The following is a 47,729-nucleotide window of genomic DNA, read 5'->3' as shown; positions in this document are numbered from 1 at the left end:
CAAGGAACGGACGCTTCCTTCGGACCGCCTTCCAGCGGGCCCTCCGGGCGCTTCGTTCTTTCGTGTTTCCAGCTTACCAGATGTTTTCCGCTCCGCTTTCCGGAGTTTCATTCATCCGATTCCCGCTGGCGGGATTTCCTGCGAACTTCGTTCCGAAGCTTATCAAAGCTTTCGGAGTGTTCCGTCCGTGGGATTTGCTTCATCGGAGGGCGCGCATTTCGTGAAACGCGCTCGCCTCGATTTCGGCGGTGTCGTAGACACTAACGCCCGGGCCCGACCGTTGTCCAGTCGCTCCCAACCGTTCAAACCTACTAGCCCACCCACACCACGTCAATGGTTTGGTCGGGATGCGAGAAGACTAGCAGGTCAACGGCCTGTTGATCACCACGGCTCAGGCCGCGACGGGCTGCAGGTCCGCCCGGTCGGCCGCGTCCACGTCGCCGAACTCCCCGCTCGCCGCGGCCTTCCGGCCCAGGACCAGCGCATAGGTGAGGAACGCCGCCTCCGCCACGACTCCGATGGAAATGCGGGCCCAGGTCGGCAGGCCGGACGGCGTCACGAAGGCTTCGAGCACGCCGGCCACGGCCAGCACCGTCGCCAGCCCGATTCCCATGCCGATGATCGAGCGGCCCTGTTCCGCCAGTGCCACCGCGCGGGTGCGCGGGCCGGGGTCGATGAGGGTCCAGCCGAGGCGCAGGCCGAGGCCGCCGGACACGAAGACCGTGGTCAGCTCCAGCAGGCCGTGCGGGATGAGCAGGCCGAGGAAGACGTCCAGCCGCCCGGCCGAGGCCATCAGCCCGACGCCGACGCCGAGGTTGACCACGTTGACCCACATCACGACGAGCACCGGGATGCCCAGTGCGATACCGAAGAGCAGGCACTGCACGGCGATCCAGGCGTTGTTCGTCCAGACCTGGGCCGCAAAGGAGCTGGCCGGCCGGTCCGAGTAGTACGCCTCGTACTGTCCGCCGGGGCGGGTCAGCTCGCGCAGGTCGTCCGGCGCGATCAGGCTGTTCCGGACCTCGGGGTGGGTGGCCATCCACCAGGCGATCAGCACGGTGACGACCATCGAGACCGCCGCGACCGGCATCCACCAGCGGCGCGCGCGGTACAGCGCGGCCGGGAAGCTCACCGTGTAGTAGCGGGCGACGTCCTGCCAGCCGTTGGTGCGGGCGCCGGTCACCGCGCTGCGGCCCCGCGAGACCAGGCCGGTCAGCCGGCCGACCAGGGCCGGGTCCGGCGCGGCGGCCTGCACCTTGGCCAGGTGGCCGGTGGCGCGCTGGTAGAGGGTGACCAGCTCGTCGGCCTCGTCCCCGTTGAGCCGGCGCCTACGGGCAAGGGCGTCCAGCCGGGCCCACTCCCCCTGGTGGGTGGCGACGAAGACGTCCAGGTCCATTCGGCGGCTCCATGGTCGGCGATGGCGCGAGGCGCGCGTGCGCGGGTCGGGCAGGTACGTACGGACACGTGCGGGCCCAGCATGCCAGGAACCGCCGCCGCCCCGGCCGCCGGGATCTCACTTCCCGTGCGACCACCGGGCGCCGTATGTTTGCGGCTGCGGATCAGACTGCGGAGAGCGGGCAGTGGGGGCCGATCCACGTGCGCTCCCACCTGCTCGCATGAGCGTGAACGGACAGGTGTCTTGAGCGACCTGGTGACGGGTGAGGCGGTCGTCCTCGACCTGCAGACGGCGAAGCTTCCGAGCAGGGCGTTGGCGATCGTGCTCGACCTCCTCATCGAGTTCGCCGCCCTGTTCGTGTCGACGCTGGTGCTGAGCATCGCCCTGTCCGGCCTGGACAGCGCGGCGCTGGCCGCGACGATGCTCGGGATGACGGTCTTCTTCCTGGTGGCCCTGCCGGTGATGATCGAGACCCTCAGCCGCGGGCGCTCGGTCGGCAAGGCGGCGCTCGGACTGCGGGTGGTTCGCACCGACGGCGGCCCGGTCCGGTTCCGGCACTCGCTGGTGCGCGGGCTGGTGGGCTTCTTCGAGCTGATCGCGATAACCGGCGCCCCGGCCGTGATCACCTCCACGCTGAACGCGGACGGCAAGCGGCTCGGCGACATCTTCGCCGGGACGGTCGTGGTCCGGGAGCGCACTCCGGCCGGAGCCGGTGCGGCCGGCCCGCTGCCCCCGGTGCACCCGCAGCTGCTGCACGACATGGGCCGTGAGCTGGTCGCGATGGACCTGTCCGCGGTGCCCGAGCCGCTCTGGCTGGCGATCCGTCAACTGCTCGTCCGGGTGGGCCAGTTGGAGCCCGGCGTGTCCTTCCGGATGGCCGCCGGGCTGGCCGAGGACCTGGCCGGCCGGATCGGGAACCCGATTCCGCCGGGACTGCACCCGGCGGCCTACCTGGGCGCGGTGCTCACCGAGCGCCAGCGCCGGGAGTGGATGCGCGCCCAGCAGCGGTTCATGGCCGCGGCCCCCGTCCAGACCCCCGCCCCGCACCCGGCCGTCGCCCAGGCCCCCACGGCCGACGGCCGCCCCCACCGCGTCCTCGGCGTGCCCGCGGCGCACGCGCACGCGCCCGTAGCGACGCCCCCGGTAGCAGCCCCGGCACCGGTCCCGACGCCGGCCGCCCCCGCGGCCCCGTCCTTCGTCAAGCCCTCGCAGCCGACCCCGCCCGCTCCCGACGCAGGCTTCGCCCCACCCGCCTGAACCTCACCCGCCTGAACCCCGCCCCTGCCTGGGCGCCCCGCCCCTACTCCCCCACCGGCCAGGCGTTCGGCGGCGACTGGAGCTCCTCCAGCTCGATCCCCGCCGCCGCCAGCACCACGTCCCCGGCCAGGTGCACCACCTGCTGCTCCCCCGTCTCCAGGTCCGCCACCTGGTAGCGCTCGACCAGCAGCGGCCCCGAGTCCGTCGCGTGGGTGTCCACGCCCTCCAGCAGCCACCCCTGGTCGAAGGTGCGCGGCGCCAGCACCGGCTCGGTGAACGCCACCAGCCGCACCCGGGCGCTCGCCCCCTCCCGCAGCCGCAGCATCCGGGCGGTGGCGACCAGGAAGCCCGGCGAGCGTCCGGCGAAGCCGTGCGCCCGGTCGTGCCCCTCCGCCGCGTGCTCGCCGCCCGGGTCGGCCGCGTCGGTGCGGACCCACGCCACCCCGTCCACCGCGCCGCCGCGCACCTGCCAGCCGCCGGCCCGCAGTTCCATCCGCAACGGCCGGGCCCGCGAGTCCAGCGTCAGGTCGACGCTGCCGATCACCTGCCCGTCCGGCGCGTAGGTCTTGGAGACGTACCGCCAGCCGGCCGCCCCGGGCGCGCAGCTGAACCGCTCCTCGCCGAGCAGCACGTGGTCATGGGTGTCATGGAGCGAGTACCGACCGTTGGGCATGCCCGAAAGCCTACGCACCGGCGTCCGGTGCAACATTCCGGGCCGGTGCCCGCATCAGAGGGTCGGACGGCGCGGGAGACGCGCCGCCGCCACGACGAGAGGGGGTGCAGATGGCGAAGCAGACACGCGACGCGGAGTTCACGGAGTTCGTGGCTTCACGGAGTGGCTGGCTGCGGAAGGTCGCCTATCTGCTGTGCGGGGACTGGCACCGGGCCGACGACCTGGTGCAGGAGACCATCACCAAGCTGTACGTGCACTGGGCGAAGGCGAGCCGCGCGACGAACGTGGACGGCTACGCCCGCCGGACGCTGGTGAACACGTTCCTCGCCGAGCAGCGCACCTCCTGGTGGCGCCGGACGGTACGGACCGGCACCGATCCGGACATCGCGGCCACGAGCATCGACCTGGACGTCTCGCTCGACCTGCGCAAGGCCCTGGCGGCGCTCCCGCCGCGCCAGCGCGCGGCCGTCGTGCTCCGGTACTACTGCGACCTGTCGATCGACCAGGCAGCCGAGGCGCTGAACTGCTCCTCCGGCAACGTGAAGAGCCAGAGCGCGCGCGCCCTGGAGACCCTCCGCCGCAGTCTCGTTCTCGTCCCGGCCCTTGCAGAGAGGACGTCATGACCGCCACCGATCACCGTGAGCTGAGCATCGCCCTGTCGGCTCTGGCCGACGAGCCGGCCCCGCCCGCGGCCTTCGACATCACCACGTCCATCACCCGTGGACGGGCCCGCCTGCAGCGCCGGTACCGGGCCACGGCCGGCGCGGTGGCCGTCGTGGCGGCCGTCGCACTCACGGCCACGATGCTGATGAGGCCCGGCACCACGGCACCGGCGGTGCAGACCCTCCCGGCGGTCACCGCGACGCCGGCCCCGACCCCGACCCCGACGTCGACCACCGCCCCGGCCGCCGCCTCGGACCCGCTCAGCACCGAGGTCTCGTACGGCTGGCTGCCCGACTGGGTGGACCAACCGGGCCGGATCGACCGCGAGATCCAGGCCAAGGGCCTCTACTCCGCGAACAAGGACACCGGCCGGAGCATCCCGCGCCTGAACCTCCAGCTCTACCCGGCCGGGGTCGAGCCGCCGTTGAACCCCCAGTCGCCCCCGTACGACATCCACCTGGTGCGCGAGGACGCCCCCCCGATCAACGGGCGGACGGCCTACTGGGCGAACCTGCCGAGCGGGACGCAGACGTGGTCACTGCGCTGGCTGACCCCCTCGGGCCGCTGGGCGGAGCTCGCCGCGAGCAACGGCACCCCGGAGCAGACCGGTCGCGACGTGCTGCTCAGGGTGGCCAACGGCGTCCGGTACGGACACCGGGACGTCCCGCTGCCGGTCCAGTTCACCAACCTGCCCGAGGAGTTCGGAACACCCGACATGGTGCAGCTCTCCCGCCCGGACCCGGAAGGCCGGGGAGCCTGGAACCTCTACCTGAACTTCAAGGTCCAGGGAAGGACCGTCACCCTCGAACTGCGACCGGACACGGACGAGCCCGGCACGATGCCGACCGGGCACCCCAGCCCCGCCCCGACCTGCCAGTCCCGGAACGGGGTGTGGATCTGCGCCGCCGTGTACGGGGGCGGCACGCCGCCGGCCCTGGACGAGATCGGCGGACTGTCCGGGCTGCTCTCGCGCACCGAGCCGATCGGTGTGAACGAACGCGACTGGACCACCGACGTGTTCGTCCGCTGAGAACGTCCGGACGGCCGTTCTCGGCGGACGACCGGACGACCGACCACGCGCCGAACGCGCCGGTCACCGCGTCAGCGGCGACTCACCGCATCAGTAGCGGTACTGCTCCGCCTTGTACGGGCCCTCGACCGGGACGCCGATGTAGTCGGCCTGCTCCTGGGACAGGGTGGTCAGCTTCACGCCCAGCGCGTCGAGGTGCAGGCGCGCCACCTTCTCGTCCAGGTGCTTCGGCAGCACGTAGACGCCGATCGGGTACTCCTCGGTCTTCGTGAACAGCTCGATCTGGGCGATCGTCTGGTTCGCGAAGGAGTTGGACATCACGAAGGACGGGTGGCCGGTCGCGTTGCCCAGGTTCAGCAGGCGGCCCTCGGAGAGGACGATGATGGTGCGGCCGTCGGCCTTGCGCCACTCGTGGACCTGCGGCTTGACCTCGGTCTTCACGACGCCGTCGAGCTTGGCCAGGCCGGCCATGTCGATCTCGTTGTCGAAGTGGCCGATGTTGCCCACGATGGCCTGGTGCTTCATCCGGGCCATGTGCGAGGCCATGATGATGTCCTTGTTGCCCGTGGTGGTGATGAAGATGTCGGCGGTCTCGACCACGTCCTCCAGGGTGGCGACCTGGTAGCCGTCCATCGCCGCCTGGAGCGCGCAGATCGGGTCGATCTCGGTGACGATGACGCGGGCGCCCTGGCCGCGCAGCGACTCGGCGCAGCCCTTGCCGACGTCGCCGTAACCGCAGACGACGGCGACCTTGCCGCCGATCAGGACGTCGGTGGCGCGGTTGATGCCGTCGATGAGCGAGTGGCGGCAGCCGTACTTGTTGTCGAACTTCGACTTGGTGACCGAGTCGTTGACGTTGATCGCCGGGAACAGCAGCTGGCCGTCACGGTGCATCTCGTACAGGCGGTGGACACCGGTGGTGGTCTCCTCGGTCACGCCCTTGATGGTGGCGGCGACCTCGGTCCACTTGTTCGGGGTCTCCACGAGCGTGCGGTTGAGCAGCTCCAGGATGATCCGGAACTCGTCGTTGTCCGCGGTGGACGGGTCCGGAGCGGCACCGGCCTTCTCGAACTCGACGCCCTTGTGGATCAGCAGGGTGGCGTCACCGCCGTCGTCCAGGATCATGTTCGGGGTCTTGCCGTCGGGCCAGGTCAGCGCCTGCTCGGTGCACCACCAGTACTCCTCCAGGGTCTCGCCCTTCCAGGCGAAGACCGGCACGCCCTGCGGGTTCTCCGGGGTGCCCTCCGGGCCGACCGCGATGGCGGCGGCGGCGTGGTCCTGGGTGGAGAAGATGTTGCAGGAGCACCAGCGGACCTCGGCACCGAGCGCCGTCAGGGTCTCGATCAGCACCGCGGTCTGGACGGTCATGTGCAGCGAGCCGGTGATCCGGGCGCCGGCCAGCGGCTGCGCGGCGGCGTACTCGGCGCGGATGGACATGAGGCCGGGCATCTCGTGCTCGGCCAGCTGGATCTCCTTGCGGCCGAACGGCGCCAGGGAAAGGTCGGCGACCTTGAAGTCACCGGTGATGTCGGTCGACATGCGTCTGCTCCTCGCTGATGGGGTGGGGCACGGGCCGAGGTCCGGATGTGCGGTGCGCATGGCGGGCCGTACGGGTGCACGGCTACGCCGGGGCCGCCGGATCCCGTGGTGGCGGACCGGCTCCCTGCTGCGCAGCACAAACCGTCGGAGGACCTCTCTCCCTCGACCGGCGCACACCCTACGGGTGCGGACCGCCGATCGACCGCCATCAGCAGCGACGTTCTGGCTCTGGTGACGAATCTACACCGATGGCCCCACCGGGCGTCCGCGGATGACTGATTTGGGCGGCCGGATCCGGCCGCCGCCCAGCCGCCGCAGGACCCCTGCCCGTCCCGTGCCCGGCCCCTGCCCGACCGCCGCCGGCCCCCGCCGGACCGGCCCGCCGGACGGTCCGTCAGTGCGCGGCGCCCGGCCCGGGGCCGCCCGGGGTGGCCGCCGGGTCCTCGCCCGCGGCGGCCTTCTCGGCGCTGTAGACGTCCGGCTCCAGGTAGATCGCCCGGGCGATCGGGACGGCGGCGCGGACCCGCTCCTCGGCCGCGTCGATGGCCCGCGCCACCCGGGCGGCGCTGTCCTCCGCGTTGACGGCGATCTTGGCGGCGACCAGCAGTTCCTCCGGGCCGAGGTGCAGGGTGCGCATGTGGATCACCCCGGTGACCGCCTCGCCGTCCACCAGCGCGGCGCGGATCCGCCGCACCGAGTCCTTGTCGGCGGACTCGCCGAGCAGCAGCGACTTGGTCTCCAGCGCGAGCACCACCGCGATCACCACCAGCAGCACGCCGATGCACAGGGTGCCGACGCCGTCCCAGACGCCGTCGCCGGTGATCACGGTGAGCGAGACGCCGAGCAGCGCGAGCACCAGGCCGATCAGCGCGCCGGTGTCCTCCAGCAGCACCACCGGCAGCTCGGGCGCCTTGGCGGTGCGGATGTACTGCACCCAGCCCTGGCCGCCCTTGGCCTTGGCGGACTCGCGCACCGCGGTCAGGAAGGACCAGCCCTCCATCGCGACGGCGAAGACCAGCACGCCCACCGCCCAGCCCCAGGAGTCCAGCGCCTCGGGGTGGTTGACCTTGTGCCAGCCCTCGTAGACCGCGAACAGGCCGCCGACGCTGAACAGCACGATCGCCACCAGGAAGCCGTACACGTAGCGCTCGCGCCCGTACCCGAACGGGTGCTCCTCGTCCGCCGCGCGGCGCGCCCGCTTGCCGCCGATCAGCAGCAGCACCTGGTTGCCGGAGTCGGCCACCGAGTGGACGCCCTCGGCCAGCATCGAGGAGGAGCCGGTGAAGCCGAAGGCGGTGAACTTGGCCACCGCGATCGCCAGGTTGGCGGACAACGCCGCGACCAGTGCCTTCGTCCCGCCCTCTGTGCTCATGGGCAGAGAGTAGCGGCCTCAGGACTGCGCGGCGGCCAGCCCCAGGTAGACGGCGGCGAAGTCGGTCAGCGCGATCAGGTCGGCCAGCGCGTGCAGCGGGTCCGCGAGGGTGCTCGCGTACTCGGTGAGCCGTACGTCGTGGGCGGCGGCCAGCCGGTGGGCGCGGCGCACGCCGAAGCTGCGCGGCCGTTCGTCGTCCTCGGGCACCTCGGCGGGGCCGTCCTGCTCCTGCCCGGGGTCCGGCGTGCCCGCCTCGGGGACGTGCCGCAGCAGCAGCACCTGGAGGTGCAGCGGGTCGGGCTCCTCGACCCGGTCGCGGAAGAAGTCGTCCGGGTCGGCGCCCGCGCCCAACTGGCCGGTGAACATGCCGCGGTGGGCGGTGAGCACCTGCGGCAGCGCGCCGGTCAGCGCCGGGCGGCCCGCCCGCTCGGCGAGCTGGGCGGCGAACCGGGAGGCGGCGGCGCCGGCGACCGGGCCCTCGGCCCACAGCAGCGGGACCGTCCCGGCCAGCCGGGCGGCCAGGCCCTTGGCCGGGTTGGTGTACGCGGCGGCGTCCGGGCGGCAGCGCACGGCGGCGGTGTCCAGCAGGTCGGCGACGGCCGGCAGCGCGTCGTAGGGCAGCTGGGTGAGGCCGAGCTTCTGGGCCAGCGCCAGCAGCGGGGTCAGGTGGGACCACAGCGCGGCCGGGTCCTCGGCCGGCAGGTCCGGCTCGGCGGCCGGTGCGGCGGGCGGGCCCTCGTCGGGCAGCACCGTGCCGACGTACGGCAGCGGCAGCGCGCGCACCTGCAGCGCGGCCTCGGCCAGCGGACTGCCGGGCGGGGCGGTGACGACGACGGAGCAGCCGCGGGCGTAGGCCTGCTCGGCGAGGCCGATCAGGCCCTGCTCGCCGCCGTCGGCGGAGCTGACCACCAGCAGGTCGAGCGGTCCGGCCCAGCCGGGCAGCTGCCAGCCGAGCCCGGCGGTGAAGGCGGGCGGGGCGCCGGCCGCCCGGTCGACGCGCGGGGCGACGGCCTCGGTCGGCGGCAGCGGGACGACCAGGACGGCGGTCCCGGCCAGCGCGGCGAGGATCTCGGCGGCGGTCAGGGCGCTGCCGTGCCCGGCGACCAGGACGGCCCGCGGGCGGCCGTCGGGGCGCAGCCGGTCGAGGCCGGCCGCGTCGGCCTGCCGCAGCGCGGTGCGGACCCGGGCGCCGGCGCCGGCCAGGGCCAGCAGGGCGCGGTCGTGGTCGGCGCGCTGGAGGGCGGCCGGATCGTCGAGCAGGGTGTCGTCGAGCATGCGGCGGGCCTCCGGCTGTCCTGTGTGGGCGGCGGGCGCGGGTCGGGCCGGTCGGCCCCGGGGCTGGTCGGCCCCAACAGGATCAGGCCGGGCGGCGGGCCTCGTCCACCAGGAGGACCGGAATGCCCTCGCGGACCGGGTACGCGAGGCCGCAGTCCGCGCCGGTGCAGAGCAGCTCGGGCTGCTCCTCGGTGCCGCCCTCGGCGAGCGCGGCCCGGCACTGCGGGCAGACCAGGATCTCCAGCAGGAAGGATTCGAGCTTCATGGGGGCTCTCCAAAGTTCGGTGGTGGCACGGAGGTGCCCCGGCCGATAGGCAACCCTACCGGCCGGGGCACGGTGCGCTCCGGTCAGGCGCGGTCCGGTCAGGCGCGCACGACGGCGAGCACGCCGTCGCGCAGTTCGGCCATCCGCGCCGGGTCCTTGGCCTCGACGTTCAGGCGCAGCAGCGGCTCGGTGTTGGAGGCGCGCAGGTTGAACCACCAGTCCGGGCCGGCCACGGTGAGGCCGTCCAGCTCGTCCACCGTGGTGCCCTCCAGGCCGGCGTAGGCGGCGCGGACGGCGGCGGTGCTGGCGGCCTGGTCGGCGACGGTGCTGTTGATCTCGCCGGAGGCGGCGTAGCGGTCGTACTCGGCGGTCAGCTCGGACAGGGTGCCCTGCTGCCCGCCGAGCGCGGCCAGCACGTGCAGCGCGGCCAGCATGCCGGTGTCGGCGCGCCAGAAGTCGCGGAAGTAGTAGTGGGCGGAGTGCTCGCCGCCGAAGACGGCGTCGGTGGCGGCCATCTCCTGCTTGATGAAGGAGTGGCCGACCCGGGTGCGCACCGGGGCGGCGCCGAGCTCGCGGACCACCTCGGGGACGGTCCAGGAGGTGATCAGGTTGTGGATGATCGTCGGCTCGGCCTCGCCGGCGGCCTGGGCGCGGGCGATCTCGCGGGCGGCGACCAGGGCGGTGATCGCGGACGGGGAGACCGGCTCGCCGCGCTCGTCGACCACGAAGCAGCGGTCGGCGTCGCCGTCGAAGGCCAGGCCGATGTCGGCGCCGACCTTGCGGACCTCGGCCTGGAGGTCGACCAGGTTCTTCGGGTCGAGCGGGTTGGCCTCGTGGTTGGGGAAGGTGCCGTCCAGCTCGAAGTACATCGGGACGAGCTCGATCGGCAGGCCGTCGAAGACGGTCGGCACGGTGTGGCCGCCCATGCCGTTGCCGGCGTCCACGGCGACCTTCAGCGGGCGGATCGCGCTGAGATCGACCAGGCCCAGCAGGTGGTCGGCGTAGCCGCGCAGGGTGTCCTGGGCGGAGAGCCCGCCGGGCTTCACGTCCTTGGCCGGGACGGTGACGGTGTCGTCCTCGGCGGTCCAGGACTCGACCAGCTCGCGGATCTCGGACAGGCCGGTGTCCTGGCCGACCGGGGCGGCGCCGGCCCGGCACAGCTTGATGCCGTTGTACTGGGCCGGGTTGTGGCTGGCGGTGAACATCGCGCCGGGCAGGTCGAGCTTGCCGCTGGCGTAGTAGAGCTGGTCGGTCGAGCAGAGGCCGATCTCGACCACGTCGGCGCCGTAGGCCGCGGCGCCCTCGGCGAAGGCCCGGCTCAGCGACGGCGAGGAGGGGCGCATGTCGTGCCCGACCACGATCGCGGTCGCGCCGGTGACCTGCACGAACGCGGCGCCGAAGGCCCGGGACAGGCTCTCGTCCCACTGGTCCGGGACGACACCTCGGACGTCGTACGCCTTCACGAGCTGCTTGAGGTCGCGCACTGCGGCTCCACCCTGGTTCTGTGCTGATCGATACGTCGGGCCACCGACGCGTCCGGTCGACGGATCGCGGTGGTGTCAGACGGGCAGCGTACCCGGGCCGGGTGAACGCACCGTGCGGGGCGAGGCCCAGGAGAGGCCCTAGTTGTCGGGCGAGCGCAGGACCCGGAGGTGGCCGCGGCGGCCGCCCTCGGTGGACTCGCCCTCGGGGACGCGGCCCTGACGGGGGGTCTGCGGGCGGGCGGCCTCGCGGACGGCGTTGGCGAGGGCCTCCAGGTCGTCGCTGCTGCGGCGCAGCGGCCCGGTCTCGAGGGCGAGCCGGACGACCTCCCAGCCGCGCGGGGCGGTGAGCCGCTCGGCGTGCTCGGCGCACAGGTCGTAGCAGTGCGGCTCGGCGTAGGTGGCGAGCGGGCCCAGTACGGCGGTGGAGTCCGCGTAGACGTACGTCAGCGTCGCGACGGCCGGTCGGCCGCACGCGGTCCGCGAACAACGACGTACAGAGCTCACGAGGGTGGACGGTACCGCACTCCCCGCCGGGGAGCGAAGACCGCCTGTCCGGCGGGGGTGCCGTGTCGCGCCCCGGGTGCTCACCGGCGTCCCCCCGCCTGGGCCCCGCCGGGCCGTGGGGGCGCCCCGGGCGCGCCCGCCCGGCTCCTGCCGACCGGCTCGCTCCGGCCGCTCGGACACGCGCCGTCGCACCGGCGATTCCCCCGTCGGAGTGGTCCACTTCCGACCCGCCAAGGACTACTCTCGGCAGTGATATGGACAGCTCCGCACCGCAGTCATCGACAGGCCCTTCGCGCCGCCCCCGGCACCGCGACCGGCACGGCAGGGGGCTGCGCGGCCCGCTGGCCCCGCCCCAGGTGCCGATCTCGCTCACCCGCTCCGAACTGTTCGACGACTACGTGCGCGAGTCGGTGGAGCGGTTGGAGCGGCGGTGGCCGCAGCTGATCGAGGTGGAGTTCGCCGTGCAGGAGGTGCCGCTGCACGAGCCGGACGGCGCCGACACCGAGGACGGCGTGCCGCTGGGCCGGGTGTCGCCCGGTCAGAAGGGCCACAAGAGCCAGATCGTGGTGTACCGGCGGCCGGTGGAGATCCGGGCGAAGACCCGGGAGGACCGGGCGGCGCTGGTGCACGAGATCCTGATCGAGCAGGTGGCCGAGCTGCTGGGGCTGTCGCCGGACGCGATCGACCCGCGCTACGACGAGGAGTGACCTTCCGGGGCCCCGCGGGGCCCCGGAAGGGCCGGTCAGCGCAGCACCACTCCCGGGTCCTGGGTGGCCTGCGGGACCTGCACGGTGCTGTGGTCGTCGCGCAGTGCCTGGACGGTGAACATCGGCACGTCCTTGGCGGGCAGGGCGAGCATCCGGGCGGCGACCACCGGGCCGCCGGACTCGGTCTCCACGGTGACCGCGAAGACGCCGTTCAGCCCGGCGGGCTCGGGCGCCGGGATGGCGACCGTGCCGCCGGCCGGGAGCTGGACCTCCTTGGTCGCCGGGGTGCCGCCGCCGCTGCCGGCCGAGCCGGTGACCTTGACGGTGGCGGCGTCGCCGGTGGAGGTCAGGAAGATCGTGGAGGCCCCGGCCCGGTTGTCGGCGACGGTGGCGCGGGCGCCGACCGGGCCGCTGCCGGTGAGCCAGGCCGCCTCGCTCTTGCCGTTGCCGCCCGTGCGGTCGACCCGCAACCCGGCCACGATCTTGGTGGGGTGCCGGTCGTCGCTGGGCGACAGCCGCAGCCCGGCGACCTCGTCCCGGGTGACCTTGCCCAGGTCGACGGCGGCCACCATGCCCGCCTTGACGTGGATCGACTCGTTGCCGGCCGGGGTGAACCAGCCGTTCTTGCCGGAGAGCTGGATCTTGAGGTCGGCGTCGTCCTCCGGCGGGGCCCAGACCACCAGCCGGGCCGCGGTGGCATCGGCGGGCAGGCCGGGCATCACCTGGGTGGCGGCCGGCTCGGCCGAGGCGGGGACCCTGTCGGCGCCCTTGGCGCCGTCGGCCGCGTGCAGCGCGGCGCCGATCCGCCCGGAGCGCACCACCACGTGCACGGCGAGGTCGGTGACGGCGCCCTTGCTGATCGTCGACAGCAGGACGGACTGCGAGCTGCCGGGGGCGACGGCGATGCCGTTGGCGGCGTCGTTGTCGATCAGGCCCTTGTCGCCGTACAGCTTGATGTCGACCACGGCGGCGGAGGACTCGGGGTTGACCAGGCTGACGTAGTCGACCCGGTCGCCGGCCGTGCTGGCCCCGGCGAACCAGAAGCTGGTGCTCTCCGGGGTGCAGGTCAGGCCGGACAGGCCGGTGCCGCGCTGCTCGGTGACCACGGTGGTCTGGCTGACGGTGAAGCCGGGGGCGAGCGCGCCGGTGGCGACGGCCCCGGTGCCGGGCGCGGCGTCGCCGTTGCTGGCCGGGCCGGTGGCCGGGGTGCCGGGCTTGCCGAGGGTCAGCTTGGCGTCGGCGGGCGCGGCGTTCTTGTCCGGGGCCGGGGTGGCCGGGGCGCCGGAGCCGCTCGCGGCCGCACTCGGCGCGCCGGCCGGCGATCCGCTCGGCGCCGGGGCGGACGGGGCCGCGCTCGGCGGGGTGGCCGGGGCGGCCTGCTCGGAGAGCCAGCCGGCGCCGCCGGTGGCCGAGCCGGTGCCGGGCGGGGTGTAGGCGGTCAGCGTGGTCGAGCCGGTCAGGCCCTGGAAGGGCTGCGGGCAGACCGCCGCCGTCCGCTCGACCTGCGCGGTGCTCGGGGCGGCCCCGCCGTCCGCCTTGGCCGGGCCGGCCGGCGGGCGCAGCTCGGCGATCCCGAACACGGCCGCCAGCACCACGGCCGCGGCCAGCAGGGACTGGGTGGTCTTCCCCGCGGACCGGCCGGGGGCCGTCCCCGGCGCGCCGGCGGGCTCCGCGGCCCCGGCCGCAGCGGCGGAGGGCTCTGCGGGCTGCTCGGCCCGGGCGGCGGACTTCTTCCCGAATGCGGGCTTCTTCATGGCGGGTCAGCTCCCCGATCCGTGCTGGTGGGGGCCGTAGTTCCCGGAAGGGTGCCCGGTGCCGCCCGGTTCGTTGGGGTCGTAGTACGGCTCGCCCTGCTGCTGGCCCGGCAGCCAGGTCTGCTGGGGCTGCCCGGGCTGCTGCTGGTAGGCGTCGTAGCCGTACTGCTCCTGCGGGTACTGCTCGTACCCCTGCTGCTCGTAGCCCTGCTGGTCGTACCCCTGCTGCGGGTAGCCCTGCTGGTGGCCGTCGTACCCGTAGCCCTGGCCCGCGTACGGCGCGGCGACCGGCTGCTGGGTCGCGTACTGGTCGTAGCTGTACGGGTCGGCCTGCTGGTACGTCTGGTACGGGTCGGTGTACGGCTCGGCCTCCTGGACGGCGGCGGCCGCCTGGACCGCCCCGGCCACCGGCTCGCCGGCGGGCTGCGCCGGGATCGCGCCCGGCAGGCCGTCGTACACCCCGGGCTCCTCGGCGCCGGGCTCGCCGCCCTCGCCGCGCTCGGCCATCCGGCGGGCCCGGCGGCTGCCGGGGGCGGGGGCCTGCGCCTGGGCGGCGGCGGCCAGCGCGGCGGCGGCGACCACCTCCTCGGGCAGGTCGTCGTCCTTGTGGCTGCGGCGGCCGGGCAGGGCCAGCACCAGGATGGTGAGGCCGACCAGGACCTGCGCCCAGATCCAGCCGGTGTGGACGAGGCTGCCCTCGCGGGTGACGCTCAGCTTGCCGCCGGCGGCCGGGAGCTTGAAGCCCTGCGCCCAGCCGTCGACCGTGGTGGGCTCCAGCGCGGTGCCGTCCATGGTGGCCTTCCACTCGGGGGCGGCGGCCTCGGCCAGCCGCAGCACCCGGCCGTCCGGACCGGCCGGGACGGTGGCGGTGAGGTCGCGCTCGCCGGACGGGACGACCACCGGGGTGGCGCCCGGAGCGGTGATCACCGCGCGCACCGCGGGCGCGCCGTTGACCTGCCAGAGCGCGGCGTCGCCGTCCTGGTTGGCCTTCACCAGGCCGGGGGTGGTGTCCAGGACGTCCTTGAAGGCGTCCACGGCCTGCCGCTCGACCAGCACGTAGGCGATGCCGTAACCGGCCAGGGCGTTCGCCTGGTCGGCGCCGGAGCCGGCCAGCAGGCTGCCGACCATCCGGTCCAGACCGCCCTGGGTACCGGTGGCCGGGTCGACGGTGGACTCCGCCTGGCCGAGGGTCAGGCCGGCGCCGCGCACCACGGTGTAGCGGACGGCGCCCTTCTGGCCGGTGACCACGAGGGTGCGGGACCGGTCACTGGTACCGGCCTCCTCGGCGATGAAGGCCGGCACCTGGCCGGACGCGGCGCGGTGCAGCGGGCCCCCGGCGCCGGTCAGCGCCCACCACAGGCCGGTGCCCAGCGGGGCCAGCACGGCGGCGGCCACCACCAGGGCGGCCACCGGCTGGCGCCAGCCGAAGGCGATCCCGGCGACCCGGGCGTTGGCGCCGTCGGCGCCGATCGCGGCAGCGGCGAGCAGGGCGATCCCGGCGATCAGGGTGGCCGGGCCGGCCCAGGCGGGCACCGGCTGGCCGCCGGAGGCCGGGGTGACGGAGGTGCCCGCCACCGCGACGGCGAAGACCAGCCCGGCACCGGCCGCGCCCCAGGCGGCGAGCACCGCGCGGCGGCGGTCGGCGCGCAGCAGCGCGGCCAGTGCGGCCAGGACGACACCGGTGGAGAGCCAGACCGGCGGCACCCCGGCGCCGCCGGGGTTGACCAGCAGCAGGCCGGCCGCGCTCGCCCCGGCGCCGTGCAGTCCGGGCAGCCCGGCCTCCAGCAGCAGCCACTGCGGGTGCGAGAGCACTTTGAGCGACCAGGGGGCGAGCACCGCGACCGGCACCGCGAGGATCACCAGGACGCGCAGGCCGAGCAGGCGCAGCGCCGTGCCGCCGGAGCCGAAGGCGCCGCCGCGCAGCACCGCGAGGACCAGCACGGCCAGGCAGAGCGGTACCGCGAGGGCCCAGGTCAGCGGGACGAAGGCGGTGGCCAGGGTGAGCAGCAGGACGGTCATCCAGACCGGCCGCCAGCCGGGGCGGGCGCCCTTGGCAGCGCTCTCCTGGCGGATGCCGAGGCCGGCCGCGATCGCGGCGGCGCGGGCCAGCGGCGGCAGCAGCACGGCGAGGACGGCGGTGCCGATCCGGCCCTGGGCGAGCGCGCCGGTGGCGGCGGGCAGCAGCGCGTAGGTGGCGCTGGCCCAGGCGCGGACCAGCTTGGAGTCCAGCAGCGGCCGGGAGACCAGGTAGGCGCTGACCGCGGCGAGCGGGACGGTGAGCACGACCAGCAGGGTGAGCGCGAGGTCGGCGTGGCCGAACAGCAGCCAGGAGAGCACCGAGAGCACGCCGAGGTACGGCGGTGCGGCGGCGGTGGAGCCGGTGCCGACCGGGTGCCAGGCGTCCGCGTACATCGCCCACAGGCCGCCCGCGCCGTCGGAGGCGGGCAGCAGGGCGCCGCCGAACAGCTCGCCGCTGCCGAACAGGCCGCGGCAGGCGACCAGGGCGAACACCAGCAGGCCGGCGAACAGCACCGGCGCGGGGCGCCGGGCCAGCTTCTTGATCAGCGCGAACTGCTCGACGACGAGGTCCTCGCCGTCCTCGTCGCCACCGGCCTCGACCGAGCCGTGCCGGCTGCCGGTGTCGTCGGCGCCCCCTATCCCGAGCGAGCCGATGACGCCCTCGACGGCCAGCCGGGTGGTGGCACCGGGCGCCGGGAAGAGCGTGCGGTCGTCCAGGGCGTCCGCGGCGCGGGTCCGGGCACGGTGTTTGCGCGCGGCCAACAGCCGTGGGAAGCGGACGAGTTCGTGGCCGAGGCCGGCCAGTTCGTCGACCGCCTGGCGCGGGTCCTTGCCGAGCAGGTTGGTGACGGCCCGCACCAGGGTGCCGAGCACCAGGCGCAGCAGCACGTACGGGAAGAGCGCGCCCCTGCAGTTGGCGAGCAGGGTGTAGACGGCGCCGGACTTGTCCACCCGGTGCGGGTGGGCGGGGCCGCAGTCGATCGCGCGGCGCTCGCGGCTGGCCGCCTCGGCGTGCCGCAGCACGGCGTCGGGGGCGACCACCACGCGGTGGCCGGCGGCGTTGACCCGCCAGCAGAAGTCGGTGTCGTCCCGCATCAGCGGGAGGGCCCGGTCGAAGCCGCCGAGCTCCTCGAAGACGTCCCGGCGCACCAGCATGCCGGCGCTGGAGACGGCCAGCACCGGGCGGACCTGGTCGTGCTGGCCCTGGTCCTGCTCGCGGCGGTCGAGGCCGGTCCAGCGGCGGCCGGAGCGGGCGATGGTGACGCCGATCTCCAGCAGCTGGCGGCGGTCGTACCAGCTGCGCAGCTTGGGGCCGACCACGCCGGCGCTGGGGGTGGAGTCGGCGACCTGGAGGAGCCGGCGCAGCGCGTCGGTCTGCGGCTCGCAGTCGTCGTGCAGCAGCCAGAGCCACTCGACCGGCTGGGTCTCGCGCGGGCCGCCGCGGCCGAGGTCGTCCTCCTGGGCGAGCGGGTCGCCGTAGTCGTCCCAGCCGCCGGTGACCGGGTCGTAGCCGGAGGGGTCGAGCCGGTACGGGAGGTCCTCCGGGCGCAGGGGCGCGCTGCTCGCGACGGCCTCGGCGACGGCGGCGCCGAAGCCGGCCCGGCGGCCGAGCACCAGCGGGCCGCTCTCGGGCAGCCAGTCGGCCAGGGTGTCGGCGAGCAGCTGCGGGGAGTTGTCGGTGGATCCGGTGTCGACCGCGAGGATCCGCTGGACCTGGCGGTCCTGGCCGAGCAGTCCGGCCAGGGCCTGCGGCAGCCAGCGGGCGCCGTCGTGCGAGACGATCACCGCGGTCACCAGGTGGCGCGGGTAGGCGGGCGGCCTGGAAGCGGTGAAGCCGCTCTGGTGGCTGTAGACGGTCATCGAGTGCGCGGGCCCCAGTTCTCGGTGGACACAGCCGGTGAACGGCAACCGGATGGCGCACCACACTAACGGCTCCGGATGGCCGCTTCGTGCCCGGTGCCGGTGCGGAGGCGGTGAAGAAGGGGACCCGGGATCGGCATGAACCGGTCCGGGAACACGAAAGCGCCCCACCGTCGCGGTGAGGCGCTCGTACAGCTGTGCGGCCGTCCACCGGTGGCGGAGGGTCAGCGAGATCGGTCGGGGCCGCCCCGGTCAGACGGCGCTCTTCTTGAGCCGGCGGCGCTCGCGCTCGGAGAGGCCTCCCCAGATGCCGAAGCGCTCGTCATTGGCGAGGGCGTACTCCAGGCACTCCGAACGGACCTCGCAGGCGAGGCAGACCTTCTTGGCCTCGCGGGTCGAGCCACCCTTCTCGGGGAAGAAGGACTCCGGGTCGGTCTGGGCGCACAACGCGCGCTCCTGCCAACCGAATTCCTCCTCTTCCTCCGCGATGCCGTCCCCGATCAACAGCTCAAAGAGCTCGCTCATGTGGCGCGCCTCCTCTGCCCCTACTTGGCGTCCCCGTGGTTGCCGTTGCCTCGTGCGGCTGACGACACGAGTGAAATTACAGTTGCGTCACTCTGGCCCAGTCAAGCCGAGCTCTGGTATTGAGGCCGGGATTCACTCCCTGGCACCAAGCCGTTACGAATAGTGTACATATCCGGACACATCGGACCTTGGGTCCGAAAGCCCCGGCGACACCGAAACGCCCGCAATCACTCGCGGAATGACGCTCGGTCATCGTGACAGGCCGGTCATCGGCCTCCCTTCCCGGCGATCTTCCCATCGAAACATAGAGAGTGATGAATCACCCCATCCAGGAAAGATCCGGACCTAACCCACTCGAATGCCGCATCCTTCGGTTTGACACCGCCCCTGCGGATGCGGTCTCCTTTCCTCCATGTCAGAGTTCGCCAGCCCCCGGAGCGGTTCCACGCTCCGCCGTGCCGTGAACTCCTGTTGTCGCCTCTGTTCCTGCTGTATCTAGGCGCCCGCGTCCCACCGCGCGCCGCCCAGGAAGCACAGAGGCCGCCCGCGACTCCCGCCCCAGGACATCCCGGATCCGGCTGCTCCCCGAACCAGCCGAGCCATCCGAGGACGACTCCCGTGCGCATGATCCGCATCCGCAAGCGGAACCGCGACCGCAACAAGCACGCCCGCCGCGGCCTCGCCGCCGCCCACGCACCCCGCCACGGCGACCGGCACCGCTGGGCCGACGGCCTCAGCGACGTCTCCATCGCCGGCGACCCGCTCGCCTTCCCGCACCTCGCCCGCACCGACCTGCCCGGCCACCCCACCACCGTCGCCGGGTACGCCCGGCTGGTCCGCGAGATCGCCGCCGACCGCACCCGCTGGGAACCGCTGGTCCGCTACGACGCGCTCACCCGCTGGTACGCCCGCCTGGAGACCGGCCCCGGCTACGAGGTCTGGCTGCTCAGCTGGCTGCCCGGCCAGAGCAGCGGCTTCCACGACCACGGCGAGTCCTCCGGCGTGATGACCGTCGTCCAGGGCGAGCTGACCGAACGCTCGCTCACCCACGCCGGCGAAGGGGCCCGCACCCTGCGCCCCGGCGGGCAGCGGGTGTTCTCCTCCGGCTACCTGCACGAGGTGGTCAACGGCGCGCTCGAACCCGCCGTCTCCATCCACCTCTACACCCCGGGCCTGACCGCGATGAACCAGTACGGCACCGCCACCGCCGTCCCCGAGCAGCACGCGCACGCGGCGGAGTCCGAGCGGCGTTGACCGAGGCCTGACGAAGAGTCCGACCGTGGCAGGATGACCCCATGCGCATCGTGGCACTGGCAGGCGGGATCGGCGGGGCGCGCTTCCTGCGCGGACTCCTCGCGGCGGTCGGACCGCAGGACGAGATCACCGTCATCGGCAACACCGGCGACGACATCCACCTCTACGGGCTCAAGGTCTGCCCCGACCTCGACACCGTGATGTACACCCTCGGCGGCGGCATCCACGAGGAACAGGGCTGGGGCCGGACCGACGAGACCTGGTCGATCAAGGCCGAGATGAAGGAGTACGGCGTCGGCCCCGAGTGGTTCGGGCTCGGCGACCGCGACTTCGCCACCCACCTCGTGCGCAGCCAGATGCTCACCGCCGGGTACAGCCTCAGCCAGGTCACCGAGGCGCTGTGCGTGCGCTGGAAGCCCGGCGTGCGGCTCCTGCCGATGAGCGACGACCGGGTCGAGACCCACGTGCGGATCACCGACGAACAGGGCACCCGGGCCGTCCACTTCCAGGAGTACTGGGTCCGGCTGCACGCCGCCGTCGACGCCGAGGCGATCATCCCGGTCGGCGCGGACACCGCCAAGCCCGCGCCCGGCGTGCTGGAGGCCCTCGCCGAGGCCGACGTCATCCTCTTCCCGCCGTCCAACCCGGTCGTCTCGATCGGCACCATCCTCGCCGTCCCCGGCATCCGGGACGCCGTCGCCGCCGCCCCGGCGCCGGTGGTCGGGCTCTCCCCGATCATCGGCGGGGCGCCGGTGCGGGGCATGGCCGACAAGGTGCTCGCCGCCGTCGGCGTCGAGGCCACCGCCGAGGCGGTCGCGCTGAACTACGGCGCCGGCCTCATCGACGGCTGGCTGGTGGACACCGCGGACGAGCAGGCCGTCCCGGCCGTCGAAGCCGCCGGGATCGCCTGCCGGGCCGTCCCGCTGCTGATGACCGACGTCGAGGCCACCGCCGAGATGGCCCGCGCGGCGCTGGCGCTGGCCGAGCAGGTCCGCGCGTGACCATCGAGATCCTTCCGGTCCAGGGCATCCCCGAGGTCGAGGCCGGGGCCGACCTCGCCGGGCTGATCGCCAAGGCCGGGACGTACCGCGACGGCGACATCCTGCTGGTCACCTCGAAGATCGTCAGCAAGGCCGAGGGCCGACTGCTGCACGCCACCGACCGGGACGCCGCGGTCGACGCCGAGACCGTCCGGGTCGTCGCCCGGCGCGGACCGGCCCGGATCGTCGAGAACCGCAACGGCTTCGTCATGGCCGCCGCCGGGGTCGACGCCTCCAACACCGCCCCCGGCACCGTGCTGCTGCTGCCCGAGGACCCGGACGCCTCGGCCCGCGCGCTGCGCGCCCGGCTCCAGCAGCTCACCGGCCACCGGATCGCCGTCGTCGTCACCGACACCTTCGGCCGGCCCTGGCGCAACGGGCTCACCGACGTCGCGATCGGCGCCGCCGGACTGTCCGTCCTGGAGGACCACCGGGGGCGCACCGACAGCCACGGCAACGAACTGGTGCTCACCGTCACCGCGACCGCCGACGAACTCGCGGCCGCCGGCGACCTCGTCAAGGGCAAGGCCACCGGCGTCCCGGTCGCCGTCGTGCGCGGGCTCGGCCACCTAGTCACCGCCGAGGACGGCGCCGGCACCCGGCCGCTGGTGCGACCCGCCGCGGACGACATGTTCCGGCTCGGCACCTCCGAGGCGCTGCGCCAGGCCGTCACCCTGCGGCGCACCGTCCGCTCCTTCACCGCCGACCCGGTCGACCCGGCCGCCGTCCGGCGCGCGGTGGCCGCCGCCGTCACCGCGCCCGCCCCGCACCACACCACGCCCTGGCGGTTCGTCCTGCTGGAGTCCGCCGAGACCCGGGTCCGGCTGCTGGACGCGATGCTCGGCGCCTGGCAGCGCGACCTCCGTGAACTCGACGGCTGGGACGAGGCCCGGATCGCCCGCCGCACCGCCCGCGGGAACGTGCTGCGCGACGCGCCGTACCTGGTGGTGCCGTGCCTGGTGATGGACGGGTCGCACGACTACCCGGACCCGCGGCGGGCCGCGGCCGAACGGGAGATGTTCACGGTGGCCCTGGGGGCCGCCGTGCAGAACCTGCTGGTCGCGCTCACCGGCGAGGGGTACGGCACCGCCTGGGTCTCCTCCACGATGTTCTGCCGTGACACCGTCCGGGGTGCGTTGGACCTGCCGGAGGGATGGGACCCGATGGGGGCCGTCGCCGTGGGACGCCCGGCGGAGGCGCCGCGGGTCCGCCCGGAGCGCAGCGCCGACGCCTTCGTCGCGGTGCGGTAGGGATCCCTCAGAGGCCCCGGTAGATCTCGCGGCGGTCGCCCACCTTCACGACGACGATCACCAGCACGTCGTCGTGGATCTCGTACGCCACCCGGTACATGCCGACCCGGAGCCGGTAGAGACCCGTGTGTCCGGTCAGCTTCTTCACGTCCGGGCCGTCGGCGTACGGGTCGTCCCCGAGTCTGGTGAGCGCGGCGAGGATCTGCATGGCATCGACCTGGCTGATGTCGCGCAGTTGCCGCCGAGCGCTCGCGGTGAAGCGGAACGCGTACTTCACGCGGCGCTCCCGGCACTGCTCGGCGGCTCTCCGAAAAGGTCTGCCAGAAGTTCGGCCATGCTCACCGTGGGTTCGTTCCGGTGTTTCTCCGCCTCACGGGCGAGGAGCTCGTCCTCCGCGTCCTCTATGGCATCGAGGATCTCGATCGGCACGACCGCGCCGACACGCTCGCCCTTGCGGGTGATGACGGTGATCTCACCGGCCTCGGCCCGGCTCAGCACCTCGGCGAGGTGGGCCCGGGCCTCACGGATGTTCAGTTCATCAGCCATGCTTCCAGCGTACACACGGCGTGTACGCAGGGCGGCGTTCTCCGGTCAGCGGTTGCGGTGGTCGTTGGGGGTGAGTCTGGGGCCGTAGCGGGGGGCGTGGGGGGTGGTGGCGGTGAGGAGGCGGCAGAGGCGGTGGCGGTGGGGGCGGTAGGGCTCCAGTAGGGCGAGCATCTGGGTGTCGTCGCTGCGGGGGCGGCCGGCCAGGGCCCAGCCGACCAGGTTGGGGAGGTGGAAGTCGCCGACCGAGACCGCGTCCGGGTCGCCGTTGCTGCGCTGGAGGGTTTCGGCGGCGGTCCAGGTGCCGATGCCCGGGACGGCCGTCAGGCGGGCGAAGGACTCCTCGTGGGCCATCGCGGAGGCCTCTTCCAGGCGGGGTGCCAGCCGGACCGCGCGCTGGATCGTGGCCGAGCGTCCGGGGTCGACGCCGGCCCGGTGCCACTCCCAGCTCGGGACCATCGCCCAATCGCGGGCCGACGGGGCCACCCGCATGCCCTCGGCCGGGCCCGGGGCCGGGGTGCCGAAGTCGCGGAGCAGGGTGCGCCAGGCGCGGTAGGCCTCGTCGGTGGTGACCTTCTGTTCCAGGATCGCGGGGACGAGGGACTCCAGGACCAGGCCGGTCCGGGTGAGCCGCACCCCGAGGGTGCGGCGCTGGGCGTCCCGGAGCGGGCCGGGGGGCAGCACCAGCGCCTCCGGGTGGTCCTCGGCGCCGAGCAGGGTGGGCAGCCGGTCGAGCAGCCACTGGGCGCCCGGCCCCCAGGCGGTCGCCTCCACCTCGCCCGCACCGGGGCGCGGCAGCACCCGCAGGGTGCCGACGCCGGCCGGGGTGCGGGAGGCGCGCCAGACGGCACCGTCGCCGGTGGTGCGGTACGAGGGGTCGGCGGGGCCCCGGCGCAGCGGCAGCAGGGTGCGGACGGGGTCGAGCGGGAAGCCCGGCCGCCAGTGCCGTACCGCTTCGCCGCCCGTCACTGCCGTCGCCTCCTGGGGTGCCTGAGGCCCTGAACGATACGTGGGGAGGGTGACGGCTAGGGAGTCTGGAGTCGGGCGGCGGCTGTGCGGAGTTCGGGGAGCCGGGCGTAGAGGGCCTTGCCGGGGCATTCGGTGTTGAAGGCGTCGCGGTGGCCGGAGACGGCGTCGAAGTCGACGACGGTGCCCTTGGGGTAGCGGCTGGCGTCGGACGAGGAGGTGAGTCTGGTGCGGCCGTCGGCGGGCCGGCCGGTGAGGCCGAGCTTCCAGGCGGCGATCGCGGCGAGGCCGTCGAGGAGGGGTTGGGGCGGGGTGGCGTCGACGTAGGTGCCGATCGCGGCGACGCCGGAGGAGTCGGTGTTGAAGCCGAGGGTGTGGGCGCCGTGGACGGGCCGGTCGACGCCGCCGGCCCGGCCCTCGTAGACGGTGCCGCAGCGGTCGACCAGGAAGTTGTAGCCGATGTCCCGCCAGCCGCTGGTCTTGACGTGGTACTGGTAGATGCCCCTGATCACCCGGGGGGCGTCGGAGCAGGCGTAGTCGGTGGCGGTCGCGGTGTGGTGGACGAAGACCTCGCGGACCGGGCCGGTGTACTCGGAGCCCGGGTCGCGCAGGGACTCGTCGGCGCCCCAGCCGGCCCGGGTGACGATCGCCGGGCGGGGCGCCTGGTGGCCGTCCTCGGCGGCGGGTGCCGCGGGCACCGTCCGGGTGGCGGCCGGGGCGGGTGCGCCGGCGCCGGGGTCGACGAGGTCGAGCCGCAGTCCGGGCGGCGGTCCGGCCGGGCCGGGCCGGAACTCGACGGCGACGCCGTCGCTGCGGCCGGTCCACAGCGGGGCGGTGGCGCCGTGCGGGGCGCGGTCGGGGCCGTCGTCGGTGTCGGTCTCCAGGGTGTGCCAGTCGCTCCAGCGGCCGGTGGCCGCGTCCCGGGTGCGGACCCGGAGGCTCCCGCCGTCCAGCGCTCCCGCCGGTCCGTCCCAGCCGATGCCGAGGAGTTCGAAGGGTCCGGTCGTGCTCGGCGGGAGCCCGTGCCCGGCGGGGAGCCGGAGCGAGACGGTCCGGCCGCCGCCGGGGAAGTCACGGTGCTCGCCGCCGGGGGCAAGGGGCACGGCGGTGGCGGCGGGAGCGGGCTGGAGCAGCAGGGCGGCGGTGCAGCCGGCGAGCAGCGCGGCCGGGAAGGGGAGGCGCGCGGCCTTGGTGGAAAGGCGCGCGGCCTGGTGGGAAAGGCGCATAAAGGGGATCGTCGCCGCAAATCGGACCGCCCGCCACGCCGCCCCGCGCCCGCTCGGCCGCCCCTCCCGGCCTGCCACCCGAAGGCCGTAGGCTGGGGCGCACCATGACTGCGCCATTCGCTGCCGATGCCCGCACCCCCGTCGAGCTGCTGCACGCATACCTGCGCGGCGGCACCCCTTCGGTCGATCCCGCGGCCCCGCTGGTCACTTTCTACGACGACGCCACCGGCGAACGGGTGGAGCTGTCCGCCCGGACCTTCGACAACTGGGTCGCCAAGACCGCCAACCTCCTCCAGGACGAGCTGAACGCCGGTCCGGACGACCGCGCCGCGCTGCTGCTGCCCGCCCACTGGCAGAGCGCCGTCTGGCTGCTGGCCTGCTGGTCCGTCGGTGTGACCGCGGTGCCGGCCGGCGACCCGGCCGACGCCGACCTGGTGGTGAGCGGTCCGGACGGCCTGGAGGCCGCCCAGGCCTGCGGGGGCGAGCGGGTCGCGCTCGCCCTGCGCCCGCTCGGCGGCCGCTTCCCGCACCGCCCGGACGGCTTCCTCGACTACGCCGCGGAGGTGCCCGGCCAGGGCGACCGCTTCGCGCCGTACTCCCCCGTCGCCCCGGACGGGCAGGCGCTGGAGACCTCGGTGGACGGGCTGCCGCTGAAACTGACCGGTGAGCAGACCGTCGCGCTGGCCCGGGAGGGCGCGGCGCGGATCGGCCTCAAGCCCGGGGACCGGGTGATGTCCACCCTCTCCTTCGACGACTGGGCGGGCCTGGAGGCCGGCCTGCTGGCCCCGCTGGCGGTCGGCGCCTCGGTGGTGCTGTGCCGCAACTCCGAGGGCCTGGACGCCGGGCAGTGGGAGAAGCGCTCCGAATCCGAACGGGTGACTGTGCGCCTCGGCTGACCCCGGGACGGTCCCGGCGGGTAGGGATCCCTGCCATGGCCGAGGACGACACCGAGCACCCCCCGACCGACCAGACTCCCCCGGAGCACGCTCCCCCGAGCGGACCGGGACGCCCGCGAAGGCGCCGGCGGTGGCTGATGATCACCGCCGGCGCCGTCGCGTTCCTGCTGGTCGCCACCGGCGTGCTGCTCTGGATCGCCTACCGCAAGCTGGACGGCAACATCAGGACGGACTCGGCCACCGACCGGCTGCTCGCCAAGCTGGAGGCCGAGCGCCCGAGCCGGGCCGCGGGGGCCAAGGGCGCCGAGAACATCCTGCTGATCGGCAGTGACGACCGCTCCGGGGCGAACTCCTCCTACGGCGGCGAGGCCGGGACCCAGCGCTCGGACACCACGATCCTGCTGCACCTGGCCGCCGACCGGAAGCACGCGACGGCGGTCTCCGTCCCGCGCGACGTGATGGTCACCGTGCCCTCCTGCGAGAAGCCGGACGGCAGCCGCAGCAAGGCGGGGACGATGCAGTTCAACTGGGCGTTCGAGCTGGGCGGTCCGGCCTGCTCGATCCGCACCGTCGAGCAGTTGAGCGGCATCCGGATCGACCACTACGTGATCCTCGACTTCAGCGGCTTCAAGACGATGGTGGACGCGATCGGCGGGGTCGAGGTGTGCGTGCCGCAGCCGATCCACGACAAGGACGCCAAGCTCGACCTCCCGGCCGGCCGTCAGCTGCTGCACGGCGAGCAGGCGCTCGGCTACGTCCGGGCCCGGGAGAGCCTGGGCGACGGCAGCGACACCCAGCGGATGGGCCGCCAGCAGCAGTTCCTGGCCTCGCTGATCCGCAAGGTGCAGTCGCAGGGGGTGCTGCTGAACCCGGCCAAGCTGTGGCCGGTGCTGGACGCGGCCACCTCCTCGGTGAAGGCGGACGGCGGCCTGTCCTCGCTCGGCGCGCTGTACGACCTCACCCAGGACCTGCGCGACGTCCCCTCCCCGGACGTGGTGTTCCTGACGGCGCCGCGCCGCCCGTACCGCTACGACTCGGACCGGGACGAGTTCGTCCAGCCGCAGACCACCCAGCTGTTCGACGCGCTGCGGGCGGACCGGCCGCTGGCCCTGCGGCCGCCCGGTTCGGCGCCCTCGCCGGACGCGGGGACCGGAGCCGGGGCGGGCACCGGAGCGGGAGCCGGAGCGGGAGCCGGATCCGACGGGGCCGCGGCGTCACCCTCGGCGGGCGCCTCGCCCACCTTCGAGGGACGCACCGCCGACGTGGACGCCTGCGCCCAGCACTGAACTCGACGTCCGGCTTTGCTTTTTCATTGCTCAAACATGACTGAGATCACACTCGGAACAATTCCCCCGTTCGGCTCGTCTAGTGTGTCCGGATCGACCCGTCGCCCGACGGGTCGGCCTCCGTGACCGGCCGGACGTAGGGGACCCCCGTGCAGCAGGACGAAACGAACACCGGTCGGTTCAGCGGGGGGAGCCGGCGGGAGGCCAAGCGTCTGGCCGCGGCCGCCAAGCGGCAGCGGCGCCGCCGGGTGCTCAAGTGGACGGCGGGGACGGGCGCCCTGGTGATGGTCGCGGGCTGCGGCGGGGCCTACTACCTGTACCAGCACTTCAACAGCAACCTGACCTCGGTCAAGGTCCAGCTGGGCAACGAGGAGGAGCGGCCCAAGGCCGCCGGGGACGCGCTGAACATCCTGGTGATCGGCACCGACAGCCGCCAGGGCCTCGGCCGCGAGTACGGCGACGCGGGCAGCACCGGGCACGCCGACACCACCCTGCTGTTCCACGTCTCCAAGGACCGCTCCAACGCGACCGTGGTCAGCATCCCGCGCGACCTGATGGTGCCGATACCGGAGTGCCAGGACGACAAGGGCAAGAAGATCCCGGGCGTCGCGCGGGACATGTTCAACAACAGCCTCGGCCAGGACGGGCGCGACGCGGGCTGCACCTGGAAGACCGTGGAGAAGCTGACCGGCATCCGGGTCGACCACTTCGTGCAGGTCAACTTCGAGGCGGTGAAGACGCTCTCCACCGCCGTCGGCGGGGTGGAGGTCTGCGCGGCCAAGGACATCGACGACAAGGACTCGCACCTCAAGATGTCCAAGGGCCGCCACGTCGTCCAGGGCGAGGAGGCGCTGGCCTTCGTCCGCACCCGGCACGCGGTCGGCTTCGGCGGCGACCTCACCCGGATCCCGCTCCAGCAGCAGTTCATCAGCGCGATGATCCGCAAGATCAAGAGCGACGACACCCTGACCAGCCCGGGCAAGCTCTACCAGCTCGCGGACGCCGCCACCAAGGCGCTCACCGTGGACTCCGGCATCGGCAGCGTCGACAAGCTCAAGAACCTGGCCCAGGACATCAGCAAGGTGGACACCAAGAACATCACCTTCACCACCGTCCCGGTGCTGGACGACCCCAGCAACAAGGACCGGCTGGTCCTGCACCAGCCGGACGCCGGACAGGTGTTCTCGATGATCGCGGGCGACCGCTCGCTGACCGAGACGGCCGCCCCGGCCGCGACCCCGGACGCCTCGGCCCCGGCGGCCCCGGCCGCGCCGAGCAGCGCCGCCCCGGCGGTGGACACCAAGGGCGTCCAGGTGACGGTGCGCAACGGCAGCGGGACCCGCGGACAGTCCGGGCCCACGGTGGAGAAGCTCAAGGGCAAGGGCTTCGCCAAGGCCGCGGTCGGCTCCGACGCTCCCCCGGCCGCGACCAGCACGGTGTCCCACCCGGCCGGCCAGGAGGCCGAGGCCGCGGCGCTGGCCGCCGCCCTCGGGCTGCCCGCCGACGCCGTGAAGCCCAACCCGAAGGCGGGCCCGAAGGACCCGCTGCTGGTGGTCCTCGGCAAGGACGCCCTGGCGGCTCCCGCGCAGCAGGCGACCGAGGCCCCGAAGGACCTCCAGCGGGTGCAGGCGGACGACGAGGACGTCTGCGCCAAGTAGCCGCCCGGGGCCGAGGGTTCGGTCCGTCCCGCGGTACCGCTCGCCGGTCCGGGGGCCGGTCCGGAGCCCCCGGACCGGCCGGGTCGAGCGGGGCCGCACCGTCCTCAACTGTCCCCGTGCGGGCCGACGGTAGCCGGTCCGGGCGTCAACGCGCCCGGGAGAGCACGTCCTTCGAGGACGGGCCGACGCTCCTTATCACCCGGCGGGCCAGCGAGCGGGGTGAGGTGATGAAGCCGAAGCCCCAGCTCAGATGCATGGTCGCGAGCGCCACCGGCAGCAGCGCCCTGGCCCGGAACGACAGGCCGCGGCCCTCGACCGCGGCGCCGCCGAGGATGCCCAGCAGGTAGACGCCGGGCACCGCGAGGAAGGCCGGGTGGACGGCGGCGCCCAGCACCAGGCCGAGCAGCACCGCGAGCAGCGCGCTCGGCGGGGCCAGGTAGCGCAGGTTGACCGAGCCCCGGTGGTAGCGGGTGACCACCCGGCGCCACCGGCCGTAGTCCTTGTACTGCTTGGCCAGCGCCTTGACGGACGGCCGCGGCCGGTACGTCACCTTCAACTGCGGGGTGAACCAGACCAGCCCGCCGTCCTGGCGGATCCGGTAGTTCAGCTCCCAGTCCTGGGCGCGGATGAACTCCTCGTTGTAGCCGCCGAGTCGCTCCAGCACCTCGCGCCGGAACACCCCGAGGTAGACGGTGTCCGCCGGGCCGGCCAGGCCGCCGGTGTGGAAGGCCGCGTTGCCGACACCGATCTTGGAGGTCATCGCGGCCGCGACCGCGTTCTCCCACTCGGTCTCGCCCTCGGCGTGCATGATGCCGCCGACGTTGGCGGCGTCCATCTCGCCGAGCAGCCGGACCGCGGTGGCGATGTAGCCGGGCGTGAGCAGCCCGTGGCCGTCCACCCGTACGACTATCGGGTACTGCGAGCCCCGGATCGCGGCGTTCAGCCCCGCGGGAGTGCGGCCGGTGGGGTTCTCCACCGTACGCACCCGCGGATCCTCGGCCACCAGCTCGGCCGCGATCTCGGCGGTGCGGTCGGTGGAGGGACCGAGGGCGATCACCACTTCCATCGGTCCGGGGTAATCCTGGTCCAGGATGCGCCGGACCGCCGTGCGCAGGTGTCGTTCCTCGTTGAGCACCGGCATGATCACGGAAACAGCCGGCAGCTCCTCAGCAGCCTTGGTGTTCATCGGGGCCAACCGTACCGGTGTCGACGCATATCCGTCTTGTCCCGGTCCGGCGGCTCCCGGGACCCCTGGAGGGCGACACCGGTGCCGTGATCGGGATCACCGTACCGCCCCGGGCGCCCGGGCCCGAATCGGCGGGGGAACCGTGCAGGTTCGGGGTGGGTTCGGCGACCCCGGTGAACGACGGGCGGACGGCACGGCGCGGGGGGCCGGGGGGCGGGGGCCCCCCGCCCGCGGGCGGGGGCCGGGGGGGGGTGCTCCGGCGGCTGGGTGATTTTCCGACCGCCGACCCTGTGGGCACGTGGCTGGGCGCCGTGGGCGGTCTGAAAATCACCCGTTACGCCGCTCTCCGCACCCACCCCCTCCACCGCCCCCTCCCGCAGCGCGTCCCTCTCGCCTGGGTCGGGTGGTGGGGGTGGGTGGTTGTTGTGGGTGGGTTGGTGCGGGTTTGGGGGTGGGAGGAGACTGGGCGCATGCCGGAGTTGCCCGAGGTTGAGGCGTTGAGTTCCTTTTTGGCCGCGAGGGTGGTCGGGCGGGAGATCGCGCGGGTGCAGGTGGTGGCGATCAGTGCGTTGAAGACGTACGACCCGCCGGTGGCTGCCTTGGAGGGGCGGGTGGTGGGGGCGGTGGCGCGGCGGGGGAAGTTTCTGGACTTCGAGGTGGGTGGGGTGCATCTGGTGGTGCACCTGGCGCGGGCGGGGTGGGTGCGGTGGAGGGATTCGTTGCCGGTGGAACCGGCGAAGCCGAGTTCGAAGAACCCGTTGGCGGTGCGGGTGGGGTTGGAGGGTGGGGACGGGTTCGATCTGACGGAGGCGGGGACGAAGAAGGGGCTCGCCGTCTATGTGGTGCGGGATCCGGTGGAGGTGCCGGGGGTGGCGAGGTTGGGGCCGGAACCGTTGGATCTCGGGGTGGAGGAGTTCGCCGGGTTGTTGCGGGGGGAGCGGCGGAGGTTGAAGGGGGTGTTGCGGGACCAGACCGTGTTGGCGGGGGTGGGCAACGCCTACTCGGACGAGGTGCTGCACGTGGCGCGGATGTCGCCGTACAAGCTGGCGTCGAGCTTGACGGAGGAGGAGACGGCGCGGTTGTACGAGGCGTTGGGTGACACCTTGCGGGACGCGGTGGAGCGGTCGCGGGGGCTGGCGGCGGGGGAGCTCAAGGCGGAGAAGAAGGTGGGGATGCGGGTGCACGGACGGACCGGGCTGCCGTGTCCGGTGTGCGGGGACACGGTGCGGGAGGTGTCCTTCGCGGACTCGTCGTTTCAGTACTGCCCGACGTGTCAGACCGGGGGGAAGCCGTTGGCGGACCGGAGGATGTCGCGCTTGTTGAAGTGACGCGCCCGGGTGGCCCCACCCGGGCGCGGCGGTGGTGTCAGCGCTTGATGGCGACGCCGCCCCAGTAGTAGGCGGCCTTCGGGTCGGCCGGGGGCTCGCCGTCGGGGCGCCAGGCGAGGACGGGGGAGAGGCCCGGCTCGACGAGGTCCCAGCCGTCGAAGAAACGGAGCACGTCGTCGTAGCCGCGCGGGACGAGGGTCATTCCGCCGGCCCGGGCCGCTTCGGCGACCTTGCCGACGGCCTCCGGGGCGAAGTCCGCGGTGGGGGTGGTGAGGGCGATGCAGCTGCCGGCGGGCAGGGCGTCGCGCAGGGCGGCCACCCGGCCCCAGGGGTCGTCCTCGTCGGCGATCAGCATCAGGACGGCGATCATCAGCAGGCCGACCGGCTGGGTGAGGTCGAGGGTGGAGGTGAGCGCCGGGTCGGAGAACAGTTCCTCGGGCTTGCGCAGGTCCGCGTGGATGTAGGTGGTCCGGCTGGCCGGGCTGGAGACCATCAGGGCGCGGGCGTGGGCGAGCACGATGGGGTCGTTGTCGACGTACACGACGCGGGTGCCCGGGCTGACGGCCTCGGCGATCTCGTGGGTGTTCGGTGAGGTGGGGATGCCGGTGCCGAGGTCGAGGAACTGGCGGATGCCGTGCTCCCGGGCGAGGTGGCGGACCGCGCGCCCCTGGAAGGCGCGGTTGGCCTTGGCCATCTCCTTGACGCTGGGCACGGCCTCCTCGATGGCCTGGCCCATGGCGCGGTCCGGCGGGAAGTTGGTCTTGCCGCCCAGCCAGTAGTCGTAGACGCGCGCGGAGTGCGGAGTGGTGGTGTCGACGCCGAAACGTTCCCACTGGCTCAGCTCGACGGCGTCCTCGTCCTGCGGGCCCTGCTGGGGGAAGTCCTGACTTGTCGTCATGGCCACGTCCTCTGATGGCAGATCATCACACTGGGGAAGGCACAGCGTAGCGGCCATGGGGGGAATGAGGGGAAGGGGTGTCGGTAGGTCGGTGGGATGGGGGTGCTGTGGGCTGTCGGAGTGGTGATCGGCGCCCGGGGGGAGGGGTGCTGACCAGCGGGGCAAGCATCCAGAATGCTGTCTGATCGTCAGATTACTTCTTCGGTGACCACTCGGGTCACCTCGCGCAGGCTGCTGATGGTAGCGGCCGGGATGTCGTTGCTCGGCGGTGCCGCCGCCTGCAAGAGCCCCTGGGGTAACGGGGGTGTCGCTGCTCCGGAGGGGGTGACGGAGGTGCTGGCGACGGAGGTGCCGGGGGCGCCCGGGGCTTCGGTTTCCTCGCCGACGCCCTCGCCGGTGCCGCCGTCCGCCACTCCGTCGGCGAGTCCGGCGGCCAGTGCGGCGCCGAGTGTCCAGCCCGTCCGCAAGGTGCTCAGCGATGCGGAGAGCAAGCCGGTCTACGACCTGGACCCGGCCCAGCGGGTGGTGGCGCTCACCATCGACGACGGGCCGGATCCCAAGTACACGCCCCAGGTGCTGGCCCTGCTCCAGCAGCACGGGATCCGGGCGACCTTCTTCCTGATCGGCGAGAACGCCGTCGAGCACCCGGCCCTGGTGAGGGAGATCGCCGACCGGGGCCACCACATCGCCAACCACACCTGGACCCATCCGGACCTGCGGCACATGTCGGAGAGTCAGGTGCGGGACGAGCTGGAGCGCACCAGCGACCTGCTGCACCGGACCACCGGGCGGCTGCCCACCTGGTTCCGGGCGCCGGGCGGGGACTTCTCGCCGGTGTCGCTGCGGGTGGCCGCCGAGATGGGGCTGCGGAACATGGCCTGGTCGATCGACCCGAGGGACTGGTCCCGGCCGGGGACGTCGTCGATCATCGACACGGTCCTGAAAGAGGTGCGGCCCGGGTCGATCGTGCTCAACCACGACGGGGGCGGGGACCGCTCGCAGACGGTGGCGGCGTTGAAGGCGTACCTGCCGGTGCTGATCGATTCGGGGTATCTGTTCACGGCGCCGCCGAATTGATATCGGAAAGTCGGAGAATAGCGATGGGTGGGACAGGTGGCGGCTTTGGCTCTTAAACCACTCGAATGGGTGGATTGGAAGAAGCGTTTCTGCGGATTTTCGGCCTCTAGGGTGATCTCGCACCAGTTCGCCGGGTACCTCGAGTACCACCTGAAAGGCTCTCTCCCATGCGTCTCCGCAATGCTGTTCTTGCCGTCGCCAGCGCTGCTGCCCTCGTCCTCGCCGTCCCGATGTCGGCCAACGCCACCACCGGGGATTTCCTCTACAGGGTCGGCCCGCTCCCCGGCGTCCAGACCGGGCTGGCCGACCCGGAGGGCCGGGTGTGCATCAACGTTCCGGAAACCGGGAACGCGCCGGCCTACGCGCCGGAGAACTTCACCACCTCGACGGCCACGGTGTTCCTTGAGACCGACTGCGACGGTGACGTCTTCTATGTGATGAACCCCGGCAAGAAGCTCGGCAACAAGCTGAAGTTCCGCTCGGTGATCTTCTCCTGAGCCGGGTGGCCCGGGTCGGGTGGTCGGCGTAGCGTCGAACTGTCCGGCCCGGTCGCCGGTGCCTCGTTGTGCCCGGGTGCCGCGGTCCGGGTAGAGCGAAGGAGGGTCTGGGATGACCGGCAACGGTTACGCGCACCCTGAGGCGTTGGTCCGCACCGAGTGGCTGGCCGATCACCTGGACGACGGGACGGTCCGGGTGGTCGAGGTCGACGAGGACGGCAGTGCCTATCAGCGGGACCACATCCCCGGGGCGGTGGGGTGGAACTGGACCACCGATCTGCACAGCCAGGTCGGGCGGGACTACGCGGATCGCGACGGTGTCCAGCACCTGTTGCGGGCGGCCGGGGTGGAGGAGGATACGACGGTCGTCCTGTACGGGGGCAACAACAACTGGTTCGCCGCGTACGCGTTCTGGCTGTTGCGGCTGCGGGGGTTCGGGCCGGTGAAGCTGCTGGACGGCGGGCGGAAGAAGTGGGAGCTGGAGGGGCGGGAGCTCACCCACGAGGTGATGGACTACCAGCACTCGGGCTACCGGCTGACCGGGCCGGAGCGGCCGGAACTGCGGGCCCTGCGGGACGAGGTGCTGGCCAAGGCGGAGGTGTTCGCCAAGCCCGGTGCGGACGCGGTGCTGGTCGACGTCCGGTCCCCGGCGGAGTTCCGTGGGGAGCTGATCGCGCCGCCGCACCTGCCGCAGGAGCAGGCCCAGGTGCCCGGGCACATTCCCGGGGCGGTCAACGTGCCCTGGTCGCAGGCCGCGAACGACGACGGGTCGTTCCGCTCGGCGGAGGAGCTGCGGGCGCTGTACGGCGGCAAGGGGGTCGGGGAGGAGCGGGAGGTGATCGCCTACTGCCGGATCGGCGAGCGGTCGGCGCATACCTGGTTCGCGCTCACCGAGCTGCTGGGGTACCCGCACGTCAAGAACTACGACGGCTCCTGGACGGAGTACGGCTCGCTGGTGCGGGCGCCGGTGGTGCTGGGGGCCTGAGGGGGCCCGGGGGCGGTGCGGTACGGGTGGGGCGGGTGACGGGGGTGGGGCGGCGTGATTTCGGCGCGTTTCTTTTCATGAACATCTCACAATTGGGGAGTGGACTGCGGGCTGCCGGGACAAGGATCGATCCGACCCATTGATCCGGTGATCCTGGAGGACCACGTTGCGCAAGAGGCTGATCGTCTCCGCCGCCAGTGCCCTGAGCCTGTTCCTGGCCGTCCCCGCCTCGGCCGCCGACTTCCAACCCGGCGCGGCCGGGATCGGCGACCCCTACTACCCGACCTACGGCAACGGCGGCTACCGCGTCTCCCACTACGACATCCGGTTGAAGTACCAGCCCGCGACCGACGAGCTGGAGGGCACCACCACCATCCTCGCCACCGCGACCCAGGACCTCTCCCGGTTCAACCTCGACTTCGCGCTGAACGTCTCCGAGGTGCAGGTCAACGGGCGGCCCGCCGCCTTCGCGACCAGTGGTCAGCAGGAGCTGGAGATCACCCCGGCCCGGCCGCTGGCCAAGGGCAGCCAGGCCACCGTGGTGGTCCGCTACAAGGGCGTGCCGTCCACCGTGAAGAAGTACGGCTTCACCGCCTGGCACCGCACCCCCGACGGTGCCGTGGCGGCCGACGAGCCCGAGGCCGCGTGGTGGTGGTTCCCGAGCAACGACCACCCGAGCAACAAGGCCACCTACGACGTCTCGGTGCTGGTGCCGGACGGCAACCAGGTGATCAGCAACGGCGTGCTGACCGGGACCAGCTCGAAAGCCGGCTGGACCCGTTATAGCTGGCGGGAGAACAAGCCCCAGGCGACCTATCTGGCGACGTTGGCGGTCGGGAAGTTCGACATCACCACCGACACCACCGCGAGCGGGCTACCGGTCTACAACGCGTACAGCAAGGACCTCGGCGAGAACGCGGACGCGGCCCGGGCCAGCGTCGAGCGCACCGGTGAGCTGGTGGACTGGCTGAGCGGTTACTTCGGCGACTACCCGTTCAGCTCGGTCGGCGGCTATGTGCCCAACGTCCCGACCGGCTACGCCCTGGAGACCCAGACCCGGGTCTTCTACAGCCCCAAGCAGTTCGCCAAGGGCACCAACACCTCGGTGGTCGTGCACGAGCTGGCCCACCAGTGGTACGGCGACAGTGTCTCGGTCGCGCACTGGAGCGACATCTGGCTGAACGAGGGCTTCGCGAGCTACGCCCAGTTCCTCTGGTCCGAGCACGAGAACGAGGGCACCGCCCAGGAGCTGGCCGACTACATCTACGCCTCGCACCCGGCCGACGACCCGTTCTGGAGCGTCAAGCCGGGCGACCCGGGCGCGGACAACCAGTTCTCCAACGCGGTGTACGACCGGGGCGCGGTGGCCATCCAGGCACTGCGCAACACCGTCGGGGACGAGAAGTTCTTCAAGATCCTCAAGGGCTGGCCCACCGAGCGCAAGTACGGCAACGCGACCGTCGCGGAGTTCCAGGCGTACGCGGAGAAGGTGTCCGGGAAGAAGCTCGGGGACCTCTTCAAGACCTGGCTGTTCACCCCGGGCAAGCCGGCCGTCGGACCGGTGGCACCGGGTGCGGCGACCGCCTCGCTGGCGCCCGGGGCGCGGGACGACGCCAAGGCGCTGGTGGAGCCGAAGTCCTGGAAGGAGATCCAGGAGACCCACTCGGTGCACGGCCACTGACACCCGATGGGGTGAGGTGACGGGCGTGGCCCGGCCGGTGGGCCGGGCTACGCCGCTCCGGGGCCGTCCGCCGCGAGGAGTTCGGTGAGGCGGCGGACGGCGAAGGGTATGAGCTCGCGGACCGGGACCAGCCGGCACGGCGCGTCGCCGACCAGCACCTCGCGGATGCCGGCCAGCTCCTCGAACTCCCGTCCCACGACCGGGAAGTGGGTGTCGTTGTCGTTGCCCACGTCCGGTGTCTCGATCCACACCCGCTCGCCCTGGATGGCCATCGGGAAGCGGCGGAGCTTGAGCCGGCGGTTCGGGGCGAAGGTCTCCGCGTAGTGCAGGAAGGTGTTGCGGTTGTGCCCGACGCCGACCAGCAGCACGTACCCGCCGAGGTCGTGCAGGGCGCCGAAGGGCGACTCCCGGCCGACGGCCCAGCCGAGCGAGCGGCGGGCTGTGACCTCGCGGGCGTGGGCGCCGACGGCGGCGACCGAGGCCTGCGGGTGGGTGCTGCGCAGGCTCTCCGGCAGGCTGCGCAGGGCCTCGGCGACCGCACCCATCGGGGAGGGCAGTCCGGGGTGGAACAGCGGGACGGAGGCCCGAAGTTCGGCGATCTCGGGGGTGGGCAGCCCGGCGTGGTCCGGTGCCGGGTCGCAGACGACGGAGCCGGTGAAGGCGGGCGTGGCCACCGTGCCGCCCGGCCCGACGGCCTCGCGCAGGCTGGCGACCACGGCCGCCGCCCCGCCCTCGACCCGGCCGAGGCTGGAGAGCGAGGAGTGCACGATGACCGCCATGCCCGGGCGGACGCCGACCCGGTGCCAACCCTCCACGAGGTCGGCGGCGGTGAGCGGGCTGGTGCCCGGTGTGGTCATGGTCCCCCCTGGTGGTGGTGCGTAGGGCTGATGGGCGTGCTGGTGCATTCGTACCGGTGTGGTGCGATTGTTCGGGCCCGACCCTAGCGGGTGGCACTGACAATCGGTCAGGAGGGGGGTGCCGTGCGTCAGTCCACGGCCCCGGAGCCCGTCCGCTCCGGGGCGCTGGTCAGCGGGCGTCGTGTGCGGCCAGGACCAGGGCCTCCTGCTCGGGGGTGAAGCCGTGCCCCAGCGGCGGTTCGCCGCGCTCGCGGTCCCAGGCGAGCACGTCGGCCGCGGTCACCGCGAGCGGGGTGGCGGGCAGCCCGGCGGCGCGCGCCCGGGACGGGTCGCGCTGCTGGCCGGGCCAGAGGGGTTCGGCCCGGACCAGCGGGAAGAACGGCGGCGGGGCGGTCTCCGGGGGGACGGGCACGAGCTCGATCCCGGTGCCCGCGACCTCGGCGCAGGTGGCGATCAGGCCGCCCAGGGTGGTCGGTTCGGCCGGGCCCACGGCGTGGAAGGCGCCCGGTCGGCCGTCTTGGAGCAGCCGGAGCACCAGCCGGGCCAGGTCGCGCGAGTCGACCACCTGGACGGGCTGTTCGGGGCGCCCGGGCAGGGCGATCCGGCCGCCGCGGGCCGCCCGGCGGGCCCAGTACGTCAGTCCGCGCTGCTCGTCGTGCGGCCCGGCCACCTTGCCGGGGCGCACGATCGTCGCCCGGTCGCCGTAGCGGGCGGTGACGTCCTGCTCGCAGGCGACCTTGAGCCGGCCGTACGTCTCCTCGGACAGCTCCTCGGCCTCGCGCAGCGGTGCGCGGAGCGGGGCGGACTCGTCGGAGTGCGGGGCGAGCCCGGACCGTTGGTAGACGGCGTGGCTGGAGACGAAGAGGTAGCGGCCGACCCGGTCGCCGAGGGCGGTCATGGCCTGGTCGACCTGGCGGGGGCGGTAGCCGGTGACGTCCACCACGGCGTCCCACTCGCCCGTGCGCAGGGCGGCGTAGTCGCCGGTGTCGCGGTCGCCGCGCAGGTGGCGGGCTTCGGGGAAGAGGCCGGGGTTGGTCCGGCCGCGGTTGAACAGGGTGACCTCGGCGCCGCTGCGCAGGGCGTCGGCGGCGATCGCGCGGCCGACGAAGGAGGTACCGCCGAGTACGAGGATCCGCATGGATTCCAGGGTAGGGCCCGGGGTCAACCCGTTTGTGCGGTCTCCTCGTGGGCGCACCGCCCCCGGTGGTCGGGGGCGGTGCGGGCGGGGCCGGGTCAGCGGTGGGTGGCGGCCTCGGTGAGGATCAACTCCTCGATGCCGTAGAGGAACCGCTCCATCGCGGGGCGGGGGAGGACGGCCGGGTCGGCGGTCATGGCGAGGCTCAGTGCCTCGGGGGACTGCAGGGCGTCCAGGGCGTAGGTCAGGCCCGGGCGGGGCTCGAAGTCGACCGGCCAGCTGAGGGTGGTGCCCTCGTCGCCCGGGGCGGGTGCGGCCGGGAGCAGGTCGCGGGTGTCGTTGAAGACGCAGGAGCGGTCGGCGAGCGGTACGCCCTCGGCGGAGAGCTGCTCGACCTCGGCGGCCAGGGCGAGCTTGTCGTAGTAGGCGTGCCGGTAGGTGCCGATCGCGGCGGAGTGGGTGCGGCGGACGACCTCGCCGAACTCGGCGGTGGCGTCGGGGAGGTGGAACAGTCCGTCGCCCGCGACCACGCTCACCGCGTTGGTCAGCTCGGGCAGGAAGCGGTTGTTGACCACGACGTTGAGCACGGCCTCGGTGGTGCCGGCGAGGCGGGCGGTCATCGTGGCGGTCGCCGCCAGCAGGACGGAGGAGGTGCTCACCCGGTGGGTGGCGGCGACCAGTTCGACCGCGCCGGGCAGGGCGGGGGAGCGCAGGACGGCGTTGGGGAAGTCGGCGGGGTGCTCGGTCGCGGGCGGCTCCGGGAACAGCCGGGGCGGGGCGAGGCGGAGCTTGCGGACGAACTGCTTGCGGGCGCCGGTGTCGCGCTTGCGGCCCCGCTCGGAGGTCTGGAACTCGGCCTCCTCCAGGGGCTGTCGGGCGGGTGTGCGGAGCCCGGCGAGTTGGCTGGGGGAGTGCCCGAGGCTGAGCGCGGTCAGGTCGGCGACCAGGCGGTTCATCCCCGCGCCGTCGACGGCGGTGTGGGAGAGTGCCAGGCTGATGTGCCGGGCCAGGCCGTCGGCCGTCACCACGCCGACCCGGAGGGGCCACTGGGTGGCGGTGTCGAAGGGGCGTCCGGCCAGGTCCCGGTGCAGTCGCTCACCGGCCTCGGTCGGGTCCTCGCCGTCCGCCAGCGGGTGCACCTCGACGGTCAAGGTGCCGTCCGGGTCGACGACTTGGCGCAGCGTGCCGTCCGGGGCGGGCAGCAGTCTGGTGTGCAGCGAGTCGTGCAGGTGGAGCAGTCGGTCCAGGGCGTCGAGCACTCCGGGCAGTGGCAGGCCCGGGTCCAGCGGGGCCGCGGTGGCGATGGTGTAGCGCGGCACGTCGGCCGGGGGGAGTCGGCGTACGGCGTCCCAGATGGCCCGTTGGCCCCAGGTGGCCGGTCCGGTTCCGGACCGGCCGGACGAGAACGCGATCTCCAGCAGTTGGCGTGTGGTCACCGTGTGGCTCTCCAGGGTGCGGTCGTTCGGTGCGTCGGTGCCGGTGCGTCGGGAGCGCGGGTGCTGCTGGGGAGAGTGTGGCGCACGGTCCGCCGGGCGTCGAGGGGGTGGCCGGCCGGCGAGGCGTCCGGTATGCGGGACCGGGGTTCCATGACTATCTCGACATGAAGTATCTTGATGTCGAGATTGACGGTGGACGCGAAACGAGGACCTGTCATGCGGGGGAACGGACTGTGGTCGCAGCTGCGGCGGCCGCCGGGCGGGCGGGACGCCCGCGTCATGCTGCTGGCCCAGGGCGTGGACCGGACCGGCACCGGGGTGTGGGCGGCCGCGTCCGTGCTGTACTTCACCTATGTCTGCGGCATGGACGCCGGGCGGCTCGGACTGCTGCTCGGGGTGGGCGCGGTGGCCGGGATCATCGGTTCGCCGCTGTCCGGACGGGCCGCCGAACGCTTCTCGGTGCGCGGGCTGCTGATCGGCTGCCACCTGCTGCGGGTGGCCACCATGGCGCTGCTGCTGGTGGTCCAGGACTTCACCGCGCTGCTGGTCTCGGTCGCGCTGACCTGTCTGGCCGAACGCGGCGCCAAGACCCTGGAGATGCTCTTCGCCACCCGGGTCGCGGGCGAGCGGCGGGCCACCTACCAGGCACTGTTCCGCAGCGTGGCCAACGGCGGCTACGCGGTCGGGACGGGCGTCGCGGCGATCGGCCTGGCGTTCGGCACCACCACCGCGTACCGGGCGCTGATCGTGGCCAACGCGCTCTCGTACCTGCTGGCCGCCGCCCTGATCCGGCGCACCGAGGAGCCGGCCGGGCGCGGTCTGGGCGCGGTGGCGGCGGAGGCGGAAGCGGGGGCGAAGGCGAAAGCGGAGGCGTCCGCCGCCGGGGGCGGCGCCGTGCCGAGCCCCTGGCGCGACCGCGGCTACCTGCTGTTCGTGCTGCTGGACCTGCCGATGTGCCTGGACGACTCCGTGCTCAACGTCGGCCTGCCGCTCTGGCTGATCCACCACACCGACGCGCCGCACGCCGTGGTGCCGGCCTTCCTCACCCTCAACACCGTGCTGGTGGTGGTGCTGCAACTGCGCGTCTCCGGCTGGGCGGAGCGGCCGGGCGGGGCGACCAGGGCGGTCGGCTGGTACGGGGTGACGCTGCTCGCGAGCTGCCTGCTGATCGCGCTCTCCACCGGCGGCGGCCCGCTGACCGCCTCGCTCGCCCTGCTGGCCGCGGCCGCGCTGGTCACGCTCGCGGAGCTGATGCGCTCGGTGAGCTCCTGGGAGCTGGCGGTCAGCCTGGCGCCGCCGCGGGCCCGGGCCTCCTACCTGGGGGTGGCGGGGATGTCCCAGTCGGTCCAGAAGTCGGTGGGGCCGATGCTGCTGACCGGCGTGGTGATGGCCGCCGGCCCGGTGGGCTGGCTGGCGCTCGGTGCGGCGTCCACCGGTCTCGCCGCGCTCCAGCGCCGGGCCAGCCTGCGCCGCCTCGCGGCGCTGGCGGTGCCGGAGCGGGTGCCCGTGGCGGTCGGCTGACCGCCACGCGGACCGCGGGAGCAGCAGCCCGCCCGCCGCGATCCGGCCGCAGCGGGCGGGCCGTTCAGGAGGCCGGCACCTTCGAGGGCTCCCGTACCTCCTCGACGGGGGTGCGCGCCCGGAGGGTGCCGACCAGGAGGGCGCCGGCGAGGGCCGCGGCGCCGGTGAGGGAGGCGAACACGGTGGAGGAGGTGGCGATCCCGGCGGCGTCGCTGAGGTAGCCGGTCAGGATGGGCAGGATGCCCGCGAACAGGTAACCGCCCGCGCTGAGCGCCGCGTTGGCCTCGGCGAGCCGGGTCGGGACGACTTCCGTCCCCAGCCGGGAGAAGCCGCCGTACTGGCCCATGCCCTGGCCGACGCCCGCGGCGACCGCGGCGAGGGTGAGCAGGGCGAGGGAGTGGGCGCGGACGGCGGTGGCGGTGCCGAGCATGGCGACGCCGGTGACGACGCCCGCGATGGTGAGGATCCGCCCCAGCGGCAGGTTCCGGATCGCGAACTGGACGCCGGTGGAGGCGCCGAACATCATGAAGCCGATCCCGCCGGTCACCAGCCGGTTGCCGGTGTGCAGCAGGGAGGCGAGCAGGATCGGCCCGAGCGCGAGCAGCAGGGACGTCCCCGTCATGCCGGGGATGTAGACCAGCAGGCTGGTGGCCAGGCCGCGGCGGTTGACCCGGGGGACGGACGGCAGGCGCAGCCACCCCGGCGCGGGTTCCTCCCGGGAGACCGGCACGGGCGGCAGGTGGAGGGTGTACACGACCGCCAGGGCGGTCAGGAGCAGGACCCCCTCCAGGACGAAGACGGTGACGGTGGGGGCCGTCCAGTACTGCGAGACGCTGCCCCCGAGCAGGGGGCCGGCGGCCAGGCCGGTGCCGATGGCCACCGATCCGGCGAGGACCGCCTGCGGGCGCCGCCCGGGGCCCCCGACGTGGGAGACCGCCGCGGTGCCGGCCGAGAGCACCGCGCCGACCGCCACGCCGGTGAGCAGCCGCGCGACGATCAGGGTCAGGACGTGGGTGGCCGTCATGAACAGCGCGCAGGAGACCAGTCCGGCGACCAGGGCGGGGGCCAGCACCCGGCGGGTGCCGTACCGGTCCGCCAGGGCGCCGGTGAACGGCAGGGCGAGCAGCAGTCCGCCGATGTACGCGGCGAAGATGACCGTCGTGGTGCCGGTGGAGAAGCCGATGCGGTCCTTCCAGAGGGCGAGCAGCGGGGTGGGGATGTTGGACAGCATGAACACGGCGGTGATCGGCCACGCCGCCGCCCACACCGCCCACCCCGGCGCCTGGGACCGGCCGTTCACAGCTCGCGCAGGAGCGGGAGGAGCTCCTGCGCGGTCCGCCGGACCGCGTCGCGGTAGGCGGCCTCCGTCAGCTCGGCGGTGGGCAGGCGCAGGATCAGGTGGCGGGCGCCGTTCTTGACGTACTGGTGGAGCCAGTCGGCGACCTCCTGCGGGGTTCCGCCGAAGATCCCCTGGGTGGTGCGCATGGTGGTGAGCGGGAGGCCGTAGTAGGCGCGGAAGTACGACCAGAGGGTCTCCTCGGCCTGCTCCCGGGTGCGGTCGACCGCGACGGAGAGGTAGACGGAGCCGGTGACCGCCTCGGCGGGGCGGCCCGCCTCCTCGCGCGCGGCGGTGACCTGCTCCCAGCCCGCGCCGTAGTTCTCGGGGGTGGTGGAGGTCGGCATCCAGCCGTCGAAGCCGCGGCCGGCCCGGCGCAGCATCTGGGGGCCGGAGTGGGCGATCCACAGCGGCGGGCCCTGCGGCTGGTGCGGCAGGGGCAGCAGGGCGGCGTCCTGGAGCCGGTAGTGCTTTCCCTCGTAGGAGACGGGCTCGCCGCGGGCGGCCCAGAGTGCCTGGCAGATCTCGACGGTCTCCCGCATCCGCCCGAAGCGGGTGGCGAAGTCCAGGCCGTAGTTGGCGAATTCGCGCTCGGTCGCGGGGGAGGCGAAGCCGGAGCCGATGCCGGCGATCACCCGGCCGCCGGAGATCCGGTCCAGGCAGGCCAGTTCGTGCGCCAGGTGGACGGGGGCGCGCAGCGGCATCAGCACGGCGGTGCCCAACTGCACCCGCTCGGTGGCCGAGGAGGCGGCGGCGAGGGCGAGCAGCGGGTTCATCCGGGAGCGGGCGAGCGGGGATTCGCCGGCCCAGATCGAGTCGAAGCCGGACTCCTCGGCCAGGGCGGCGATCGAGGCGAGGTTGGCCGGGTAGGGGCCCTCGTCGACGACGGCCTCGCGGCCGGGCAGGACGATGCCGACCTTGAGGGCGGTCACTGGTCCCACCCCACGGCGGGGACGAGGCCCTCGATCTCGACCAGGAGGTCGTCCCGGCAGACGGCGACGTTGAGGTACTTCACCTCAGTACCCAGACCAAGTGTCTCCTCACAGACAGCGCGTACCGCCGGAACATCGTCTTCATGTCGCACGTAGGCCTTGATCATCCGTAGGTCCTTGAGGTCGTGTCCCGCATCGATGCCCTGGGCCGCGAGGTTCTCGCGGGAGATCAGGTGGGCGATGTTGTCCAGGGTCTCCCGGGTCTGGCGCCGCACGTCGCCCGGGTGGACGGTCTCGTGGCCGAGGATGGACGCGGTGCCGGAGACGTAGAGGGTGTCGTCCAGGAGCGTGGCGCGGGCGAAGCTCGGCGACTTGGGACCGTACTGGTCGGGGTAGTGGTAGGCGGAGGTCTGCCGGCTGTTCTCCAGGTGGCGGGGCACGCCTCTTCTGGTCGCCAGCAGGACGAAGGCTATGCCGCGGCCCTGGGTGCCGATCCCGGTGGCGGCGGGGAGTTGGGCGGTGGTGTCGCCCATGTAGGTCTGGAAGGCCTGGGCGCGGCCCTGGACGAAGTCCCGGTAGACCTCCATGCCTTCGGCGTTGGCGCCGAGGATGTCGCCGACGAAGTTCCACATCCGGAAGACGTGGCCGTAGTCGAGGTGGTTGACCAGGGCGAAGGCCTTCTCGTACATCTCCCGCACCGGTGGGGTGTAGACCGACTGCTCGGGCAGGAGGCCGGCGACGAAGAGGTGTCGGCCGTCGTGGGCGTAGGCGCTGTCCTCGCGCAGGACCCAGCGCGGCCGTTCGGCGACGGTCCACACCTCGCGGAAGGCGTCGCCGTTGGTGACCGCCATCGGGATGGTCAGGTCGGGGTGGCCGTGCTCGACCCGGGTGAGGCCGGTGGCGGCGCCGTAGGTCACGGTGGCGAGGACGTGGCGCCCCGGCTCCGGGGACGGCGGCTGGGCCGCGGAGGCGAAGTGGGCACGGATGCTCATGTCAGCAGGTTCCTTCGGTGCGGCAGGCGGCGCCGTCGTCGGCGACGTCCTGGTGGGCCTGCGCGTCGAGGATCGCCCCGCGCAGGTGCTGGGGCTCGGGACTCCCTCGAAGCGGGTGTCGCCGATGGGGACGGGGGCAGGAGCGGGGTGTGGCGGGGCCGAGGCGGCCCGCGCTCCTGCGGTGGCGCTGAACAGGCAGAATGTTTGCTTGTACGTGCAATGAACTGCGCTCGGGGGACCCACGGAATAAAAATCGGGGGCGCCAGGATCTTGCATGCGCATGTACTCTTCTGTCAAGCAACACCTCTGCAAGGGAGGCATTTATGGCAACCTCACCGCACGCGCCGCTGCGCAGCTCCGACCAGGCAGCCTGGGGGCGGGTGCTGACGCTCCATTCGTTCGTGGAGCGGGAGCTGGCCCTGGCGCTCCAGCGCCAGCACGGGATCGGACTGTCGGAGTACCGGTCCCTGGAGCACCTGCACCACTCCTCGACGAGCGAGCTGCGGATGCAGGACCTGGCCGACCGGGTCGGCCTGGGGCAGTCGTCGGTGACCCGGCTGGTGGGCCGGCTCGAAACGGCCGGCTTCGCCTTCAAGGACCTGTGTCCTTCGGACAAGCGCGGGGTCTACGCGGTGATCACGGACGAGGGGCGCCAGCGCTACCAGGCGGCGCGGGCGACCTACGCGGAGGTCCTCTCCTCCGCGCTGAACTCCTTCACCGCAGACCCCGAACTGGGCCCCACGGTCCAGGCCCTGCGCGCGACCCAGGTCTGACCCGTCGCCCCCCGGCGCGGCACAGTGGTCCGGTCCCGGGCTCCCCCCGGTCCCGGACGGCTGTGGCGCGCCGGCGTGGCGCCTCCGCCCGCCCATCCCGGCCCCGAACGCATTCCGCGTTCGGGGTCTTTTGCTTGGTCATGCAAGTCTGGTGGTCTGCGTCACACCCACTTCGGCAAGTGCATGCTTGACCAAGCATGGACTTCGCCCGGTACGGTCTTCCTCGACACCGCACGAATTCGAACAGCCGATCGGTACCCGTTACCGGCGGCTGAGCCGACCGCGAGGAATCCCGCCGTGCCATCGTCCCGCTTGGCCGAGACCGTCGCCGCCCACGGCGACGAGCGGCCCCACCACATCGCGCTCCACTTCAACGACCAGGCCGTCACCTACGGCCGGCTGAACGACCTGACCCGCAGTCTGCGCAAGCACCTGTCGGCGCTGGACCTCCCGTCCGGCGGCACGGTGTGCGTGCCGGCGCACAAGAACCCGCAGACCGTCGCCCTGCTGCTCGCCGTCGCCCAGGAGGGCCTGGTCGCCCTCGCCCCCTCCCCGGACCTGGGCAGTGCCGCACTGGAGCGCCTGGCGCAGCAGGCCAGGGTCTCCCACCGGCTCACCGCGACCGCCGACGGCGCGCTCGCCGCGGCGCCGGTACCGGCGGACGAGGCCGAGGCGACGGGCTTCGCGGTGGCGGACCCGGCCCGGACCAGGCTGCTGCTGACCACCTCGGGCTCGACCGGCACCCCCAAGATCGTGCCGATCGAGACCGCCGGGTTCGACGCCTTCGCCGACTGGGCCGTCAGCGAGTTCGCGCTGTCCGCCGAGGACACCGCGCTGTCCTACGCCCCGCTCAACTTCGACCTCGCCCTGCTCGACATCTGGACCTTCCTGCAACTGGGCGCCACCGTCGTCCTGGTGGAGCAGCAGCGGGCCACCGACGCCGCCCACCTGGCGGGGCTCGCCGCCCGGCACCGGGTCACCTTCGTCCAGGGCGTGCCGATGGTGTACCGGCTGCTGCTCGACCACGGCGGCACCTTCCCCGCCGTACGCCACGCGATCTTCACCGGTGACCGGATGCCGGCGGACCTGCTCGCCAGGGTCGCCCCCGCGTTCCCCGGGGCCGCCTTCCACAACGTGTTCGGCTGCACCGAGACCAACGACTCGTTCATCCACCGGGTCGACCCGGCGGCGACCGGGCCGATGCCCGTCGGCCGCCCCATCCGGGGCACCGAGGCCGTGGTCGTCGACTCCGACGGCCGGCGCCTCGCCACGGTCGGCACCGGGGAACTCCTGGTGTCCACACCCTTCCAGACCACCGGCTACCTGCGCCGGGAGCTCAACGACGCGGTGTTCACCCAGCTGGACGGCCGGGTCTTCTACCGCACCGGCGACATCGTCACCCGCAACACCGAGGGCCTCTACTTCCTGGAGGGGCGCGCGGACTGGCACGTGAAGGTCAGGGGCGTGCGCACCAACCTCCAGGAGGTGGAGACCGTGATCGCGGCCCACCCCGACGTCGCCGAGGCCGTGGTCGTGCCGCTTCCCGACCCGGAGGCCGGTGTCCGCCTGCACGCCCACGTCGCCCAGCGCCCGGGCAGCGCCCTCACCACCCTGGGCCTCCGCGCCCACCTGGGGCGGGAGTTGCCGCGCCACGCCATCCCGGCCTCGGTGCACCTCACCGCCCTTCCGCTGCCCCGTACGTCGACCGGAAAGCCCGACCGGAACCTGATCAAGCAGACCCGTCTGAAGGAGACCACCGCATGAGCAGCACCGCCATAGCCGCCGAGGTCCGCGCCTACGTGGTGGACCAGTTCCTGGCCGGCGAGGACGTATCGGACCTCACCGGCGACTACGACCTGATCGAGTCCGGAGTCATCGACAGCCTGGGCCTGGTGCGGATGCTCGCGCACTTCACCACGGCCTACCGGATCCCCGTCGACGACATCGACTTCGGCCCGGACGACTTCCGCACCCTGGACGCCATCGCCGCCGTGATCACGGAGCACAGCCCGGCCGTGGCCGCCTGACCACCCCGCAAGAGCCGCTTCACCCCGCAAGAGCCGCACACCCGCAAGAGCCGCCCCACCCCGCAAGAGCCGCACATCTGCAAGAACCGCCCCACCCCGCAAGAGCCGCACACCCGCAAGGCCCGTACCTCCGCAACACCCGTAGTTCCCACCCTATTCCGAAGGAGAACCACAGAGATGTTCACCCGCAGCCTCGATGATGTCGCCCCCGTCGAGTGGGGCAACGGCCTGAGCACCCGCCTGCTGACCAAGAGCGACGGGATGGGCTTCGCCGTCGCGGACACCCTGGTGCGCAAGGGCACTTCCAGCGCCCTGCAGTACCGCAACCACCTGGAGGCCTGCTACTGCATCAGCGGCTCCGGTGAGGTCGTGGAGCACGACGGTACCCGCCACAAGATCGTCCCGGGCACCATCTACGTCCTCAACCAGCACGACCCGCACCACCTGGTGGCCTCGGCCGACGAGGACCTCCACCTGGTGTCGATCTTCAACCCGCCGATCAACGGCGACGAGAAGCACGTCCTCTCCGAGGACGGCTACTCCCAGTACTGAGCCGCCGATCAGCCGGCGCCCCACCGCCGGCCGGTCGAACCGGTCCCGGCGCGGAGCCCCGCACGGCTCCGCGC

At 73.3% G+C, this 47,729-nt stretch carries 44 protein-coding genes; 21 read left to right on the top strand and 23 right to left on the bottom strand.

What is annotated here, in order from left to right; translation table 11 throughout:
* Positions 1-224: hypothetical protein (locus tag ACFXPX_RS26870; protein WP_380643687.1), on the top strand; the 224-nt coding region annotated here is incomplete at its 5' end.
* Between the two features lie 167 nt (positions 225-391).
* Here ACFXPX_RS26870 and ACFXPX_RS26865 read toward each other — a convergent pair.
* On the bottom strand, positions 392-1,396 hold the full coding sequence (locus tag ACFXPX_RS26865; protein ID WP_375895831.1) for a stage II sporulation protein M: 1,005 nt from the start codon (positions 1,394-1,396) through the stop codon (positions 392-394).
* A gap of 243 nt (positions 1,397-1,639) precedes the next feature.
* On the opposite strand from ACFXPX_RS26865, the gene ACFXPX_RS26860 reads away from it, so the two are divergent.
* Positions 1,640-2,653: an RDD family protein gene (locus ACFXPX_RS26860; protein WP_380643685.1), complete on the top strand. Its 1,014-nt coding sequence runs from the start codon at positions 1,640-1,642 to the stop codon at positions 2,651-2,653.
* A gap of 43 nt (positions 2,654-2,696) precedes the next feature.
* On the opposite strand, the gene ACFXPX_RS26855 is transcribed toward ACFXPX_RS26860, so the two are convergent.
* Positions 2,697-3,326 carry a hypothetical protein gene (locus ACFXPX_RS26855; protein ID WP_375895836.1) on the bottom strand — a complete coding sequence of 210 codons (630 nt, stop codon included), beginning with the start codon at positions 3,324-3,326 and terminating at the stop codon, positions 2,697-2,699.
* Between the two features lie 110 nt (positions 3,327-3,436).
* Here ACFXPX_RS26855 and ACFXPX_RS26850 point away from each other — a divergent pair, with 110 nt between their 5' ends.
* A complete protein-coding gene (locus ACFXPX_RS26850; RefSeq protein ID WP_380525661.1) occupies positions 3,437-3,949 on the top strand; it encodes a SigE family RNA polymerase sigma factor in 513 nt (170 codons plus the stop codon).
* A complete protein-coding gene (locus ACFXPX_RS26845) occupies positions 3,946-5,019 on the top strand; it encodes a hypothetical protein (protein WP_380643682.1) in 1,074 nt (357 codons plus the stop codon). The genes ACFXPX_RS26850 and ACFXPX_RS26845 overlap by 4 nt, the downstream gene beginning before the upstream one ends.
* A 90-nt stretch (positions 5,020-5,109) precedes the next feature.
* On the opposite strand, the gene ahcY is transcribed toward ACFXPX_RS26845, so the two are convergent.
* The 6 genes from ahcY to ACFXPX_RS26815 form a co-directional block, all read right to left on the bottom strand.
* Positions 5,110-6,558, bottom strand: coding sequence for an adenosylhomocysteinase (gene ahcY, locus ACFXPX_RS26840; RefSeq protein ID WP_375895843.1), 1,449 nt, complete (start codon positions 6,556-6,558; stop codon positions 5,110-5,112).
* 394 nt (positions 6,559-6,952) lie between these two features.
* Positions 6,953-7,930 (bottom strand): cation diffusion facilitator family transporter, encoded by a 978-nt coding sequence (locus ACFXPX_RS26835; protein ID WP_375895846.1) that lies wholly within the window; start codon positions 7,928-7,930, stop codon positions 6,953-6,955.
* 18 nt (positions 7,931-7,948) lie between these two features.
* Positions 7,949-9,205 carry an SIS domain-containing protein gene (locus ACFXPX_RS26830; RefSeq protein WP_380593451.1) on the bottom strand — a complete coding sequence of 419 codons (1,257 nt, stop codon included), beginning with the start codon at positions 9,203-9,205 and terminating at the stop codon, positions 7,949-7,951.
* A gap of 82 nt (positions 9,206-9,287) precedes the next feature.
* Complete coding sequence (locus ACFXPX_RS26825; protein WP_375895850.1) at positions 9,288-9,470, bottom strand: Trm112 family protein; 183 nt, start codon at positions 9,468-9,470, stop codon at positions 9,288-9,290.
* Between the two features lie 98 nt (positions 9,471-9,568).
* Positions 9,569-10,954 (bottom strand): phosphomannomutase/phosphoglucomutase, encoded by a 1,386-nt coding sequence (locus ACFXPX_RS26820; RefSeq protein ID WP_380593452.1) that lies wholly within the window; start codon positions 10,952-10,954, stop codon positions 9,569-9,571.
* 138 nt (positions 10,955-11,092) lie between these two features.
* Entirely contained in the window at positions 11,093-11,542 is a 450-nt protein-coding gene (locus ACFXPX_RS26815) for a DUF3499 domain-containing protein (protein ID WP_375895855.1), read from the bottom strand.
* Between the two features lie 170 nt (positions 11,543-11,712).
* Here ACFXPX_RS26815 and ACFXPX_RS26810 point away from each other — a divergent pair, with 170 nt between their 5' ends.
* Positions 11,713-12,165, top strand: a complete 453-nt coding sequence (locus tag ACFXPX_RS26810) for a metallopeptidase family protein (protein WP_350509617.1) — start codon at positions 11,713-11,715, stop codon at positions 12,163-12,165.
* Between the two features lie 35 nt (positions 12,166-12,200).
* Here the strand turns inward: ACFXPX_RS26810 and ACFXPX_RS26805 are convergent, their stop codons facing one another.
* The 3 genes from ACFXPX_RS26805 to ACFXPX_RS26795 form a co-directional block, all read right to left on the bottom strand.
* Positions 12,201-13,919 carry a DUF5719 family protein gene (locus tag ACFXPX_RS26805; protein WP_380643680.1) on the bottom strand — a complete coding sequence of 573 codons (1,719 nt, stop codon included), beginning with the start codon at positions 13,917-13,919 and terminating at the stop codon, positions 12,201-12,203.
* 6 nt (positions 13,920-13,925) lie between these two features.
* Complete coding sequence (locus tag ACFXPX_RS26800; protein WP_380643677.1) at positions 13,926-17,798, bottom strand: glycosyltransferase; 3,873 nt, start codon at positions 17,796-17,798, stop codon at positions 13,926-13,928.
* Positions 17,799-18,050: 252 nt separating this feature from the next.
* Positions 18,051-18,323 (bottom strand): WhiB family transcriptional regulator, encoded by a 273-nt coding sequence (locus tag ACFXPX_RS26795; protein WP_375895861.1) that lies wholly within the window; start codon positions 18,321-18,323, stop codon positions 18,051-18,053.
* Between the two features lie 618 nt (positions 18,324-18,941).
* Between ACFXPX_RS26795 and ACFXPX_RS26790 the strand changes: the two genes are divergently transcribed.
* The 3 genes from ACFXPX_RS26790 to ACFXPX_RS26780 are packed head-to-tail and all read left to right on the top strand — an operon-like array spanning position 18,942 to position 21,867.
* Positions 18,942-19,577, top strand: coding sequence for a cysteine dioxygenase family protein (locus ACFXPX_RS26790; RefSeq protein ID WP_375895864.1), 636 nt, complete (start codon positions 18,942-18,944; stop codon positions 19,575-19,577).
* Between the two features lie 41 nt (positions 19,578-19,618).
* Positions 19,619-20,578: a 2-phospho-L-lactate transferase gene (cofD, locus tag ACFXPX_RS26785; protein ID WP_380525656.1), complete on the top strand. Its 960-nt coding sequence runs from the start codon at positions 19,619-19,621 to the stop codon at positions 20,576-20,578.
* Positions 20,575-21,867, top strand: coding sequence for a coenzyme F420-0:L-glutamate ligase (locus ACFXPX_RS26780; protein WP_375895869.1), 1,293 nt, complete (start codon positions 20,575-20,577; stop codon positions 21,865-21,867). Before cofD ends, ACFXPX_RS26780 begins: the two co-directional genes overlap by 4 nt.
* A gap of 7 nt (positions 21,868-21,874) precedes the next feature.
* On the opposite strand, the gene ACFXPX_RS26775 is transcribed toward ACFXPX_RS26780, so the two are convergent.
* From ACFXPX_RS26775 to ACFXPX_RS26760, 4 genes are read right to left on the bottom strand one after another with little or no spacing between them, the layout of a single operon-like run.
* Positions 21,875-22,144 carry a type II toxin-antitoxin system RelE/ParE family toxin gene (locus tag ACFXPX_RS26775; RefSeq protein WP_380525655.1) on the bottom strand — a complete coding sequence of 90 codons (270 nt, stop codon included), beginning with the start codon at positions 22,142-22,144 and terminating at the stop codon, positions 21,875-21,877.
* Entirely contained in the window at positions 22,141-22,413 is a 273-nt protein-coding gene (locus tag ACFXPX_RS26770) for a type II toxin-antitoxin system Phd/YefM family antitoxin (protein ID WP_375895874.1), read from the bottom strand. Before ACFXPX_RS26770 ends, ACFXPX_RS26775 begins: the two co-directional genes overlap by 4 nt.
* Before the next feature lie 45 nt (positions 22,414-22,458).
* Positions 22,459-23,508, bottom strand: coding sequence for a DNA-3-methyladenine glycosylase family protein (locus ACFXPX_RS26765; protein WP_380643674.1), 1,050 nt, complete (start codon positions 23,506-23,508; stop codon positions 22,459-22,461).
* Positions 23,436-24,602: a peptidoglycan recognition protein gene (locus ACFXPX_RS26760; RefSeq protein WP_380643672.1), complete on the bottom strand. Its 1,167-nt coding sequence runs from the start codon at positions 24,600-24,602 to the stop codon at positions 23,436-23,438. Before ACFXPX_RS26760 ends, ACFXPX_RS26765 begins: the two co-directional genes overlap by 73 nt.
* Positions 24,603-24,706: 104 nt before the next feature.
* Here ACFXPX_RS26760 and ACFXPX_RS26755 point away from each other — a divergent pair, with 104 nt between their 5' ends.
* The 3 genes from ACFXPX_RS26755 (at position 24,707) to ACFXPX_RS26745 (ending at position 28,442) form a co-directional block, all read left to right on the top strand.
* The gene (locus ACFXPX_RS26755; protein WP_375895881.1) at positions 24,707-25,498 is read left to right on the top strand and encodes a TIGR03089 family protein; all 792 of its coding nucleotides are present in this window, start codon (positions 24,707-24,709) and stop codon (positions 25,496-25,498) included.
* A gap of 35 nt (positions 25,499-25,533) precedes the next feature.
* Positions 25,534-26,784, top strand: coding sequence for an LCP family protein (locus tag ACFXPX_RS26750; protein ID WP_380643670.1), 1,251 nt, complete (start codon positions 25,534-25,536; stop codon positions 26,782-26,784).
* A 149-nt stretch (positions 26,785-26,933) separates the two neighbouring features.
* A complete protein-coding gene (locus ACFXPX_RS26745; protein ID WP_375895886.1) occupies positions 26,934-28,442 on the top strand; it encodes an LCP family protein in 1,509 nt (502 codons plus the stop codon).
* A gap of 145 nt (positions 28,443-28,587) precedes the next feature.
* Here the strand turns inward: ACFXPX_RS26745 and ACFXPX_RS26740 are convergent, their stop codons facing one another.
* Positions 28,588-29,628, bottom strand: coding sequence for a glycosyltransferase family 2 protein (locus tag ACFXPX_RS26740; protein WP_375895889.1), 1,041 nt, complete (start codon positions 29,626-29,628; stop codon positions 28,588-28,590).
* A 470-nt stretch (positions 29,629-30,098) separates the two neighbouring features.
* Between ACFXPX_RS26740 and ACFXPX_RS26735 the strand changes: the two genes are divergently transcribed.
* Positions 30,099-30,956, top strand: a complete 858-nt coding sequence (locus ACFXPX_RS26735; protein ID WP_380643667.1) for an Fpg/Nei family DNA glycosylase — start codon at positions 30,099-30,101, stop codon at positions 30,954-30,956.
* 37 nt (positions 30,957-30,993) lie between these two features.
* On the opposite strand, the gene ACFXPX_RS26730 is transcribed toward ACFXPX_RS26735, so the two are convergent.
* Positions 30,994-31,854: an SAM-dependent methyltransferase gene (locus ACFXPX_RS26730; RefSeq protein WP_375894951.1), complete on the bottom strand. Its 861-nt coding sequence runs from the start codon at positions 31,852-31,854 to the stop codon at positions 30,994-30,996.
* 468 nt (positions 31,855-32,322) lie between these two features.
* Here ACFXPX_RS26730 and ACFXPX_RS26725 point away from each other — a divergent pair, with 468 nt between their 5' ends.
* From ACFXPX_RS26725 to ACFXPX_RS26710, 4 genes are all read left to right on the top strand, one after another.
* The gene (locus ACFXPX_RS26725; protein WP_375894945.1) at positions 32,323-32,931 is read left to right on the top strand and encodes a polysaccharide deacetylase family protein; all 609 of its coding nucleotides are present in this window, start codon (positions 32,323-32,325) and stop codon (positions 32,929-32,931) included.
* A gap of 167 nt (positions 32,932-33,098) precedes the next feature.
* A complete protein-coding gene (locus ACFXPX_RS26720; protein WP_380643665.1) occupies positions 33,099-33,428 on the top strand; it encodes a hypothetical protein in 330 nt (109 codons plus the stop codon).
* A gap of 112 nt (positions 33,429-33,540) precedes the next feature.
* A complete protein-coding gene (locus ACFXPX_RS26715; RefSeq protein ID WP_380643663.1) occupies positions 33,541-34,413 on the top strand; it encodes a sulfurtransferase in 873 nt (290 codons plus the stop codon).
* A 166-nt stretch (positions 34,414-34,579) separates the two neighbouring features.
* Entirely contained in the window at positions 34,580-36,094 is a 1,515-nt protein-coding gene (locus ACFXPX_RS26710) for a M1 family metallopeptidase (protein WP_380643661.1), read from the top strand.
* Positions 36,095-36,141: 47 nt separating this feature from the next.
* On the opposite strand, the gene ACFXPX_RS26705 is transcribed toward ACFXPX_RS26710, so the two are convergent.
* The 3 genes from ACFXPX_RS26705 to ACFXPX_RS26695 form a co-directional block, all read right to left on the bottom strand.
* Positions 36,142-36,951, bottom strand: a complete 810-nt coding sequence (locus tag ACFXPX_RS26705; RefSeq protein WP_380643658.1) for an aminoglycoside N(3)-acetyltransferase — start codon at positions 36,949-36,951, stop codon at positions 36,142-36,144.
* Positions 36,952-37,120: 169 nt separating this feature from the next.
* Positions 37,121-38,089: an NAD-dependent epimerase/dehydratase family protein gene (locus ACFXPX_RS26700; protein WP_380528335.1), complete on the bottom strand. Its 969-nt coding sequence runs from the start codon at positions 38,087-38,089 to the stop codon at positions 37,121-37,123.
* A 95-nt stretch (positions 38,090-38,184) separates the two neighbouring features.
* Positions 38,185-39,522, bottom strand: a complete 1,338-nt coding sequence (locus tag ACFXPX_RS26695) for a condensation domain-containing protein (protein ID WP_380643656.1) — start codon at positions 39,520-39,522, stop codon at positions 38,185-38,187.
* 216 nt (positions 39,523-39,738) lie between these two features.
* Between ACFXPX_RS26695 and ACFXPX_RS26690 the strand changes: the two genes are divergently transcribed.
* A complete protein-coding gene (locus tag ACFXPX_RS26690; protein WP_380643653.1) occupies positions 39,739-41,043 on the top strand; it encodes an MFS transporter in 1,305 nt (434 codons plus the stop codon).
* A gap of 64 nt (positions 41,044-41,107) precedes the next feature.
* Here ACFXPX_RS26690 and ACFXPX_RS26685 read toward each other — a convergent pair whose 3' ends face one another.
* The 3 genes from ACFXPX_RS26685 to ACFXPX_RS26675 form a co-directional block, all read right to left on the bottom strand.
* On the bottom strand, positions 41,108-42,274 hold the full coding sequence (locus ACFXPX_RS26685; RefSeq protein WP_380528330.1) for an MFS transporter: 1,167 nt from the start codon (positions 42,272-42,274) through the stop codon (positions 41,108-41,110).
* A gap of 65 nt (positions 42,275-42,339) precedes the next feature.
* Complete coding sequence (locus ACFXPX_RS26680; protein ID WP_380528328.1) at positions 42,340-43,311, bottom strand: LLM class flavin-dependent oxidoreductase; 972 nt, start codon at positions 43,309-43,311, stop codon at positions 42,340-42,342.
* A complete protein-coding gene (locus tag ACFXPX_RS26675; RefSeq protein WP_380528327.1) occupies positions 43,308-44,303 on the bottom strand; it encodes an FkbO/Hyg5 family chorismatase in 996 nt (331 codons plus the stop codon). The genes ACFXPX_RS26680 and ACFXPX_RS26675 overlap by 4 nt, the downstream gene beginning before the upstream one ends.
* 323 nt (positions 44,304-44,626) lie before the next feature.
* Here ACFXPX_RS26675 and ACFXPX_RS26670 point away from each other — a divergent pair, with 323 nt between their 5' ends.
* From ACFXPX_RS26670 to ACFXPX_RS26655, 4 genes are all read left to right on the top strand, one after another.
* Positions 44,627-45,076, top strand: a complete 450-nt coding sequence (locus ACFXPX_RS26670; RefSeq protein WP_375894915.1) for a MarR family winged helix-turn-helix transcriptional regulator — start codon at positions 44,627-44,629, stop codon at positions 45,074-45,076.
* A gap of 297 nt (positions 45,077-45,373) precedes the next feature.
* A complete protein-coding gene (locus tag ACFXPX_RS26665) occupies positions 45,374-46,840 on the top strand; it encodes an AMP-binding protein (protein ID WP_380643650.1) in 1,467 nt (488 codons plus the stop codon).
* Positions 46,837-47,103: an acyl carrier protein gene (locus ACFXPX_RS26660; RefSeq protein WP_375894910.1), complete on the top strand. Its 267-nt coding sequence runs from the start codon at positions 46,837-46,839 to the stop codon at positions 47,101-47,103. The genes ACFXPX_RS26665 and ACFXPX_RS26660 overlap by 4 nt, the downstream gene beginning before the upstream one ends.
* A 177-nt stretch (positions 47,104-47,280) precedes the next feature.
* Entirely contained in the window at positions 47,281-47,655 is a 375-nt protein-coding gene (locus tag ACFXPX_RS26655; RefSeq protein WP_375894907.1) for an ectoine synthase, read from the top strand.
* The last annotated feature ends 74 nt before the right edge of the window (positions 47,656-47,729 follow it).

The organism is Kitasatospora sp. NPDC059146 (assembly GCF_042786665.1).
Classification (GTDB): domain Bacteria; phylum Actinomycetota; class Actinomycetes; order Streptomycetales; family Streptomycetaceae; genus Kitasatospora.
The sequence above is the reverse complement of the archived record's forward strand: the minus strand, read 5'-3'. Positions and strand labels throughout refer to the sequence as shown.

Bases quoted from the DNA above. Each gene is read 5' to 3' on its own strand.
- ACFXPX_RS26865 (WP_375895831.1), bottom strand. From the start codon at position 1,396: ATGGACCTGGACGTCTTCGTCGCCACCCACCAGGGGGAGTGGGCCCGG.
- ACFXPX_RS26855 (WP_375895836.1), bottom strand. From the start codon at position 3,326: ATGCCCAACGGTCGGTACTCGCTCCATGACACCCATGACCACGTGCTG.
- ACFXPX_RS26850 (WP_380525661.1), top strand. From the start codon at position 3,437: ATGGCGAAGCAGACACGCGACGCGGAGTTCACGGAGTTCGTGGCTTCA.
- ACFXPX_RS26845 (WP_380643682.1), top strand. From the start codon at position 3,946: ATGACCGCCACCGATCACCGTGAGCTGAGCATCGCCCTGTCGGCTCTG.
- ahcY (WP_375895843.1), bottom strand. From the start codon at position 6,558: ATGTCGACCGACATCACCGGTGACTTCAAGGTCGCCGACCTTTCCCTG.
- ACFXPX_RS26835 (WP_375895846.1), bottom strand. From the start codon at position 7,930: ATGAGCACAGAGGGCGGGACGAAGGCACTGGTCGCGGCGTTGTCCGCC.
- ACFXPX_RS26830 (WP_380593451.1), bottom strand. From the start codon at position 9,205: ATGCTCGACGACACCCTGCTCGACGATCCGGCCGCCCTCCAGCGCGCC.
- ACFXPX_RS26825 (WP_375895850.1), bottom strand. From the start codon at position 9,470: ATGAAGCTCGAATCCTTCCTGCTGGAGATCCTGGTCTGCCCGCAGTGC.
- ACFXPX_RS26810 (WP_350509617.1), top strand. From the start codon at position 11,713: ATGGACAGCTCCGCACCGCAGTCATCGACAGGCCCTTCGCGCCGCCCC.
- ACFXPX_RS26805 (WP_380643680.1), bottom strand. From the start codon at position 13,919: ATGAAGAAGCCCGCATTCGGGAAGAAGTCCGCCGCCCGGGCCGAGCAG.
- ACFXPX_RS26800 (WP_380643677.1), bottom strand. From the start codon at position 17,798: ATGACCGTCTACAGCCACCAGAGCGGCTTCACCGCTTCCAGGCCGCCC.
- ACFXPX_RS26795 (WP_375895861.1), bottom strand. From the start codon at position 18,323: ATGAGCGAGCTCTTTGAGCTGTTGATCGGGGACGGCATCGCGGAGGAA.
- cofD (WP_380525656.1), top strand. From the start codon at position 19,619: ATGCGCATCGTGGCACTGGCAGGCGGGATCGGCGGGGCGCGCTTCCTG.
- ACFXPX_RS26770 (WP_375895874.1), bottom strand. From the start codon at position 22,413: ATGGCTGATGAACTGAACATCCGTGAGGCCCGGGCCCACCTCGCCGAG.
- ACFXPX_RS26765 (WP_380643674.1), bottom strand. From the start codon at position 23,508: ATGCCCCGGCAAGGCCCTCTACGCCCGGCTCCCCGAACTCCGCACAGC.
- ACFXPX_RS26760 (WP_380643672.1), bottom strand. From the start codon at position 24,602: ATGCGCCTTTCCCACCAGGCCGCGCGCCTTTCCACCAAGGCCGCGCGC.
- ACFXPX_RS26755 (WP_375895881.1), top strand. From the start codon at position 24,707: ATGACTGCGCCATTCGCTGCCGATGCCCGCACCCCCGTCGAGCTGCTG.
- ACFXPX_RS26750 (WP_380643670.1), top strand. From the start codon at position 25,534: ATGGCCGAGGACGACACCGAGCACCCCCCGACCGACCAGACTCCCCCG.
- ACFXPX_RS26740 (WP_375895889.1), bottom strand. From the start codon at position 29,628: ATGAACACCAAGGCTGCTGAGGAGCTGCCGGCTGTTTCCGTGATCATG.
- ACFXPX_RS26735 (WP_380643667.1), top strand. From the start codon at position 30,099: ATGCCGGAGTTGCCCGAGGTTGAGGCGTTGAGTTCCTTTTTGGCCGCG.
- ACFXPX_RS26730 (WP_375894951.1), bottom strand. From the start codon at position 31,854: ATGACGACAAGTCAGGACTTCCCCCAGCAGGGCCCGCAGGACGAGGAC.
- ACFXPX_RS26720 (WP_380643665.1), top strand. From the start codon at position 33,099: ATGCGTCTCCGCAATGCTGTTCTTGCCGTCGCCAGCGCTGCTGCCCTC.
- ACFXPX_RS26715 (WP_380643663.1), top strand. From the start codon at position 33,541: ATGACCGGCAACGGTTACGCGCACCCTGAGGCGTTGGTCCGCACCGAG.
- ACFXPX_RS26705 (WP_380643658.1), bottom strand. From the start codon at position 36,951: ATGACCACACCGGGCACCAGCCCGCTCACCGCCGCCGACCTCGTGGAG.
- ACFXPX_RS26700 (WP_380528335.1), bottom strand. From the start codon at position 38,089: ATGCGGATCCTCGTACTCGGCGGTACCTCCTTCGTCGGCCGCGCGATC.
- ACFXPX_RS26690 (WP_380643653.1), top strand. From the start codon at position 39,739: ATGCGGGGGAACGGACTGTGGTCGCAGCTGCGGCGGCCGCCGGGCGGG.
- ACFXPX_RS26685 (WP_380528330.1), bottom strand. From the start codon at position 42,274: ATGCTGTCCAACATCCCCACCCCGCTGCTCGCCCTCTGGAAGGACCGC.
- ACFXPX_RS26675 (WP_380528327.1), bottom strand. From the start codon at position 44,303: ATGAGCATCCGTGCCCACTTCGCCTCCGCGGCCCAGCCGCCGTCCCCG.
- ACFXPX_RS26670 (WP_375894915.1), top strand. From the start codon at position 44,627: ATGGCAACCTCACCGCACGCGCCGCTGCGCAGCTCCGACCAGGCAGCC.
- ACFXPX_RS26660 (WP_375894910.1), top strand. From the start codon at position 46,837: ATGAGCAGCACCGCCATAGCCGCCGAGGTCCGCGCCTACGTGGTGGAC.
- ACFXPX_RS26655 (WP_375894907.1), top strand. From the start codon at position 47,281: ATGTTCACCCGCAGCCTCGATGATGTCGCCCCCGTCGAGTGGGGCAAC.